This window comes from Kitasatospora sp. NPDC022785 (assembly GCF_055561295.1).
On record NZ_JBVHHB010000005.1, the window covers coordinates 122,166 to 179,836 of the forward strand.

Below are 57,671 nucleotides of genomic sequence, written 5' to 3' on the forward strand. Positions count from 1 at the left end.
AGGCCGCCTCCTGAGCCTCCTCCGCCGCCTCCTGGGCCGATTCCCGGGCCGGCCGGGTCGCGGCCCCGGCTTCGCTCGGCGCCGTCGGGGCGCCGGCAGAGGAGGCGTCGGCTTCCGCCGCCTCGTCTGCCACCTCCCGAGCCGCCTCCCAGGCCGCCTCCTGAGCCTCCTCCGCCGCCTCCTGGGCCGATTCCCGGGCCGGCCGGGTCGCGGCCCCGGCTTCGCTCGGCGCCGTCGGGGCGCCGGCGAGCAGGATGTCCAGGAGTCGGACGGCGGCAGCCTTGTCCAACGGGTCGTTGCCGTTGCCGCATTTGGGCGACTGCACGCACGAGGGGCACCCGCGCTCGCACTCGCAGGCGGCGATCGCCTCCCGGGTGGCCGTCAGCCACTGGACGGCCCGCTGGAACCCGCGTTCGGCGAACCCGGCCCCACCGGGGTGGCCGTCGTAGACGAACACGGTGGGCAGCTCGGTGTCGGGGTGCAGAGGCACCGAGACGCCCCCGATGTCCCAGCGGTCACAGGTGGCGAACAGCGGCAGCAGCCCGATGGAGGCGTGCTCGGCGGCGTGGGCGGCTCCGGGCAACTGGTCGGGCGGGATGTCCGCGTCGAGCAGCTGGTCCTCGGTGACGGACCACCAGACCGCGCGGGTGCGCAGGGTGCGGGGCGGCAGGTCGAGCTTGGTCTCGCCCATGATCTCCCCGGTGGAGATCCGCTTGCGGAGGTAGCCGACCACCTGGTTGACCACCTCCACCGAGCCGAAGCTGAGCCGGCCTTCGCCCCAGTCGACGGTGGTGTCGGTGGAGAGCACGGAGATGGAGGTGATGTCCCGGGCGGCCGTCGTGTACGGCGGGTCGGCCGGCTCGACCAGCGCGACGGACGTCTCCAGGTCGAGTTCCCGGACGAGGTAGCTGCGCCCCTGGTGGAGGTGGACGGCTCCGGTGTGGACGGTGGTGTGGGCGGCGGAGGCGTCCACCGTGCCGAGCAGCCGCCCGGTCGGGGCCTCGACGATCTGCACCGGGCTGCCGCCGCTGCCGCGCAGGTCGACCGCGTCGGCGGCCCGTTCGCGGCGGGTCCAGTACCAGGCCTCGCCACGGCGGCGGAGCAGTCCGCGGCGTTCCAGGACGGGTAGCAGCGGGCCGGCGGAGGGGCCGAACAGCTCCAGGTCGGCATCGGTGAGCGGCAGTTCGGCGGCGGCCGCGCACAGGTGCGGGGCGAGCACGTGCGGGTTGTCGGGGTCGAGCACGGTGGCTTCGACGGGTGTGGCGAAGAGGGCCTCGGGGTGGTGCACCAGGTAGGTGTCCAGCGGGTCGTCGCGGGCGATCAGGATGGCGAGCGCGCCCTGGGCCTCGCGCCCGGCCCGGCCGGCCTGCTGCCAGAGCGAGGCCCGGGTGCCGGGGTAGCCGGCCATCAGGACGGCGTCGAGGCCGGAGATGTCGACGCCGAGTTCGAGAGCGGAGGTGGAGGCGAGGCCGAGGAGCCGGCCGGTGTGCAGGTCGCGTTCGAGGGCCCGGCGTTCGTCGGCGAGGTAGCCGCCGCGGTAGGCGGCCACCCGGTCGGCGAGCGGTCGGCCGAGCTGGTCCTGGGCCTGCAGCGCGACGAGTTCGGCGGCGCGGCGGGAGCGGACGAAGACGACGGTGCGGGTCTGCCGCTCGACCAGGTCGGTCAGCAGGTGGGCGGCCTCGGCGGTGGCCGTCCGGCGGACGGGTGCGCCGTGCTCGCCGACGTTCTCCGTGAGCGGCGGCTCCCAGAGGCCGAAGAGCATCGGGCCGCGCGGCGAGGCGTCCTCGGTGACCGCCTCGGCCGGTACCCCGGTGAGCCGGTGGGCGGTGGCGGCCGGGTCGGCGGTGGTGGCCGAGGCGAGCAGGAACGTGGGCGAGGAGCCGTACCGGGCGCAGATCCGGCGCAGCCGCCGCAGCACCTGGGCGACGTGCGAGCCGAAGACGCCCCGGTAGCTGTGGCACTCGTCCACCACCACGTAGCGCAGCGTTTTGAGGAAGGAGGACCAGCGGGCATGGGCGGGCAAGATGCCGCGGTGCAGCATGTCCGGGTTGGTGAGCACGTAGGAGGCGTACTGGCGGACCCACTCGCGCTCCTCGGGCGGGGTGTCGCCGTCGTAGAGGGCGGCCCGGACCCGGGGCGGGGCGAGTTCGGCGGCCCGGCGGCGCTGGTCGGCGGCGAGCGCCTTGGTCGGGGCCAGGTACAGCGCGGTGGCGCCGCGGCCGTTGCGGGCCTCGGTGCCGTCCAGCAGGTCGCTGAGCACCGGGGCCAGATAGCCGAGCGACTTGCCCGAGGCGGTGCCTGTGGCGATCACCACAGAATGGCCGCTTTTGGCCAGATTCATCGCTTCTGCCTGATGGGCCCAGGGCTGATCCGCGCCGAGCTCCCGGGCGGCGGTCACGATCTCGGGCCGGATCGAGTCGGGCCATGGCGAATAACGGGCGGTTCGGGCGGGAAGGTGCTCCGTATGGGTGAGCCGGTCCGACCGCCCCCGGGTGGTGGACAGGGTCGTGAGCAGTGCCTCGGGCAGGCTGTGACGGGGCGGCATGAGGACCCAGTGTGTCACCGGCGTGACGGAGAATCGTTGTAAGCCATCGTGCGGGCATGGTCGCAGGTGGTTGAATGTGGCCGTGACGGCCGTACGGCCGGGGGTCGCAGCGCTGAGGCTTGCCACGCGTTGGCTGGGCGTGCCCGGGGCTCGCGACCATGCGGTGGCGGCCGTCCGGCCGAAGATCGCAATGACGTAGCAAGGCAAGGTGCTGGAGGTTCCGTGGACCTGTCCCTGTCGACCCGTACAGTCGGCGATCGCACGGTCGTCGAGGTTGGCGGCGAGATCGATGTGTACACCGCCCCGAAGCTGCGTGAGCAGTTGGTCGAGCTCGTCAACGACGGCAACTACCACCTCGTCGTCGACATGGAGGGCGTGGACTTCCTCGACTCGACCGGTCTGGGCGTGCTGGTGGGCGGTCTGAAGCGAGTGCGGGCCCACGAGGGCTCGCTGCGCCTGGTGTGCAACCAGGAGCGCATCCTGAAGATCTTCCGCATCACCGGCCTGACCAAGGTCTTCCCGATCCACACCTCGGTGGACGACGCGGTCAACTCGACCGACTGACGCGGCCGGGCCGGCCTCTGTGCCGGTCCGCCCGATCCATGCGTCCGGGTGCGCCGGGGCCCTCGTGGCCCCGGCCGCCCCGGCCGCCTCAGGGCCGGTGAGACCGGCCCGCGGGGCCGCATGCCCGGCCCCGGTCGGACACCCCGAGGGGGAGAAGATGGCAACCGTCGAACTTCGATTCAGTGCGCTTCCCGAGCATGTGCGTACGGCCCGGCTGGTCGCCGCGGCAGTCGCGAGACGAGCGGGGGTCGACGAGTCGGTGCTCGACGAGGTGCGGCTCGCCGTGGGTGAGGCGTGCTCCCGTGCCGTCGGTCTGCACCAGCGCGGTGGCGTTACCGGTGCGGTCCGGGTGGCGCTCACGGACCAGGAGAAGCGTTTCCTCATCGAGGTCGAGGACGAGGCAGGCCCCGACAGCGTCCCGGCTCCGGGCGCGGCCGCAGGGGCCGATCCGGACGAGGACACCCTGGGCCTCGCGGTCATCACCGGACTGGTCGAGGACCTGGAGGTCACCAGCGGCTCCGGCGGTGGCCTGATCCGGATGAGCTGGCCGGTCTCGGTCGACGCCGTGGCGGTCTGACCCCGGGCCTCCGGTTTCCCGGGTCTGAGTTCGATCGTCTCCCCGGCCCCTGAGGCCGCTCGTTTCCCTGCTCCCGAGGTCCCGGATGGTCCAATTCCCGGGCGTGCTTTGACAAACTGTTGAGCCTGGCGGTTCGCTGCTCTCGGCACGACCGGGTCCGATCGGTGATCGGACCTGTCGTAGAAGAGGGAACCCATGCGGATACGCATTCTGTGGCCGGCCGGTCAGGCGACCGCCATGCTGGCGGCCACGCCCACCTCCGAGCTGCTCTGGGCCGCATTGCCGATCAGTTCGTCGGCGAACACCTGGGGTGAGGAGGTCTATTTCGACACCCCGGTCAGCGTGCCGCGGGAGCACGACGCCCGGCAGGTCGTCGAGCCCGGCACGGTGGCGTTCTGGACGGACGGCGACAGCCTCGCGCTCCCGTACGGTCCGACGCCGATCTCGCGGGACGGGGAGTGCCGGCTGGCCAGCCCGTGCAACATCCTCGGCGAGCTGGACGGCGACGCCCAGGTGTTGCGTACCGTCCGGCCGGGCGATCCGATCCGGGTCGAGCGGGCCTGACGCGCGCTTGAACCGGGCCTGATGCGCCCGTCAGTCGGGCCTGAAGCGTGCTCGAACCGGGCCCGCACGGGTTCCTTGGACCCGCTCCGCACCGGCTCTGCACCGGCGCTGCACCGGCTCTGCACCGGTTCCGCACGGGGGCGGCGCCCCGGGCCCCTCCCGGGCCCTCCGGGGTCCGTACCGGCCTGTACCGCGGTGGGGCGCGGCCCGGAGGCAACCCGGGTCCGGGCCGGGGCCGGTGCGGGGGCGGGACGGGAACCGGGGGCGGGTCGGCGGCCGTGTAGGTTCGCAGTTCGACGACCGAAGACGACCGAAACCGAAAGGCTTCTCCCGGTGAACAAGCGACTGCTGGCCGTACCCGCGCTCGGCGCGCTGCTTGCGTTCGGCGCCGTCGGCTGCGGCGACGACAACAGCAAGCAGCTGGAGTCCTGGGCGACCAGCGTCTGCGGCGCGGCCAAGGACCCGATCGCCCAGGCGCAGACCGCGCTCTCGGACACCGGGCAGGTGAAGACCGGCGAGGCCCCGGCCGACCTGCAGAAGCGCCTCTCCGCGGACATCGGGCGGCTGGCCAAGACCAACCAGGACATCGCCGCGGCCATCGACTCGGCCGGGGCGCCCAAGGTGGACGACGGCGCGACCCTGCAGAAGGACACCGTCACCGAGCTGAACAAGGCGGCCGACGGCTACCTGGACGTCCAGAAGAAGCTGGACGGGCTGTCCAACACCGACCAGGCGAAGTTCGCGGACGGGCTGCGCAGCGTCGCCGACCAGGTGCAGCAGCTGGCCTCGCTCTCCACCCAGGCACAGGCCAAGCTCCAGCGCGGCGAGCTCGGTGCCGCGATGGCCAAGCAGCAGGGCTGCAAGCCGGGCGCGGCCGCCGCGGCGCCGACCGCCGGGGCGAGCGGCTCGGCAGGCGCGGGCGGCGCCCCGGCGGCCGGCGACGCGACCGGTACGCCCGCGCCGGGCTCGACGGACCCGGCGAGCCCGGCGGCCGGTGCAACGCCCACGGACGCCGGTGGCACGCCGGCCCCGTCCGCCTCAGCCACCCCGTCCAGCCCGTCCACCCCGGCGCCCTCGGCGAGCTGACGCGGGCGCTGCGCGCCACGCTCCGGACCACCACGCCCCTGTCGGCCCTCGGCCGGCGGGGGCGCTTCCGCTGTCGGCGCCATGCCGGGCGCGGCGCCCGCAGCGGACCGGTGCCCACGGCGGACCCTGGGGACCCGGGGACCCGGGGACCCCAGGGGACCGGTGCTCACGGCGGACCGGGCCCGCGTCGGGCGCCCGAGCGGGCGGGCGTGCCCCGCGGCCCGGGGGACAATGGCGGGGTGATCAGTAGCCCCGTTCTCGACCCGACCCGCCTCGCCAAGCTGCGCGAGGCGCTGCTCGCCGCCTCGTTCACCGCCGACGGCTGCCTCGACCTGCTCGGGCCCACCGGGTACGCGGCGCTGGCCCGCAGCGAGGCGGTGCCGGCACTGCGCGCGACCCGCGGGGGCAGCCCGCTGGAGACGCTCGTACGGCTGTTTCTGCTCCAGCAGCCCGTGCCGTACCGGGCGGCCGCCGCCGCACTGCCGGTCGAGGACTGCCTGGCCGACGGCTGGCTGCGCCCGGACGGCGATCTGGTGCGGGCCACCGTGGACGTCCGCCCGTATGCCAACGAGGTATCCGGGCTGCCGAGTTCGGACGCCTGGGTGGTCTCCGACCTGGGCTGCGCGGTCGGCGGCGCGGGCGGGATCGGCTCCGGCGAGACCGCCCACGGCGTGGCCCGCAAGGACCTGGTGCTCGGGGTGGGCGGCGCGTCCACCACGCTGGCCAACATCACCGTGCGCAGGCCCGTCCGCGCCGCCCTGGACCTCGGTTCGGGCTCCGGTGTTCAGGCGCTGCACGCCGCCCGCCACGCCCAGCGCGTCACCGCCACCGACCTCAACGCGCGCGCACTCCGGTTCACCGAACTGACCCTCGCGCTCTCCGGCTTCGAGAACACCGACACCGCGGCCGGCAGCCTCTTCGAGCCGGTCGGTGAGCGCAGGTTCGACCTGATCGTCTCCAACCCGCCGTTCGTGATCTCGCCCTCGGGCCGGTTCACCTACCGCGACGGTGGGATGGCCGGTGACGACCTCTGTCGCAGCCTGGTCCGCTCCGCCGCCTCTCACCTGGAGCCCGGCGGCTACTGCCAGTTGCTCGCCAACTGGCAGCACGTCAAGGGCGAGGACTGGCACGAGCGGCTGGCCGGCTGGGTGGCCGGCACCGGCCTGGACGCCTGGATCGTCCAGCGGGAGGTCCAGGACGTCGCCCAGTACGCCGAGTTGTGGCTGCGCGACGGCGGGGACCACCGAGGCCCCGGCGGCGACTACCAGGCCCGCTACGGGGAGTGGCTGGACGCGTTCGAGGCGGGCCGGGTCGAGGGCATCGGCTTCGGCTGGATCACGCTGCGGGCGGGCGGCGCCGAGCGGCCGACCGTCCGGGTGGAGGAGTGGCCGCACCCGGTCGAGCAGCCGCTCGGCCCACACATCGAGGAGTGGTTCGCCCGGCAGGACTTCCTGCGGACGCACGACGACGCCGGGCTGCTCGCGGCCCGGTACGTGCTGGCCGACGAGGTGGTGCAGGAGCAGGTCGGCGCGCCCGGGGCGGAGGACCCTGAGCACGTGATCCTCCGGCACAACCGGGGCATGCGCCGGGCCACCAAGGTGGACACGGTGGGTGCCGGGTTCGCCGGGGTCTGCGACGGGACGCTCTCGGCGGGCGAGATCGTGGACGCCATCGCGCAACTACTCGGCGAGGACCGGGTGGTGCTGCGGGACCGGGTGCCGGAGTCGCTGCGGCTGCTCACCGAGCAGGGGTTCATCCAGCCGGCCGGCTGAGCACCCGGCAGCCAGAGCCCGGCGACCCCCGGCAGCCAGGGCCCGGACCCCGGCAGCCAGGGCCCGGCGACCCTCGACAGTCAGGCCCGGTGACCCCGCCGGCCGGGCCGGCCCGAGTGCTGCCGGCGGCCCGGTTCATCCCTCCGTACCCCCTGGTTCGCCTGCCGGTCGCCGAACAGCTCTCCCCCGTTGGCCCCCGGCTGTGAGGCTCTGTCCACAGGCTGTGGACAGAGCTGGGGGTCGAGGGGTGGAGACGACGACGGCGACGGTGGGCGGCGCGGTGCTCGCGCTGTTCGGCGGCGCGCTGCTGCTCTGGTGCGCCGCCGAAGTACGCCTTCGCCACGTCGTGCGCCGCCGGGGCGTACCAGCGGTGGCCACCGTGGTTGCCGAGACGGACACCCACGGCGAACTCGACAGCGCGCCGTTGCTCACCTTCTCCGCGCCGGCCGCGATCGACGGCCCCGGCGCGGCCCGCAGGGCCGAGGTGGTGCTCACCCGGCCGCGCGGCCACACCCCGTTGCGCCGCCCACCGCGCTTCTCGCCCGGCACCTCCGTCCGTATTTCCTACGACGCGCGCCGGCCGGCCCGGGTGGTGCTGGCAGCGGCGGAGACCGGCCGGGTCGTGGTCTCGGATCTGCTGTGGACGGCACTGGGCGCAGGTTGTCTGGCCGCCGGCACCACCCTGCTGACCGCGGCCGCCGCAGCCCACTGACGGAGCTGCGGACCGGTCGTGGAGGCCGGTGTCCCGAACCGGCCACAGCGTCCGAATCCGGCCACCCGAACCCGGTCCGGCCACCCGGCCCGCTGCCGGACCGAACCGGACCGAACCGGAGCGCTGCCCCCGGACCACCCCCGAACCACCCCCGGACCACCCCCGAACCACCCCCGGACCGCCCCGGCGCCCCCCTGTCACCAGCCCCGTCGCCGGGCGTCGATTTTCCGTTGACAGATTTTGAAATCCGTCATTCCATCCTTCGAAACCCGCCGAAGCCCCCCTCCACGGGGCGCGATCCTCCATCATCGGGTTACCGTTCGAGTGGCGTCGGTCGGCCTTGCCGGTGAAAAAGCGGGATCCGTCCGTTTGACAAGGGTGGCCGGGGTACGGTCACACTCCGCTGGTGGGGTCGTCGTTCAGCGGCAGCCCCGGGACGGTGGAGGGGTCGGGCGGAGCGCAGCCCGTGCTGCCAGCGCCGACCAGCTCACATAACGACCGGGAGAGAAGAGCGAAGGTGTCCCCGAGCAGCGAGACCGCGCACGGACAGCGACTCGTCATTGTCGAGTCGCCGGCCAAGGCGAAGACGATCAAGGGCTACCTTGGCCCCGGCTACATCGTCGAGGCGAGCGTCGGGCACATCCGCGACCTGCCCAGCACGGCGGCCGAGGTCCCGGACAAGTACACCGGCGAGGTGCGCCGCCTCGGCGTGGACGTCGACCACGACTTCGCCCCCATCTACGTGGTCAACGCGGACAAGAAGTCCCAGGTCAGCAAGTTGAAGTCGCTCCTCGCGGAGTCCGACGAGCTCTTCCTCGCCACCGATGAGGACCGCGAGGGCGAGGCCATCGCGTGGCACCTCCAGCAGGTGCTCAAGCCCAAGGTGCCGGTGCACCGGATGGTGTTCCACGAGATCACCAAGTCGGCGATCCAGGAGGCCGTGGCCAACCCGCGCGAGCTGAACCAGCGCCTGGTCGACGCCCAGGAGACCCGCCGCATCCTCGACCGCCTCTACGGCTTCGAGGTCTCGCCGGTGCTGTGGAAGAAGGTCATGCCGAAGCTGTCGGCGGGCCGTGTGCAGTCCGTCGCGACCCGGCTGGTGGTCGAGCGCGAGCGCGAGCGGATGGCGTTCCGCAGCGCCTCTTACTGGGACCTGGTCGGCACCTTCGGCACCGGCCGCACCCCGGCCGACGCCGCAAACCCGGAGACCTTCGGCGCGCGACTGTCCGCCGTGGACGGCAAGCGGATCGCCAGCGGCCGTGACTTCGGTTCGGACGGCCGCCTGAAGGCCGGCAGCACCAACACCCTGCACCTGGACGAGCAGGCCGCCCGCGCGCTGGCCGCCGCCCTGGAACAGACCGCGTTCAGCGTCCGCAGCGTCGAGTCCAAGCCCTACCGCCGCTCGCCGTACGCGCCGTTCCGCACCACCACGCTCCAGCAGGAGGCCAGCCGCAAGCTGGGCTTCGGCGCCAAGCGGACCATGCAGGTGGCCCAGAAGCTGTACGAGAACGGCTTCATCACCTATATGCGTACCGACTCGACGACGCTCTCGGACACCGCGATCGCCGCCGCCCGCGCGCAGGTCACCCAGCTCTACGGGGCCGACTACCTGCCGGACGCGCCGCGCACCTACGCCAGCAAAGTCAAGAACGCGCAGGAGGCGCACGAGGCCGTCCGCCCGTCCGGCGACCGCTTCCGCACCCCCGCCGAGACCGGCCTGAGCGGCGACGACTTCCGGCTGTACGAGCTGATCTGGATGCGTACCGTCGCCTCCCAGATGAAGGACGCCGTCGGCCAGTCGGTCACCGTCAAGGTCGGCGGCCGCGCGGCTGACGGCCGGGACGCCGAGTTCTCGGCCTCCGGCAAGATCATCACCTTCCACGGCTTCCTCAAGGCCTACGTCGAGGGCGCCGACGACCCGAACGCCGAGCTGGACGACCGTGAGCGCCGGCTGCCGCAGGTCGCCGAGGGCGACCCGCTGGCCGCCGACCAGCTCACCCCCGAGGGCCACGCCACCAAGCCGCCGGCCCGCTACACCGAGGCCTCGCTGGTCAAGGAGCTGGAGGACCGGGAGATCGGCCGCCCCTCCACGTACGCCTCGATCATCGACACCATCATCGGCCGCCGCTACGTCTTCAAGAAGGGGACGGCGCTGGTGCCGTCGTTCCTCTCCTTCGCCGTGGTCAACCTGCTGGAGAAGCACTTCGGCCGGCTGGTCGACTACGACTTCACCGCGAAGATGGAGGACGACCTCGACAGGATCGCGGCCGGCGAGGCGAAGTCCGTGCCGTGGCTGAAGCGCTTCTACTTCGGTGAGGGCGAGGGCCACGCGGCCGGCGGTGCGGCCGAGGCCGGCAACGGCGACGGCGACCACCTGGGCGGCCTGAAGGAGCTGGTCACCGACCTCGGCGCGATCGACGCCCGGGAGATCAGCTCGTTCCGGATCAGCGACGACATCACCCTGCGGGTCGGCCGGTACGGCCCGTACGTCGAGCGCGCCTCCGCCGTCGAGGGCGAGCCCGGCCAGCGCGCCGACATCCCCGACGAGCTGCCGCCGGACGAGCTCACCGTCGAGCTGGCCGAGGAGCTGCTGGCCAAGCCCAGCGGTGACTTCGAGCTCGGCCAGGACCCGGTCAGCGGCAACCTGCTGGTCGCCAAGGACGGCCGGTACGGCCCGTACGTCACCGAGATCCTGCCCGAGGGCACGCCGAAGACCGGCAAGAACGCCGTCAAGCCGCGAACCGCGTCGTTGCTGAAGTCGATGGCGCTGGACACCGTCACCCTGGACGACGCGCTGAAGCTGCTGTCGCTGCCGCGCGTGGTCGGGACGGACCCGGAGGGCGTGGAGATCACCGCGCAGAACGGCCGCTACGGCCCGTACCTCAAGAAGGGCACCGACTCGCGCTCGCTCACCAGCGAGGAGCAGATGTTCACGGTCACCCTGGAGGAGGCCCTGGCCATCTACGCGCAGCCGAAGCAGCGCGGCCGGGCCGCCGCCGCGCCGCCGCTCAAGGAGCTGGGCACCGACCCGGTCAGCGAGCGTCCGGTGGTGGTGAAGGACGGCCGGTTCGGACCGTACGTCACCGACGGCGAGACCAACGCCACGCTCCGCAAGGACGACGAGGTCGAGACGATCACGCCCGAGCGCGGCTACGAGCTGCTCGCCGAGAAGCGGGCGCGCGGGCCGGTGAAGAAGACGGCGAAGAAGGCCCCGGCGAAGAAGGCCACCGCGGCCAAGAAGACGGCGACCAAGACCGCGGCGAAGAAGACCGCCACGGCCAAGACCGCCGCCAAGAAGACGACCACGGCCAAGACGGCGACCGCCAAGAAGACGGCGGCGAAGAAGACGGCCGCGAGCAAGACCACCGCCACCGACGAGGGCTGACCTCTCGCCGGCGGTACCGGGCCCGCGTCTCCCCTCCGGAGACGCGGGCCCGCGGTCGTCGAAGGACGGGGCCGGCGGTCGTCGAAGGAGGGGCCGGCGGTGCCGGGGGAGGGGCCCGCTGACCTCTCGGCGGAGGGCCGCCGTCTTCGAAGGAGCGGTCAACGAGCTGTGCGGGGTGCGTCACAACCCTGCAATGACAACGATCCGGAAGGCCGCTCACCCTTTTGCGGCAACCGCCGACCGCTACGCTGACCGTATGACGAGCGAGGAGCAGCCCACCCCCAGCGCCGCCGCGGCCGCCAGAGCCGGCACGCCCGAGCTGCCCGAGGTCGCGCCCGCCGGTACCCCCGGCGAGCGGGCCCGCGCGCTGCTGCGGCTGCGCCCCTACCGCCGGCTCTGGACCACCCAGCTGATCGGCGGCACGGCCGACCGGCTCGGCCTGCTGGTGCTGCTCGCGCTCACCGTGATCGCCGCCGCGCTCGGCGGGCAGTTCGGTGACCTGCCGCGCAGCCTCGCCTTCGCGGTCGCCGCCGTCATGGCCGTCCGGCTGGCCGCCACCGTCCTGGTCGGCGCCGCCCTGCTCGGCCCGGTGCACGGGCTGCTCGACGGGAAGCTCGACCGGCGCTGGACGATGCTCGGCGCCGATCTGCTGCGGGCCGTGCTGATCGGCGTCGCGCCGTGGTGGATCGTCTGGCTGGGCTCCGGCGCCAAGCCCTCCGGCGCCGCGACCTACCTGCTGCTCGGCACCGTCTTCGTGACCGGTGCCGCCGAGCGGGTCTGGGCCATCGCCAAGGCCGCCGCCGCCCCGGCGCTGCTGCCGCCGGCCAACCCCTTCGCGCCCGCCGCCGAGCAGCGCCCGTCCGCCGCCAACCTGGACACCGTCCGGACGCTGGACCGGCGCACCGGCTGGGCCACCGTGCCGCTCGCGGCGGCCGCGCTCGTCGCGCTCACGCTGCTCAACAACATCTTCGCGGCGGCCGGCTCGGACTGGCTGCGGGCCCACCAGACCACGTTCGCCGCGCTCGGTGCGGCCGTGCTGTTCGCGGTCTCGGCCGTCCGGACCTACCAGCACGAGCTGCCCGGCGGTCCGGTCTCCGCCGCCCCGCACTCCCCGCTGCAGGGCCTGCGCGCCCCGACCGATGCGACCCCCGGGCCCGCGCTGAGCAAGGGCCGCACCGGCTCCGCCCCGTACTTCACCTTCGCGGTCGCCGCGGCCTACGCCTCGATGGCCGGGGTCGCCGCGCTCGCGCTGCTGACCGCCGCCGAGCACCGGGCCGGGCCGATCGGCTACGGCCTGCTGGTCCTCGCCGCGGCCGGCGCGCCCGCGCTCGGCGCCCGGCTCACCCGGGTCACCCTGCCCTCGCTCTCCCGTCGCCGGCTGCTCGCGCTCGCCCTGCTGGCCGAGGGCGTCGCGCTGATCCTGGCCGGCCTGGTGCTGGACTTCGTCCTCGTCCTGCTGCTGACCGTGCTGGCCGGCCTGGCCGCCGGCATCGTGATCTCGGCCGGCCGCACCCTGCTCGCCCAGGAGGTCGAGGAGGCCCGGCTCCCGAAGGTCGACGAGCACCTGTACGCGGTGCTGCGGGTCGTCGTGGGCGCCGCGCTGGTCGTCGTCCCGCTGATCGCCGCCGCCTACGGGGACGTCCAGTACGGGACCGTCGAGCCCGGCTCGTTCACCTTCATCCACGGCGGCGCGGCCCTCGCGGTCGCCACCGCAGGCCTGCTGACCCTGGTGCTCGCCGCCGTGGTCCTGCTCAGGACCGACGACCGGCGGGGCACCGCCCCGTTCGCCCGTGACCTGGTGGACGCCGTCCGCGGCGCGGCCGGGCCGGCCCCGCACCGCACCACCGGCACCGGCTTCTTCATCGCCCTGGAGGGCGGCGACGGCGCCGGCAAGTCCACCCAGGCCCAGGCGCTCGCCGAGTGGATCCGGGGCAAGGGCCACGAGGTGGTGCTCACCCGCGAGCCCGGCGGCAGCCCGGTCGGCCAGCGGCTGCGCGGGCTCGTCCTGGACGTCGGCAACACCGGCCTGTCGCACCGCGCCGAGGCGTTGATCTACGCCGCCGACCGCGCCGAGCACGTCGAGAACGTCATCCGCCCGGCGCTGGCCCGCGGCGCGGTGGTGATCACCGACCGGTACATGGACTCCTCGATCGCCTACCAGGGCGCCGGCCGTGATCTCGCCGCCACCGAGGTGGCCCGGATCTCGCGCTGGGCGACCGGCGGGCTGGTGCCCGACCTGACCGTCGTCCTGGACGTCGACCCCACCAGGGCCCGGGAGCGCTTCACGGAGGCGCTGGACCGGCTGGAGTCCGAGCCGACCGAGTTCCACCAGCGGGTCCGGTCCGGCTTCCTCGCCCTGGCGGCCGCCGACCCCGCGCGCTACCTGGTCGCCGACGGCAGCCAGCAGCCCGGCTTCGTGACCACGGCGATCCGTCACCGGCTCGACCGCGAGCTGCCGCTCTCCGACCAGGAGAAGGCCGCCCGCGCCGAGCAGGAGCGGCTCGCCCGCGAGGCGGCAGAGCGTCGCGCGGCCGAGGAGGCGCAGAAGAAGGCCGAGGCGGAGGCCGCCGAGCGCAAGCGGCAGGAGCTGCTGGAGCAGCTCCGGGCCGAGCAGGCGGAGAAGGAGCGCCTCGCCAAGGAGGAGGCCGAGCGCCTCGCCGCCGAGGCGGCGCGCAAGGCTGCCGAGGAGGCCCGCCGCAAGGCGGAGGAGGAAGCCCGCCGGCGTGCCGAGGCGGAGGCCGAGCAGCGCGCCGCCGAGGAGGCCCGGCTCGCCGCAGAGGCGGCCGAGCGCAAGCGGCTCGCCGACGAGGCGGCCGCCCAGGCGGAGCTCCAGCGGCAGCGGGAGCTGGCGCGCGAGGAGCAGCGGCGGCGTGCCGAGGAGGCGCTGCAGCGTGCCGAGGAGGCCCGGCTGGCTCAGGCCGCGGCGCTCGCCGCGGCGGCTGCGGCGGCCGAGAGCGCGGCCGACCGGGCTGACCGGGCTGACCGGGCTGACCGTCCGGTGCCGGGCGATGCGGTGACCACCGAGCTGCGGATGGTGAAGGACCCGGACGACGCCACTCAGGAGATCTCCGAGCGGGACCGCCGGGCGGCGGTCCGGGCGGCGGAGGCGGGCGGTGCGGACGCTGCCGGTAAGAGCGAGGTCGACGCGACGGCGAAGCTGCCGGTCGTTCCCGCCGCTCCGGCGGACGAGACGGCCGTGCTGCCCCGGGTGCCCGCGGCGGACCGGACCGAGGTACTGCCGCGGGTCGAGCCGGCCGGGCCGGCCGACCGGGTGCCGCCGGGCCTGTGGCGGGACGACCGGGATGACCGCGCCGGGCAGGCCGCGTCGGAACGGCCGGTCGACACCACCCGGGAGCTGCCGGTGGTCGAGGAGACGCAGCAGGCCCCCGAACCGCGTCCGCGGCCGTCCTGGGCCGAGGAGACCCCGATGGACGACCTGCCGAGCCTGACCGACACACTGCTCGGCTCGCGTGACGAGTGGGCCCGCTGGGATCACACCGGCCCGGCCGAGCAGGGCCCGCAGGACCCGCGCCTCGCCTACGGCGGCGACGCGGCCGGTCACGGTGGCGTGGACGGCGGCGGTCAAGCCGGCCAGAGCGGTCCGGACGACCAGGGCGGCAAGGGCAAGGGCCGACGCTGGCGGCGCCGGGGCTGACCCGGCCCGGGGCGGAAGAGTCAGGACGGTCCAGGACGGACACCTCGGAAGCCCGGGACGGAAGAGTCAGGACGGCCCGGGGGGACAACTCGGGACGGCCCGGGGCGGACGGCTCAGGACGGGCTCCGGGAAAGACGGCGGGCGGTGCGGCCGGGGCGGTGCTCCGGCGGCACCGCCCGCCGTCGTACCGGGCACGTATGCTCGACCGCGGGGAGCGGAGACCGGGCCGGGCATGAGCACCGGGGCGGTCCGCACGAGGCAGTCCGTACCGAGCTTGGGAGCAGCAGTGGCCGTCTGGGACGACCTGGTGGGCCAGGAGCGGGTGGTCGAGCAGCTGACCGCCGCCGCCCGGGCGGCCGGGGCGACGGTCGCCGCCGGCCGCGGGGCCGCGCCGGAGCCGGGCGGCAACGCCTCGCTGATGACGCACGCCTGGCTGTTCACCGGGCCGCCCGGGGCCGGCCAGACCACCGCCGCCCGCGCGTTCGCCGCCGCCCTCCAGTGCACCAGCCCGGACCTCGCGCTCGGCGGCACGCCCGGCTGCGGGTTCTGCGACGGCTGCCACACCGTGCTGGCGGGCAGCCACGCGGACGTGAAGTACGTGCGCACCGACGGCCTGTCGATCGGCGTCGGCGACATGCGTGACCTGGTGCTGCGCGCCTCCAGCTACCCGACCGGCGGCCGCTGGTCGGTGATCCTGGTCGACGCCGCCCACCGGCTCACCGAGGCCGCCGCCAACGCCCTGCTCAAGGGCGTGGAGGAGCCCTCGCCGCGCACCGTCTGGCTGCTCTGCGCGCCCTCCGTCCAGGACGTCCTGCCGACCATCCGCTCGCGCTGCCGCCTGTTGGTGCTGCGCCAGCCCGCCGCCGAGGCCGTCGCCGACATGCTGGTGAGCCGTGACGGCGTCGACCCGGGGACGGCCCGGCTGGCCGCGCTCGCCGGCCAGGGGGACATCGAGCGCTCCCGCCGGCTGGCCGTCGACGACGAGGTCCGGACCCGCCGGGCCGAGGTGCTGCGGATCCCGCTGGAGGTCGCCGACATCGGCGGCTGCCTTTCCGCCGCCCAGCGGCTGGTCGACACCGCCAAGGCCGACGCCGAGGCGCTCGCCGAGACCCAGGACGCCAAGGAGACCGACGATCTCAAGGCCGCGTACGGCGCGGCCGAGGGCAGCAAGGCGCCGCGCGGCATGGCCGGGGCCGTCAAGGAGCTGGAGAAGCGGCAGAAGAGCCGTGCCACCCGCACCCGCCGGGAGACGCTCGGCGTCGCCCTGCTCGACCTGCTGAGCTTCTACCGGGACGTGCTCGCCCTGCAGCTCGGCTCGACCGGAGCGCTGTCCAACGAGGACCAGCGGTCGGCACTGGACCGGGTCGCGCAGGCCGGTCCGCCGGAGGGCACGCTGCGCCGGATCGAGGCGGTGCTCGCCTGCCGGCAGGCGTTGGACCGCAACGTCGACCCGCTGCTCGCGGTAGAGGCGATGACGGTCGCGCTGCGGGCGGGTTAGCGCGCGACGCCTCGCGGCGGACTGCGCGGCTCCAAAGGCTCCAAGGGCTGTACGGGCTGTACGGCGCTCAACGGGTCTTCACGGGACTCCGGGGGCTCCTGGGCTCACGGGGCTCCGGGGGCTCGTGGGCTCACGGGGCTCCGGGGTAGGGCTTCCGCGCTAGTGGCGTGTCCCACCTTCGAGTGAACGGGCCGTACGCGCCGGGCACACCCACGTGTGACCGCCGGGTCGTCTTGCACGCTGGGGCCGACTGCGCCCCGACGCCGGGGCCGTCGCGTCCCGTCCGGCGCCGGGCCCCACCGGTCGTCCGGCCCTCCTCCCGAGGCGGTGCGTCCCATGGTCCGTTCGCTCCTCGTCGTTCCCCTGCTGGCCGCGGCCGGGGGCGGTGTCTGGCTCGCGCGCGGCGCCCTGCTGCGCTGGCGCGACCTGCGGGCCGCCGAGACCTACGAGCTCACCGGTGACCAGCGGCCGATGCTGCTGCGCGCGGCCGGCGCGATGGTGTGCGGGGTCTGCGTCACGGCGCTGACGCTGCTCACGGCCCTGGGGACGTTCGGCGGCCTCAGGTCCCAGGACCCGCGCTCCGGTTCCGCGGAGTTCGGTGCCGACTCCGATGCCGCGGTGGGCAGCGGCGCCGAGGGTGCGCGGCCGGCGGCTCCGCCGACCCCCGAGGCCGCACCGGTGACCGCCTCCGCCACCCCGGCCGGTGCCACCACCCCCGCCCCCGCGCCGGTGGCCAGCCGTTTCGACAGCGTCGGCCACCCCGCCGGCGGCGAGCTGCTGCAGTCCGCCGTGCTCGGCCCGGACGGCCACCCGCGCAACATCCGGGTCTGGCTGCCGGCCGAGTACGCCAAGGACCCGAACGCGCGCTTCCCGGTGGTCGTGATGCACGCCGCCACCCCGCGCAAGACCGCCGACGTCGAAGTCCCCGACGTCTTCGAGGGCCTCGGCTCCGCCGTCCAGACCGGCAAGGCCCGCCCGTTCATCCTGGTCGCCCCGGAGGCGCCGAACGGCACGGCGCACCCCTGCGAGCTGGTCGCCGCCGCCCCGCAGGCCGTCGCCGACGACGCGGCGCTGCGCACCACCATCGCCGCCACCTTCCGCACCCTGCCGCCCGGCCCGGCCTCCTGGGGCGCGCTCGGCGTCGAGGGCGGCGCACCCTGCGCCGCGGCCGCCGCCCTGGCCCGCCCCGACCTGTACGGCGCGGCGGCCGCGGTCTCCGGCCGGTACGACAACGCCGCACTGGCCCAGACCGGTGCCGAGGCCCCCGCCAACGCCGCCCCCAAGCTGCTGCTGGCCGCGGCCAAGGCCGACAGCGCCGGCCTGGACGCGGCCCGCAAGCTGCAGGCCGCACTGCGCGGCGGCACCGGCGCGGCGGCCCGCGCCGACGTGCGGATCTCCGACAACGTGCAGGACTACACGGCGGACCGGGAGCGGCTGCGGCTGGTCCGGCAGGCGGCCCAGTACCTGGCCGAGACGCTGGCCAAGGCGTCCTGAGCTGCGGCTGAGCCGCCCTGCGCGGTGCACCGGCGGGCACTACGCTTCGCCGTACCCGGGCGTCGGCAGCGGCCGCGGCCCCGTACCCGAGGGCCGAGGGGAACAGATGAGGGCGGAGCGGGAGCGGATGAGGCCAGAGCGGGAGCGGCGCGGGACGGCGGTGGCCGCGGTGCTGGCCGCCGGGTTGCTGATCGGCGGGTGCAGCTCCAGCTCGTCCACGCCGCACGTCTCCTCCTCGGACACCGTCGCGCCCGGCTCGCCCTCGTCCCCCTCGTCCCCCGGCGCGGGGCCGGCCTCCCGCCCCGGGGTCACACCGCTGGAGCCGCTGCCGGCGGCCGTCCCCGCAGCGCTGGCGCCGTACTACGGGCAGCGGCTCGCCTGGCAGCCTTGCGACGAAGGCTTCGAGTGCACCACCTTCACGGTGCCGCTGGACTACGACCACCCGGCGGGCGGGGACCTCACCCTGTCGGCCGTCCGCGCCCCCGCCGTTCCGGCCGGCTCCGGTACGGGCGCCGCCGGCCGGCTCGGCTCGCTGCTCCTCAACCCCGGCGGCCCCGGCGGCTCGGCGGTCGACTACGTGGAGGCCGTCGCCAGGACGTACGACAGCGGGGTGCGCGCCCGGTACGACCTCGTCGGCGTCGACCCGCGCGGCGTCGGCCGCAGCTCCCCGGTGACCTGCCTCGGCGGCGACCGGATGGACGCGTACACCGCCGCCGACATCACCCCCGACGACCAGGCCGAGATCGACGCCCTGGTCGCCGCCGACAAGGAGTTCGCCGAAGGCTGCCGGCAGCGGGCCGGCGACCGGCTCGGCCACCTGAGCACCGTCGAGACCGCCCGCGACATGGACGTGCTGCGCGCGCTGCTCGGCGACGAGAAGCTCAACTACGTCGGCAAGTCGTACGGCACCTTCCTCGGCGCCACCTACGCCGGGCTCTTCCCGAGCCGCACCGGCCGGATCGTGCTGGACGGCGCGATGGACCCGTCACTGGACGCGCTCACCGGCAACCGCACCCAGGCCGGCGGCTTCGAGACCGCCTGGGCGGCCTTCGCCAAGGACTGCGCCCAGCACGACGACTGCCCGCTCGGCCGGACCGAGCAGCAGGCCGGCGAGCAGCTCACCGCCCTGTTCAGGACGATCGACACCCAGCCGCTGCCGACCACCGACGGCCGCCGGCTGACCGAGGCCCAGGCCACGACCGGTGTGATCCAGGCCATGTACGCCGACTTCCTGTGGCCCCGGCTGCGCACCGCCCTCGCCGACGCCAGGAGCGGCGACGGCACCGGCCTGCTCAAGCTGTCGGACTCGTACTACGAACGCGGCTCGGGCGGCTCGTACCCCAATCTGATGTTCGCCAACATGGCGGTGAACTGCCTGGACCTGCCCGCGCCTTTCACCGGGCCCGCCGGCGTCCAGCAGGCGGTGCCGCAGTTCGAGCAGACCTCGCCGCAGTTCGGCCGCGACATGGCCTGGATGGCGTTGACCTGCACGTACTGGCCGGTGAAGGCCACCGGAGCGGCGCACACCATCCGCGCCGCCGGAGCCGCGCCGATCGTCGTCGTCGGCACCACCCGCGACCCGGCCACCCCGTACGCGTGGGCGCAGTCGCTGGCCGGGCAGCTGGAGTCCGGCCGGCTGCTGACCTACGAGGGCGACGGGCACACCGCGTACGGCCGGCACGACGCCTGCGTGGACGGAGCGGTCAACCGGTACCTGCTGGGCGGGGAGGCACCGGAGCAGGGGAAGCGCTGCGGTTCGTAGGGCGCGTGCCGGGGTGGGGGAGAGGGCGGTAATTTCCGCTTCAACTGTCGGCCGGTACGACGTTACGATGAGCGCCCCGCCACCCCTGTCACCCCTCACCGGAGCGCACCGTGCTCGGAGTCAACGACCTGGCGACGTACATCCTCGGCGCCCTCGTCATCATCCTCCTCCCCGGCCCCAACTCCCTGTACGTGCTGTCCGTCGCCGCCCGCAAGGGCGTCCGGACCGGCTACACCGCCGCGGCCGGCGTCTTCGTCGGCGACCTCACCCTGATCAGCCTCACCTCGCTGGGCGCCGCCTCGCTGCTGGAGGCCAACCCGGCGGTCTTCGCCGTGGTGAAGTTCGGCGGCGCCGCCTACCTGCTCTGGATCGGTATCGGCATGCTCCGGGCCGCCCGCCAGCTCTGGCGCGAACGCCGGGCCGCCGCCACCGCGGACCCGGACGCCACCGCACCCGCCGCGGAGCCCGCCGAGCGCCCGTTCCGCCGAGCCCTGGTGATCAGCCTGCTGAACCCCAAGGCCATCCTGTTCCTCCTCTCGTTCTTCACCCAGTTCGTGGACCCCTCCTACGGGCAGCCCGCGCTCTCCTTCGCCCTCCTCGGCGGAATCCTGCAGACCTTCAGCCTGCTCTACCTCTCCATGCTGATCTTCGCGGGCACCACCCTCGCCACCGCCTTCCGCCGCCGCAAGCGCCTCTCCGCCGGTCTCACCAGCGGCGTCGCCGTCCTCTTCGCCGGCTTCGCCGCCAAACTCGCCGTCTCCTCCGCCTGATCCCCCCGCCCCGGCAACCCGTTACGGATCACCCGCGAACCTGTGTAGACTGGCCCGCGTTGCGACCGCGCGTTGCAGCGGCGCCGCCTTAGCTCAGTTGGCCAGAGCAACGCACTCGTAATGCGTAGGTCATGGGTTCGAATCCCATAGGCGGCTCAGGAGTTGAAGGCCCGGTCGGTTCTCCGACCGGGCCTTTTGGCGTTCACGGTGTGCGCCGGGGGCGGCTCGGGCCGCCGCGGGGGTGGGGGCTTCAGGCCGCCTGGTGGTGCCTGGGGGCCGGTTCCGGGTCGGCCGGTGGGGGAGGGGTGGGCGGGCGGTTCGCGGTGGGCCGCAGCAGGGCGGCGACCACGGCCGCGCCTGCCAGTGCGGTGAGGGCCGCGACGAGCATGGTGTGGTCCAGTGCAGTGGCGAAGGCCGTCCGGATCAGGGACTCCGGGGTGCCGGCCGGGGTCTGGCCGGTGCTCAGGGCGCGGGCGGCGGCGGCCGGGTCGGGGACGCCGGGCCGGCCGGCCAGGGTGGTGCGCAGCCCGTCGTCCAGGATCAGGCCGAAGACCGCGATGCCGAGGGCCTGGCCCAGCTGGCGGAAGGTGTTGAGGGCGCCGCCGGCCATACCACCGCGCTCGGGCGGGACGGCGGACATCGCGCTTGCGGCCAGGACGGGGCTGACCGCGCCCACGCCGAGGCCGGTCAGGGCGAGGCCGGGCAGCAGGGCCGTCCACCCGGAGGAGCCGTCCAGGGTGCACTGGAGGAGGGCGCCGGCGCCGATCACGGCGAGGCCGCCGCCGAGCGGGATCGCGGCCGGCAGGGTGGCCAGCCGGCGGCCGGCCACGGCGGAGACGACGAAGGCGACGGCGCTCATCGGCAGCATGGTGAGCCCGGCGGCCAGCGGGCCCTGGCCGAGCACCGCCTGCAGCCAGAGCGAGGTGTAGGGGAGGTAGGAGAACGCGGCGGCGGAGTAGACCAGGCCGCAGAGCATCACGCCGGTGAAGGTCGGGCGGCGGAACAGCGCGAGGTCCAGCAGCGGGTGCGGGCTGCGTGCCTCGATCAGCAGGAACGCGGCGAGGGCGACGACGGCGAGTGCGGCGAGGGCGAGGACCGGCGTCGAGGTCCAGCCGTCGGCGCCGCCCCGGACCAGCACCAGGACGAGCGCACCGGCCGCGACGGTGAAGGCGGCGGCGCCGGGCAGGTCGGTCCGGCGGGCGGCGGGGTCGCGGGACTCCGGCAGGGTGCGCAGGGTGAGTGCGACGGCGGCGACGCTGATCGGCAGGTTGACCAGGAAGATCGACCGCCAGCCCAGGTACTCCGTCAGCACCCCGCCGGCGATCGGCCCGATGGCGGCCGCGGCACCGCTGACGGCACCCCAGACCCCGAACGCGACGGCGCGGTCGCGGCCCCGGTAGGCGAGGTTGAGCAGCGCCATCGCGGTTGCGAACATCGCCGCGCCGCCGGCCGCCTGGACCACCCGGGCGGCGACCAGCACCGGGCCGTTCGGGGCCAGTCCGCAGGCCAGCGAGGCCAGCGCGAAGACGACCAGCCCGGTGGTGTAGACCCGGCGGCGCCCGTGCCGGTCGGCCAGTGCGCCGAGGCCGAGCATCAGGGCGGCCAGCGCGAGTGCGTAGCCGTCCAGCACCCACTGCAGGCCGGCGAAGTCCATGCCCAGTGCGGTGCCCATGTCGGGCAGCGCCACGATCACGATGCTGACGTCGGTCAGCAGCATGAAGACCCCCAGGCTGACCGCGACCAGCGGCCACCACTTCCGCATCCCCGTACTCCTCGTTCCGTTGCCCGGCCAGGGAGGCCGGGGCTCCGCCACTCTGGGCCCGGGGTGGGACACTGCGCCGGACAGTGGTGCCGATCCGACGGATCTCGACACCGGGTACCGTCCTGCTGGTGGAAATCGTGACGCTGGACGATCTGGACCGCGCGCTGCTGCACGCCCTGCACGTGGACGGCCGGGCGCCGTACCGGCGGATCGCCGAGGTCCTCGGGGTGTCCGACCAGACCGTGGCCCGCCGTTACCACCGGCTGCGCGCCGACGGCGTCCTGCGGGTGGTGGGGCGGACCAGGGCCCGGATGCTCGGCGAGGTCGACTGGCTGACCCGGGTCCGCTGCGTACCGGACGCGGCGGCGGCGATCGCGGAGGCGCTGGCCCGCCGGCCGGAGACGTCCTGGGTGAGCCTGCTCTCGGGCGGCGGCGAGATCGTCTGCAACACCCGTTCCCCGGCCCGGCCGGACCGTGAGGAGCTGCTGCTGGGAAAGCTGCCGCGGACCCCCCGGGTGCTCTCGGTCAGTGCGCACTACCTGTTGCGGACCTTCGTCGGCGGGACGTCGGCGTGGAGCGGGCGCACCTCTGCGCTGACCTCCGCGCAGGTGGCCCGGCTGCGGTGCGCCTCGCGGGCCGCGGACGGGGAGGGCGCGGAGGCCTCGGAGGTTCCGGGCGCGCCGGTGGTGCCGGACGAGCTGGACCGAGGTCTGCTGGCGGCGCTGGCGGAGGACGGGCGGACGCCGCTCGCCGAACTGGCGGCCCGGACCGGGGGGTCGGAGGCGACGGTTCGGCGCCGGCTGGCCGCGCTGACCCGATCGGGGCTGCTCTATTTCGACGTGGACGTGGAGCCCCGGCGGCTCGGCTTCGAGATCGAGGCGTTCTGCTGGCTGACGGTGGCTCCCGGCCGCCTGACGGCCGTGGCCCAGGCGGTGGCGGACCACCCCGAGGTGGGCTTCGCCGCCGCGACCACCGGGCCGACCAATCTGGTGGCGGGCCTGGTCTGCCGGGACATCGAGGCGTTCTACGGCTATCTGACGGACCGGCTGGGAGGTCTGGACGGGGTCGGCGCGCTGGAGACGGCGCCGGTGATCCGGAGCGTCAAACGGGCTGGGCTGCTCATCCGATGATCAAAGGTATTTGCTCGGATTCTGCGCCACTCTGGCCGATAGTTTGCCTACTTATTATCCGACAAATTTTGACGCTTGTGATTCTTCTCTAAAATCCCTCGCATGGCCGTCCGGGCACCGTTAGTATCGGAACGATTGCTTTCGGTGATCGATCGGTGCTGGGCCGCGAAGGGGGTAGCCGTGACTGGGAAGCTGCGCGCCGTGCTGCGTCATGTCGCCTATCCGACCCTGCTGGTCACCGTGGTGTCGATATCGGTCGCGGCCCTGCGCTGGCGGTGGGATCTCGGGCGCACGAGCCAGGTCTTCCTGCTCGGCACCATCGGCTGTCTGACGGCTCTGGAATGGTTGATTCCGTACGAACCCGCATGGCAGCCGAGCCTCGGCGAATGGGGCTGGTACGGCGTCTACTTCGTTCTGACGATGATCGGCGGGGCGCTGGCACAGCTGCCGGTGACGGCCGCGGTCGGGTGGCTGGCGCCGCCCCACCCGACGCTGCCGTTGCGGGTGGAGATCCCGGCGGCGCTGCTGCTCGGCTCGCTGGCCAACTACCTGATGCACCGTTGGAGCCACAGCAATCCGTGGCTCTGGCGGCTGCACGGGGTGCACCACGTGCCCGAGAAGGTCAACGTCGCCAACAACGGGGTCAACCACATCGTCGACGTGCTGGTCACGCAGGGCACCGTCCAGCTCTCGCTCGCGCTGGCGGGTTTCTCGGCGGAGTCGGTGTTCGTGGTGGGCCTGTTCGTGGTCGCCCAGGGCTATTTCGTGCACGCCAATGTCGATGTCCGGCTCGGTGTTCTCAACCACGTCTTCGCGGGTCCGGAGCAGCACCGGCTCCACCACAGCGTCGACGTGGCGGAGGCCGGGCACTACGGCTCCGACCTCTCCGTCTGGGACCACGCCTTCGGCAGCTTCACCTGGCAACCGGGCCGCCGGCCGGCCGCGGTGGGGCTGCATCGTCCGTCCGAGTTCCCCCGGACGGACGAGGTGATCGCCAGTCATCTCCGGGCCTGGCGCCGGCCGGTGCGGCCGGTCCGGGCCGACGACTCCCCGGCCTGACCGCCCGCTGTCCGGGTGGCCCACGCCGAAGTCCACCTGTCCGCGCCCTCCCCGATCTCCGGCCTGTCCCCTACCGGCCCGTCCCTATCGGCCTGCCTCCATCGGCCCGCCCCTCCGGCCCGTCCCTCCCTACCGGCCCGCCCGTCTCTCAGGCCGGCCCGGCTCCGCCCTGCCCGGAGCCGGCCACGGCCGCCGTCCCCATGCCCGCGCGGCCTCCCACGCCCGTGCCGTGCGCGCGAACGCAGCGACACAAGGACTCGACCATGACGGATTCACGCCTCGCCGCCGTCCCCGATCCCTCTGATTCCCCGGCCGACTCCCCGGCCGATTCCCCAGCCGACTCCCTGGCCCCCTCCACCCCTGCGGCCGCCACCGCCACCGCCGCCACCGCGGCCCACAGCGCCGATGCCGACGGCCCGGAGCGGATCGCGATCATCGGCATCGGCTGCCGGCTGCCGGGCAGCGCCAACGACCATCGGTCGTTCTGGCAGAACCTGGTCGACGGCAAGGACTGCCTCACCCCGACCCCGCGCAGCCGGTACGACGTGGCCACCCTGGGCAGCCGGGACAAGGCCAAGCCGGGCCGGCTGGTGGGCGGCCGGGGCGGCTACATCGACGGCTTCGACGAGTTCGACCCGGCGTTCTTCGGGATCAGCGGCCGCGAGGCCGACCACATGGACCCGCAGCAGCGGAAGCTGCTGGAGGTGGCCTGGGAGGCACTGGAGGACGGCGGGCAGAAGCCGGCAGAGCTGGCGGGGCGTGAAGTCGGCGTCTACGTCGGCGCGTTCACGCTGGACTACAAGATCGTGCAGTTCTCGGACCTCTCCTTCGAGACCCTGGCCGCGCACACGGCCACCGGCACGATGATGACGATGGTGTCGAACCGGATCTCGCACTGCTTCGACTTCCGGGGCCCCAGCGTCTCGCTCGACACCGCCTGCAGTTCCTCCCTGGTCGCCGTCCACCTCGCCGCCCAGAGCCTGTTGCGCGGCGAGACCGACCTCGCGCTGGCCGGCGGCACCCTCCTGCACATCGCGCCGCAGTACACGATCGCCGAGACCAAGGGCGGCTTCCTCTCCCCGGAGGGCCGCTCGCGCACCTTCGACGCCTCGGCGGACGGCTACGTGCGGGCCGAGGGCGTCGCCGTGGTCGCGCTCAAACGGCTCTCCGACGCCCGGCGCGACGGCGACCCGATCCATGCCGTCATCATCGGCAGCGGGGTCAACCAGGACGGCCGCACCAACGGCATCACCGTGCCCAACCCGGACGCCCAGGTCACGTTGATCGAGCGGGTCTGCGCCGAGGCCGGGATCACGCCCGGCAGCCTGCAGTACGTCGAGGCGCACGGCACCTCCACCCCGGTCGGCGACCCGATCGAGGCGAACGCGCTGGCCCGGGCGCTGGCGATCGGCCGCCGGCCCGGCGACGCCTGCTACGTCGGCTCGGTCAAGACCAACATCGGGCACACCGAGTCCGCCTCCGGTCTGGCCGGGCTGATCAAGTCCGCGCTGGCGCTGAAGCACCGGCTGATCCCGCCGCACATCAACCTGGACCGGCTGAACCCGGCGATCGACCCGGCCACGCTGCCGTACCGGATCCCGACCGAGCCGACGCCCTGGCCCGCGCACGAGGGCCCGGCCCGGGCCGGCGTCAACTCCTTCGGCTTCGGCGGGACCAACGCCCACGTCCTGCTGGAAGCCGCCCCGGAAGCCGCCCCGGAGGCCGCCGCCCCCGCCGCCCCCGCCCCCGCCGCCCCCGAGGCCGCCCCGGAGAACGCCGCCGAGCCGGAGAACGCCCCGGCGGGGCGGCGGCCGGGCGGGTACACCGTCCTGCCGCTCACCGCCCGGGACGCGGCGGCGCTGCCCGAGCTGGCCGCCGGCATCCAGGCCGAGCTGGCCGGCGTCCGCGGCGGCACCCCGGCCCGGCCGGCCGACCTGGGCCACACCCTGGCCCACCGCCGCCAGCACCTCGATGCCCGGCTCTCCGTGGTGTACGACTCGCGGGAGTCGCTGGACGAGGCGCTCACCGCCTACCTGCGCGGCGAGCCGCACCCGCGGGTGCTGACCGGCCGGCGTCGTGAGGCCCGGCACCGCAGGCTGGCCTGGGTCTTCACCGGCATGGGCCCGCAGTGGTGGGCGATGGGCCGGCAGCTGTTCACCACCGAGCCGGTCTACCGGGAGGCCGTCGAGGCCTGTGCCGAGCACCTCGCCGAGCTGACCGGCTGGTCCCTGACCGAGGAGCTGGCCGCCGACGAGGCGCACTCCCGGATGTCCGAGACCTGGCTCGCCCAGCCCGCCAACTTCGCCGTCCAGGTCGGCCTGGCCGCGCTCTGGCGCAGCCGCGGCGTCCGCCCGGACGCGATCGTCGGCCACTCCACCGGCGAGGTCGCCGCCTTCCACGAGGCCGGCGTCTACGACCTGGCCGACGCGGTCAAGGTGGTGGTGCACCGCAGCCGGCTCCAGCAGAAGCTGGCCGGCACCGGCGGCATGCTGGCCGTCGCGCTCTCCGAGGCCGAGGCGCTCCGCCGGCTCCGCCCGTACGGCGACGCGGTCTCGGTGGCCGCGGTCAACAGTCCGGGCTCGCTCACCCTCGCGGGGGACGAGACGGTGCTGGAGGAGCTGGCCGCCGCACTCACCGCCGAGCAGGTCTTCGCCCGCCCGCTGACCGTCGAGGTGCCGTACCACAGCGCCCGGATGGAGCTGATCAAGGATGAGCTGCTGGAGTCGCTGGCCGACCTCAAGGCCCGCCCCGCCCGGGTGCCGCTCTACCTGACCGGCCAGGAGGGCACCGCGTACGGCACCGAGCTGGACGCCGCCTACTGGTGGCGCAACGTGCGCGACAGCGTCCGCTTCCAGCAGGCGGTGGAGCGGCTCGCCGACGACGGGTTCAGCCTCTTCCTGGAGATCGGGCCGCACCCGGTGCTCGGCCGCTCGATCCAGGAGACGGTGGCGGCCCGCACCGGCGACGCCGACCGCCCCGAGGTCCGCACCCTGGCCTCGATCCGCCGCCAGGAGGACGAGCAGGCCGCCTTCACCGCCTCGCTGGCCGCCCTGCACAACCTCGGCGTCGAGGTCGACTGGTCGGTGCTCCAGCCCGCCGGGCGGCCCGTCCCGCTGCCGCGCTACCCCTTCAAGCGGGAGCGGCACTGGGTGGAGCCCCGGCCGGTCGAGCAGGTCCGGCAGGGCCGGCTGGACCACCCACTGCTGGGACGCCGCCTCGACGGCGCCGAACCGGCCTGGGAGGCCCGGCCGGACGCCGAGGCGCTGCCGTACCTGGGGGACCACCGGATCCAGGGCCAGGTGCTCTTCCCCGCCGCCGGCTACCTGGAGATGGCCGTCCAGGCGGTCCGCGCGCTGACCGGCGGCACCGACGCCGCGCTGGCCGGCATCGAGCTGCGCAAGGCGCTCTTCCTGCCCGACGACGAGAGCCGCGCCGTCCGGCTCACCCTCTCCGCCGAGAACGGCACCTTCACCATCAGCACCACCGGCCGCGGCGACGGGCAGGAGCGCACCGTCCACGCCGCCGGCACCGTCCGCCCCGGGCAGCGCCGCCGCCCCGGCCCCCGGCTGGACGCCGACGCCGTCCGCGACCGCGCCGCCCGGCACCTGGCCGGCCCCGACTGCTACACCGCCCTGGCCGGGCTGGGCTACCACTACGGCCCGGCCTTCCAGGGCATCCACGAGGTCTGGATCGGCCCCGGCGAGGCACTGGCCGCCGTCCGGCCGACGGCGGCGATCGCCGGGCAGGGCGCCGGCCACCAGGTGCACCCGGTGCTGATGGACGCCTTCTTCCAGACCCTGCTGACGCCCCAGCTGCTGGTGGACGGCCCGGCCGGCACCGGCATCAAGCTGCCGCTGGCGATCGACGAAGTCCGGCTGGACGCCGTCGGCGAGCGCCCGCTCTGGGTGCACGCCACCGTCACCCGCGACGGCGGGGACGAACTGGTCGGCGACATCGCCGTCTACGACGAGGACGGCGTGCCGCTCGGCGGGATCACCGGCTTCCGGGCCGCCGACGTGGAGAAGGCCGCCACCGCCGTCGGCCTCGCCACCATCGACGGCTGGCTCGCCGAGCCCGTCTGGACGGAGCTGCCGGACGAGCCTGGCACCCCCGGCCTGCCGGCCGAACACCCCGACCACTGGCTGCTGTTCGCCGACACCCGGGGCGTGGCCGAGGAGCTGGCCGCCCGGATCACCGCCCGCGGCGGCAGCTGCACGCTGGTCCGCCCCGGCCCCGGCTACCGCCCCGCCGCCGACGGGCGGGCGGCCACCGTCGGGCCCGGCTCGGCCGAGGACCTCCGCCGGCTGCTGGCCGACCGCCGGGCCGGGGGAGCCCCCGACCCGGCCGCCGTCGTGCACCTCTGGAACCTCGACCGGCCCGCGCTGGCCGGCGCCGACCACGCCGCCGTGGCCGGCCACACCGGCACCGGCGCGTACAGCCTGATCGCGCTGGCCACCCTGCTGCCCGCCGAACTCCCCGAGACCCGGCTGCACATCGTCACCCGCACGGCCCAGGCCACCGCCCCCGGCGAGCCGGTCGAGCCGCTCGGCGCCCCCGCCTGGGGCATCGGCCGGGTGCTGCGCCACCAGGAGCTGCCCGGCCACCCCGGCAAGCTCGTCGACCTCGGCCCGGCCGGCCCGCCCGCCGAGGAGGCGGCCGCGCTGCTGCGCGAGTTCGGGCTCGCCGACGAGGACGAGATCGCGCTGCGGGCCGGCCGCCGGCTGACCAGCCGGCTGCGCCCCGCCGAGGGCCTGACCGGACCGCTGCCGCCGAGCCTGCGCCCGGACGGTGCCTACCTGGTGACAGGCGCGTTCGGGGCGCTCGGCCGGCTGCTCTGCCGCACGCTGGTACGCCGCGGCGCCCGCCGGCTGATCCTGGTCGGCCGCAGCCCGCTGCCGCCGCGCGAGCAGTGGCGCGCTCTCGACCCGGAGAGCCCGGCCGGCCGCAACGCCGCCTTCCTGCGCGAGCTGGAGGCGCTCGGCGCCCTGCCCGTCCCGGTGCCGCTGGACGTCACCGACGAAGCGGCGCTGGCCGCCTGGCTGGCCGAGTACCGGGCGCTGGAGTCGCCGCCGATCCGGGGCGTCTTCCACCTGGCCGGGCAGGTCCGCGACACCCTGGTGCCGGAACTGGACCGCGAGGTGTTCGACGCCGTCCACGGCCCCAAGGTGTTGGGCGCCTTCGCCCTGCACCGCCGGCTCGCCGACGAGCCGCTCGATCACTTCGTGCTGTTCGCCTCGATCGCCTCGCTGCTGACCACCGCCGGCCAGACCAACTACGCCGCGGGGAACGCCTTCCTGGACGCGCTGGCGCACCACCGCCGGGCGCTCGGCCTGCCCGCGCTCAGCCTCGACTGGGGCCCGTGGGCCACCGGCATGATCGAGGAGCTCGGCCTGATCGACCACTACCGCAACAGCCGCGGCATGAGTTCGCTCGCGCCCGAGGCCGGGATGGCCGTGTTGGAGCGGGTGCTCGGCCAGGACCGCGCGCAGCTGCTGGTCGCCACCGTGGTCGACTGGCCGGTCTTCCTCTCCTGGTACCCGGCCCCGCCGCCGCTGGTCGCCGACCTGGCCGCCGCCGCCCGGGAGAGCGTCCCGGCGCTGCGGCAGAGCAGCCTGCTGGACGCGCTGAGGGCGGCCGGCGAGGAGGAGCGCCGGGCGCTGCTCACCGCGCGGTTCACCACGCTGGCCGCCGCGGTGCTGCGGGTGCCCGCCGATCAGATCGGGCCGACCACCGGCCTGAGCGGCCTCGGCCTGGACTCGCTCCTCGCGATGGAGCTGCGGGCCCGGCTCAACACCGAACTCGGCACCGCCCTCCCGGTGGTGGCGCTGCTCTCCGACGCGCCGGTCGCCGAGCTGGTCGACCGGCTGCACGCGGGCCTCGCCGAGCTGATCGAGGAGGACGGCGCGAGCGCGGCCGGGGCCGGGATCGTCCGGTACGAGGACGAGTCGAGCCACCCGCTGACGCAGAACCAGAAGGCGCTCTGGTTCCTCAAGCAGCTCAACCCGGACGGCTTCGCCTACAACATCGGCGGCGCGGTCGAGGTCCGGGTGGAGCTGGAGCCCGAGCTGATGGCGGCCGCCTTCCGGGCGATGGTCGAGCGCCACCCCAGCCTGCGGGCCAACTTCGTGCTGGACGGCGGCCGGGCCGTCCAGCGCGTCCGCGCCGCGGCCGAGCCGGACTTCGGTGTCGTCGACGTCGAGGGCCTGGCCTGGCCCGAGGTCCACGACCTGATCGTCCGGGAGTACCGCAAGCCGTACGACCTGGAGCGGGATCCGCTGGTGCGGTTCCGGCTGTTCCGGCGCGGCCCGGCCCGGTGGGTGATCATGAAGGCCGTCCACCACATCATCTCGGACGCGATCTCCACCTTCACCTTCATCGAGGAGCTGCTCGCCGTCTACGAGGGGCTGCGGCAGGGCCGGGCGCCCGGGCTGCCCCCGGTCGGCGCCCGCTACCTGGACTTCCTCAACCGGCAGAACGAGTTCCTGGCCGGCCGCGAGGCGCCGCGGATGCTCGACTACTGGCGCTCGCACCTGCCCGCCGAGGTGCCGGTCCTCGGCCTGCCCACCGACAAGCCGCGCCCGGCGGTGCAGACGCACAACGGCGCCTCCGAGTTCTTCGTCCTGGACGAGGAGCTGAGCGCCCGGGTGCACTCGCTCGCCCGCGAGCACAACGTCACCGTCTTCATGGTGCTGCTCAGCGCCTACTACCTGCTGCTGCACGCCTACTCGGGCCAGGACGACATCATCGTCGGCAGCCCGGTGACCGGCCGCACCGACGAGGAGTTCGCCGGCGTCTACGGCTACTTCGTCAACCCGCTGCCGCTGCACGTCTCACTGGCCGGCGCGCCCACGGTGGCCGAGCTGCTGGCGCAGGTCCGCACCACGGTGCTGGGCGGGCTGGACAACCAGGAGTACCCGTTCGTGCTGCTGGTGGAGAAGCTCGGACTCCAGCACGACCCGAGCCGCTCGGCGGTCTTCCAGGCGATGTTCATCCTGCTCCACCACAAGGTGGCCACCGAGAAGTACGGCTACCACCTGGAGTACATCGAACTCCCCGAGGAGGAGGGGCAGTTCGACCTCACCCTGTCCGCCTACGAGGACGAGGCGGAGCGCCGCTTCCACTGCGTCCTCAAGTACAACACCGACCTCTTCCTGCCGGAGACGACGGCCCGCCTCGCCGGGCACTACGTCAACCTGCTGGAGGCGCTGACGGCGGCCGGCCCCGACCGCCCGGCCACCGGGCTGGAGCCGCTCGGCCGGGAGGAGCGCGCCCTGGTCCTCCGGCAGTGGAGCGGGGCCGACCGGCGGGTGGCGCACGAGGAGCCGGTGTACGAGCTGATCCTGCGGGCCGCCGCGGCCGATCAGGCGGCGCCCGCCGTCGCCGTCCCGGCGGAGTGCGGGCCGACCGCCCGGCTGAGCTACGGCGAGCTGGCCGAGCGCTCCCGGCGGGCGGCCGCCCGGCTGCGGGCGCTCGGGGCCGGGCCGGGCACGGTGGTGGCGCTCTGCCTGGAGAAGTCGCCGGAGCTGATCACCGCCCTGCTGGCCGTCCTCCGCACCGGCGCCGCCTACCTGCCGCTCGACCCGGGCCACCCGGCCGACCGGCTCGCCTACATGGTCGGGCACGCCGGCGCCGGGCTGCTGATCGGCGACCCGGAGCGGCTCGCCGGGCTGCCGGTGCGGGTCGTGAGCCCCTCCGAACTCGACCAGCCGGACAAGGAGTTCGAGGAGTTCGAGGAGTTCGAGGACGCGCCGGCCGACCTCGACGCCCCCGCGTACGTCATCTACACCTCCGGCTCCACCGGCCGCCCGAAGGCGGTGCAGGTCTCCCACCGCAACCTCGCCTCGGCCTACCAGGCCTGGCGCACCGAGTACCGGCTGGAGAGCGAGGCCAGGGTCCACCTCCAGATGGCCAGCACCTCCTTCGACGTCTTCACCGGGGACGTCGTCCGCGCGCTCTGCTCGGGCGGCACGCTGGTGCTGGTCGGCCGCGAGCTGCTGTTCAACACCGCCCGCCTCTACGAGGTGATGCGCACCGAGCGGGTGGACGCCGGCGAGTTCGTCCCGGCGGTGGTGCGGACGGTGATCGCCCACTGTGAACGGGCGGGCCTGCGGCTGGACTTCATGCGGCTGCTGGTCGTCGGCTCGGACGTCTGGAAGGTGGAGGAGTACCAGCGGCTGCACGCGCTCTGCGGCCCGCGGACGAGGCTGGTCAACTCCTACGGCCTCACCGAGGCCACCATCGACAGCGCGTACTTCGAGGGCCCGGCCGACGGCCTGGAGCCCAGCCGGATGGTCCCGATCGGCCGGCCGTTCCCGAACAGCGCCTTCTACCTGCTGGACCGGCACGGCCGCCCCGTCCCGCCCGGGGTACCGGGGGAGCTGTGGATCGGCGGCTCCGGGGTGGCGCTCGGATACGCCGGGGACGAGGAGCAGACCGCCCGGCGCTTCGTCACCCTGCCCGTCGGCGGGGAGGACGGCACCGAACCGGTCCGGCTCTACCGCACCGGGGACCTCGCCCGCTGGGACGCCGCCGGCGGGGTGCACCTGCTCGGCCGGGCCGACTCCCAGATCAAGGTGCGCGGCCACCGGATCGAGCTCGGCGAGATCGAGACCCAGCTCGCCGAATGGCCCGAGGTGGACCGCGCGGTGGTCACCGTCCGGCCGGACGGGAGCGGCGAGAACGTGCTCTGCGCCTACTGCGTGCCCGCCCCCGGCCGGACGCTGGACCGCCGCGAGCTCCGCCGCCACCTGGCCGGCTACCTGCCGACCTTCATGATCCCCGCCCACTTCACCGAGCTGCCCGCGCTGCCGCTCACCGCCAACGGCAAGGTGGACGTCTCCGCCCTGCCCGCCCCCCGGGCGGTCGCCGCCGAGCAGGCCGCCGAACCGCCGGTCACCCTCTACGAGGTCCGGATGGCGGAGCACTGGCGGGCGCTGCTCGGGATCGAGGAGCCCGGCCTCCAGCACGACTTCTTCGAGTGCGGCGGCAGCTCGATCAAGCTGATCGAGCTGATCCACGGCCTGCAGAGCGAGTTCAACATCGGCATCCCGGTCAGCCAGCTGTTCAAGGTCACCACCCTGCACGGGATGGCCAGGACGGTGGAGCACATCATCACCGGCCGGATCGAGGGTGCCCAGCCGTACCTCTGGTTCAACCAGGAGCAGCAGCAGACCGTCTTCTGCTTCCCGCCGGCCGGCGGCCACGGCCTGGTCTACCGGCAGTTCGCCGCGCACCTGCCGGAGTACCGGATGGTCGCCTTCAACTACGTCGCGGGCGACGACAAGGTCGACCGGTACGCCGACCTGATCGAGACCGTCCAGCCGGACGGGCCCTGCGCCCTGCTCGGCTACTCGCTCGGCGGGAACCTCGCCTTCGAGGTGGCCAAGGAGCTGGAGCGGCGCGGCCGGGCGGTGCCCCATGTGGTGATCGTGGACTCGCACCGGATCCTGGAGTCCTTCACCCTCGGCGACGAGCACGTCCAGGCCTTCGAGCGCGAGCTCGCCGAGCACCTCCAGCGGCACACCGGCTCGGACATCGTCGCCCAGGAGACCCGCGAACAGGCCCGGGAGTACCTGCAGTTCTGCAGTCGGACGCCCAACCTCGGGGTGATCACCGCGCCGGTCAGCGTGATCTCCGACGACGCCAAGGTGGCCCTCTACGCGGCCGGGGAGCGCGGCGCCTGGCACGGCAGCTCGGCGACCGGGACGGCGGTGTTCCGGGGCTTCGGCACCCACGCCGAGATGCTCGACCACGAGTACATCGCCCGCAACGCCGGACTGGCCAGGGACATCCTCGCCGGAGGTGCCGCCCATGCGTCCTGAGGCCCCACGTGCCGAGGCCCTGCGCCCCGGAGCCGTGCGCTCCGAGGCCCCCCGTGCCGAGGCCCTCCGCCCTGAAGCTCCGAGCACCGAGGCCCCCCGTGTCGAGGCCCTCCGCCCTGAAGCTCCGAGCACCGAGGCCCTGCGGCCCGGAGTCCTGAGCCCCGAAGCTCCGAGCCCCGGAGGTGTCAGCCCCGGAGACGTCAGCCCCGGAGCCGCGGGCTCCGAGACCGCCGGCACCCGCCTGCCGGCCCCCAGCAGCCCCCCACGAGAGACGGACCGCCTCATGCTCCGGCAGCACCGGCCGCTGGCCTACCCCTTCGAACCGCTCGGGCTCGAACTCCACCCGAGGTACGCCGAGTTGCGCGGCCGCCCGCTGGCCCGGATCCGGCTGCCGTACGGCGACGGTGCCTGGCTGGTCACCCGCTTCGAGGACGTGCGCGCGGTGCTCGCCGACCCGCGCTTCAGCCTCGCCGAGGCGATGGGCCGGGACCAGCCCCGGATGCGCCCGGTCGCCCGCACAGGCGCCGGCCTCTTCTCCACCGAGCCGCCCGAGCACACCCGGCTGCGCTCGCTGGTGGCACGGGAGTTCAGCGCCCGCCGGGTCGAGCGGCTGCGCGCCCGGGCCGGCGAGCTCGCCGGGGAGCTGGTGGACGCCATGGTCGCCGCCGGCCGGCCGGCCGACCTGGTCGAGGACTTCGCCATCCCGATGCCCACCACCATCATCTGCGAGGTTCTCGGCATCCCCGCCGAGGACCACCGGATGCTCTGGCACTGGGCCGAGACGGTGCTCTCCGCCGTCACCCCCGGCGAGGTGCTCGCCGTCGAGGGGCAGGCGTTCATCGAGTACATGGCCGGGGTGCTGGACCTGCGAGGCCGCGAGCCGGGCGAGGACCTGCTGACCGTCCTCGTCGGGGCCTGCCGCGAGCAGGGCCTGATCACCGAGGAGGAGCTGCTCTCGATCGCCTGCGACCTCCTGATCGCCGGCTTCGTCTCCACCACCAACCAGATCGGCAACTTCTTCTACCAACTCCTGGTCAACCCCGAGGAGTTGCGCTGCCTTCAGGAGCGGCCGGAGCTGATCCCGAAGGCCGTCGAGGAGCTGATGAGGTACGTCCCGCTGCTCACCGGCTTCAGCCTGCCCCGGTACGCCACGGCCGACGTCGAACTGGGCGGGGTGACCATCCGGGCCGGCGACGCGGTGATGATCGCCACCGCCGCCGCCAACCGCGACCCCGAGGTCTTCGAGGAGCCGGAGCGCCTGGTGCTGGACCGCCCGGGCAACCCGCACATCGGCTTCGGCCACGGCGTCCACTACTGCATCGGCGCGCACCTGGCCCGGCTGGAGCTCCAGGTGGCCATCGAGACGGTGCTGCACCGGCTGCCCGGCCTGCGGCTGGCCGTTCCCGAGGGCGAACTGCGCTGGAAGGCGGACGCCATGGTCAACGGCCTGCAGGCGCTCCCGGTGACGTGGTGACGCGGCGGCCCGGTGACCCGGTGACGCGGCGGGGTGGCCGGGCGGTGACGCGGCGAGGCGGTGGCGCAATGACGGAGCGTCAGGAAGTGCCAGGAGCGACGAGGAAGGCCAGGGAATTGGTACGGGATACAGCGACAGGACGCCGGGAGTCGATGATCATCATCGGCGGCGGCCTCGGCGGCCTCTCCACCGGCTGCTACGCCAGGATGAACGGGTACGGCACCCAGATCTTCGAGATGCACGAGATCCCCGGCGGCTCCTGCACCGGCTGGGACCGCAGCGACTTCACCTTCGACTGGTGCATCAGCTGGCTGCTCGGCAACGGCCCGGGCAACGAGATGTACCAGATCTGGCTGGAGCTGGGCGCCCTCCAGGGCAAGGAGATGCGGCACTTCGACGCGTTCAACGTCGTCCGCGGCCGGGACGGCCGGGCGGTCTACTTCTACTCCGACCCGGACCGGCTGGAGGCCCATCTGCTGGGCATCTCCCCGGCCGACGCGGCCCCGATCCGGGAGTTCTGCAACGGCATCCGGACCTTCCGCAAGGCGCTGGCCGTCTACCCGTTCCTCAAGCCGGTCGGCCTGATGGGCCGGGTCGAGCGCTGGCGGATGCTGGCCTCGTTCCTCCCGTACTTCACCACCATCCGCAAGTCGATCACCGTGCTGATGACGGACTACTCGCAGCGGTTCCGGGAGCCGCTGCTGCGGGAGGCGTTCAACTTCATCCTCTACGAGAAGCACCCGGCCTTCCCGGTGCTGCCGTTCTACTTCCAGCTCGCCTCGCACGCCAACCACGCCGCCGGGGTGCCGGAGGGCGGCTCGCTCGCCCTGGCCCGGTCGGTCGAGCAGCGGTACCGGAAGCTCGGCGGCGAGATCACCTACAACGCCAAGGTGGAGGAGATCCTGGTCGAGGACGACCGGGCGGTGGGCGTGCGGCTCAGCGACGGGCGGGAGTACCGGGCCGACATCGTGGTCTCCGCCGCCGACGGCCACACCACCGTGATGAAGCTGCTCAAGGGCCGCTATCTGAACGACACCTACCGCAGGCTCTACACCTCGCTGATCGACGAGCCGGGCCAGCTGTCGCCCGGGTACGTCTCCCTCTTCCTCGGGCTGCGCCGGCCCTTCCCGGAGGGGGAGCCCTGCACCACCTACCTGCTGGGCGAGCGGGAGACGGCCGGGCTGACGGGCATCCGCTGCCCCAGCATGAACGTGCAGTTCCGCACCCGGCACTACCCGGAGCTGGCGCCCCGGGAGTCCACCGTGGTGTTCGCCACCTACTTCTCCGACATCGGCCCCTGGCGGGAGCTGCGCGAGGGCCCGGAGCAGTCCTCCCGGGTGCGGCGCGGCGAGGAACTGCACACCCTGCCGGTGAAGCACGGCCGGGAGTACATGGCGGCCAAGCGGAGGGTGCGCAACGGCATCGTCTCCTTCCTGGACGAGCGGTTCCCCGGCTTCAAGGACGCGGTCGCCGTCGCCGACGTCTCCACTCCGCTCACCCAGGTCCGCTACACGGGCGTCTACGACGGCACCTTCCCGGGCTGGAACCCGTTCGTGGAGGGCAGCGAGACCGTCGAGCAGGAGATCAAGAAGAACGGCCCGGTGCTGCCCGGGCTGGGGAACTTCTACCTCTCCGGCGTCTGGGCCACCATCGGCGGCCTGATCCGGGCGGCCGCCGCCGGCCGGCACGTCATGCAGTTCATCTGCCGCGACGACGGCGTGGAGTTCACCGCCGACATCGACCTGAGCGCGCCGCCGCCCACCCATCTGATCCTCCCGGTCGGCCGGCCGCCGCAAGAACAGGCCGGACCGGCCGAGGAGATCCCGTCCACCAGCACCGTATCGACAGGGGCCCTGGCATGAAGATCGAGAAATGGGTGGTCCGCGAGCACCTCGAAGGGGTGCCGGACGTCAACCGGATCTACCGGAAGGTGGTCGAGGACGTCGAGATCGGCCTCCGTCCGGACGAGATGCTCTTCCGGACGAGGTACGTCTCGGTCGACCCGTACCAGAGCGGCCTCGCGCTGGAGACGCCGATCGGCGACCACATGGGCGGCGACTCGATCATGGAGGTGCTGGAGGCCGGGCCGGAGGCGGCGTTCCGGGTCGGGGACCTCGTCCAGGGCTTCGGCGGCTGGCGCAGCCACGTCGTCCACAACGGCGCCGAGGAGGTGTGGAAGACCGGCCTCTTCCCGATGGTCTTCCCGGCCTACCGGCGGCTCGACCCGGCCTGGTACGACGAGGAGCTGCCCGTCTCCACGGGGCTCGGCATCATGGGAGCGCCCGGGATGACGGCCTGGGGCACGCTCACCAAGTTCATGACCGTGCGCCCCGGCGACACCGTGGTGATCAGTGGCGCGTCCGGCTCGATCGGCACCCTGGTCGGCCAGCTGGCCAGGCGCGCGGGCGCCGGCCGGGTGGTCGGCACCACGGCCTCGCCGGGCAAGGCCGCGTACCTCAAGGAGCTCGGCTTCGACGAGGTGGTGCTGTACGACCAGGCCGACGACGCCGAGACGGTCCGCGAGGCGCTGCTGTTCGCCGCCCCCGACGGCATCGACCGCTACTTCGACAACCTCGGCGGGACGGTCACCGACGCGGTGTTCACCATGCTCAACGTGAACAGCCAGGTCGCCGTCTGCTGGCAGTGGGCGACCACGGTGAACGGCGAGCTGACCGGGCCCCGGCTGCTGCCGTACATCATGTTCCCGCGCACCACGATCCGCGGGATCTTCGCCCAGGAGTGGTTCAACGAGCCGGAGCTGGCCGCGATGCACGCGGACCTCGGCGGGCTGGTCCGGCGCGGCGAGATCCGCTACCACCAGACCGTGCACAAGGGCTTCGACGCGATCCCGCAGGCCTACCGCAGCCTCTACGTGGACCGGGAGGCCAACCGGGGCAAGGTGCTGGTCGAGGTCTGAGCCCGGCAGGCGGGAGGGGCCGGTCGGCACCTCCCGCCGCGGGGGTCACGCACCCCGGAGGGTCACTCGTCGTCGAGGTCCAGGCCGCCGGCGTCGCTGCCGTCCGGGGTGCCGCTGATCGCGTACCCCTGGCGGCGCGCCTCGTAGCAGGCCACCGTCGCGGCGGCGGAGACGTTCAGCGAGCCGACCCGGCCCAGCTGCGGGACGAAGACCACCTGGTCGCAGAGGGCCAGCGCGTCGGGGGTGATCCCGCGGTCCTCGTGGCCCAGCACGAAGGCGACCGCCGGGGTCAGCTCGGCGGCGAACATCGGCACCGCCTCGTCCGCCAGCTCCAGGCCGACCACCTTGAAGCCGTCCGCCTTGGCGGAGGCGACCGCCTCGGCGACGGTGGGGAAGTGCTCCACCTTGAGGTACTTGTCGGTGCCCATCGCGGCCTTCTGCGCGCCGGACGACCGCACCGACGGGGTGTCGCCGGTCAGGTACAGCTTCTCGGCGCCCATCGCGGCGGCGGTCCGGACCACCGAGCCGACGTTGAACGGCGACTGGAGGTTCTCCAGGATCAGCGCGAGCCGGAACTCGTTGCTGCGCCGCCACTGGCGGTGCAGCCGCTTCAGTTCGGTCCCGCGGAGCTGCTTCACGACGTCGTACCTCGTCCACTCTCGGGGCCCGCACCCTCGGGGCGGGGCCGCGCTTCCAGAATCCGGAACCCGTTGACCGAGGTGACCCGGTCGGTCGGGTAGCCCTGGTCGTTCAGCCACTTCTGCAGCGAGTCCGAGCCCAGGTTCTTCTGCACCACCAGGAACGCCGAGCCGTCCGGGGTCAGCCGGCCGAGCCACTGGTGCAGCAGCCGGCGCAGGGCGGCCTTGCCGATCCGGATCGGCGGGTTGGAGTAGATCGCCGCGAACCGCAGGTCCTCGGGGACGTCCTCCGGCAGCGACGCCTGCACATTGGCCAGCCCGAGCGACTCCGCGTTCAGCCGGACCAGCTCCAGCGCGCGGGTGTTCACGTCCACGCCCCAGACCGGCAGCCGCTTGCGCCGGCTCGCCCAGGTCAGGGTGATCGGGCCGTAGCCGCAGCCGACGTCCAGGATCGGGCCGCGGACCCGCGGCGGCGGGGCGTGCTCGAGCAGGACCCGGGTGCCCGGATCCAGCCGGTTGCGGGAGAACACCCCGGCGTCGGTGGTCAGTTCCAGGGTGAGGTCCGGCAGGGTGACCGTGATCGGACGGCGCTCGCTGGCGACCTCGGGTGCACCGGTGAAGTAGTGCGAGCCGGACATGATTTCCCCGTCGTTCGTAAGGCTTCGGGGCCACCGGGTGGGTGTGGGTAAGCCCTGCTGGTACGCGACTGATCGTACCCCCGGCGGCCCGGGCCCCGGCAGCGCGGGAGAAGGGGCGTGCTGCCGGGACCGTGTCGTTCGTGCCGTCCGTGCCGTCCGTGCCGTCCGTGCGGTCCGTGCGGTCCGTGCGGTCCGTGCCGTCCGGGCAGCCTGCGCCGTCCGTGTGCCGTCGCGGCGGACCCGGCAACACGCCGGGCGGCGGGCGGCGCATCGCGCCCGGGCGGCCGCGGACGGATACTTCGAGTACCCGGGGCGGGCCCCGTGGGAGCCTCCCAGCAGCGAGGACGGATGCCATGCCGCAGAATCACGAGGACTACCTGGACGAGGTCGCCGAGGTGGTGGAGCCGGACGACGAGGACGAGGAGGGCGACGAGTACGACGAGCTGGCCGAGCGCCGCGCCCTCGGCGCCGACCCGGCCACCGAGGTCGCCGACGTCGCGGAACAGAGCCGGATCGTCCAGCTCGACGAGGACGAGTACCGGGAGTAGGGACGTGCCGGGGGTGGGCACGAACCGGGGGTGAGTGCGTGCCGGGGCGGGCGCCTAGAGAGCGCCGCGCCGCTGGAGCCAGGCGAACGCCGCCCAGCCCGGCAGCACCGGCAGGACGAGGGTCAGCAGGCGGAAGAGCGCGACCGCGGCCAGTGCGCCGCCCTCCTCCATCGACGCGGTGTGCTCCATCAGCGTCACCAGTGCGCTGTCCACGGCGCCGGCCCCGCCCGGGGTCGGCGCCGCGTTGCCGACCGCGTTGCCGATCAGGAAGACCACCGCCACCGAGGCGAAGGCCGGCTCCCGGCCGACCGCCCGGGCGCAGCAGTACAGGCACGCCACCAGGCAGAGCGAGACCAGCAGCTGCCCGGCGATGCCCACGGCCAGCCGCCGGGGGCTGCGCAGCAGCTCCAGCAGCCGGGGCAGCACCTCGGAGGTCAGCGGCCGCAGCCGGGCGGTCAGCCACCGCCGGGCCGCCGGCACGGCGGAGACCCCGGCCAGCAGCACCACTGCGCCGGCCAGGCCGCTGACCACGGCCGGCAGCGCGTCCAGCTCGGAGCCGCCGGGCTCCATGCCCAGCAGGTAGACGAAGGCGCCCAGCTGCAACAGGTGCAGCACCAGGCCGAAGAGCTGGCCCACGCCCACGCTGGACAGCGCCTGGGCGGTCGGGAGGCCGGCCCGCTGGAGGAAGCGCGTGTTCAGGGCCACCCCGCCGACCCCGCCGGGCGAGACCAGTTTCACGAAGGACCCGGCGAGCTGGGCGAGGACGGCGTGGCGGAAGTCCAGCCGCTCGGGGACGAAGCCGACGAAGCCCATCGCGGCCGTGAAGTGGCTGGCCGTCGCGGCCAGCAGGGCGAGCACCAGCCAGAGCGGGTCGGCGTCGGCCATGGTGGCGACCGGGTTCTGCTCGCTCGCGAAGAGCTGGGGCAGCAGCAGCCACCCGGCCACCACGCCGCCGCCGACGGCCAGCAGGGTGCGGGGACGCAGCCGCTCCAGCCTGACCGCCCGCACCGGCGCCTGCGGCCTGCTCCGGAGGACTTCGCCGCGGATGGCGTCCAGCAGCTCGACGTGCGGTGGCGGGGGAGCGGCGGCGCGGGTCGCCGCGGCCCCGGGACCGGCCGGGCCGGCGCGCCGGGCGGCCGCGTCGCGTTTGAGGGCGCTGCGGGTGGTGCGGGCGAGCGCGATGGGCTGGAGCAGCGGCAGGGCCGCGCCGACGGCGTCCGGGCCGAGGACGGCCACCGCGCTGCGCACGGCCCGCTCGGCGCCGGTGCGCAGGGCGAGGGTGGTGAGCAGCTGGGCGATGTCGCACTGCAGGACGAGTTCGCTCGCCGCGATGTCGCCGTCCGCGAGGTCGACCAGGTGCACCGCGCCGGTCTCGTCCACCAGCAGTGAGGAGGGGACGAGCGCGCGGTGCGAGATCTCGCGGCGCTGGAGCAGCGAGAGCTGGGTCCAGGCGTCGGAGAGGAGCGCGTCGGTCAGTTCGTCGTCGGCGAGCCGGTCCAGGGTGCGGCCGGGCAGGTACTCGTAGGCGACCAGGGCGGTGTCGCGGCCGAGTTCGACGGTGACGGCGATCCGGCGGGTCCGGACGCCGGCGGCGACGGCCGCGTACGAGACCAGCGCCTCGTGCTCCAGCCCGGTGCGCAGCGAGCGCAGGGCCCGCGGGTGCGGGGCGGTGCGCAGTCGCAGCCGGCGCCAGACGCGCTGGACCAGGGCGGCGGTGACGGCCTGGCGGTCGAGCAGCTGGACGTCGAGGTCGGGGCGGCCGGCCTCCTGGCGGACCAGGTAGCGGTCGGGGCCGGCCGGGCCGGCGCTGACCGGGCGCAGCCCCGCCCCGCGCAGGCTGCGCAGGAGCTCGGCGGGCCGGGGCCGGGGGTCGGGGGTGCCGACGGCGTAGCGGGTGCCGTGGGCGGTGGTCCAGCCGATCAGCAGGCCGAGCAGCACCGCGGTCGGGGTGGCGTACCCGGCGGCCAGTCCGGCGAGGCCGGAGACGGCGAGGAGGACCCGGGGGGCCCTGAGTTCGCGGGCTCCGGAGGCGGTGAGGAAGGCGAGGACCGGGGCGAGGTAGCCGTAGACCGGTTCGGTGTGGGCCGCGTAGCTGTAGACGGGCCCGGAGTGGGCGAGGCCGTCGACGGGCAGCGGCAGGGTGAGGGCGGTCAGCAGTGAGCGCGGGGCGGCACCGTCGACCCACAGGTCCAGGGCGAGCGAGACCCCGTAGGCGAGGACGGCGGCGAGCAGTCCGTCGCAGAGGTGCTGGAGGGTGCGCCTGCGGTCGGTCGCCGGGCTCAGGAGCCGGCGGACCGCCGAGTACGCCGGGACGAGCAGCAGGGCGGCGGTGGAGAGCCCTCCGGCGATCGCGGGGAGCGGGACCGGCACCAGCAGGACGGCCTGGGCGACGTCGGAGGCGATGCCGCTGGTCGTGGCGCGGGCGTACTCGGAGAGCAGCAGGGTGAGGGCGAAGGCGGTGAGGCCGACGAGGAGCCGGATCAGCGCGACCGGCTGGCGGATCCGGCCGGTGCCCGCCGGGCCGGTGCCGGTCGATCCGGTGCCCGCCGGGCCGGTGCCGGTCGATCCGGTGCCCGCCGGGCCGGTGTCGGACGATCCGGTGCCCGCCGGGCCGGTGCCCCCGGGGTGGGAGATGCCGGGGGCGCGGGTGTCCGGGCCGGAGGCATCCGCGGGGGGAGGGGTGTCCGGTATGTCCGGCGGAGCGCCGGGGCCTGCCTTCCCCGGTATGCCGCCCGCCCGGGCACCGCCGGTGTCGCTGTCCGTTCCCCCCGTTACAACCGCCACGGTTGGCATGCTCCCACGGCGCCGTCCGGGCCCGCCGGGGAACCCGGGCGGACGGCCCTCGTCAGGCCTGCCGGGTCGGCAGGGCGACCAGGTGGCGCAGGTTGACGTGCTGGGGGCGGGTGACGGTGTAGCCGATCAGGTCGGCGATGTCGTCGGAGGTCAGCGCGGGGATCGCGTCGAACATCCCGCCGAGCTGCTCGCGCAGCACCGGGTTGTCGATGTGCCCGCCCAGCTCGGTGTCGGTCAGCCCGGGCTCGATCGCGCTGACCCGGACGTCGCGCGGGCCCAGCTCGCTGCGGAGCGCGGCGGAGAGCTGGGTGAGTGCGGCCTTGGTGGCGCCGTAGACGGCGTAGTCGGGGAAGACGACGTGGGAGGCGATCGAGGAGACGTTGACCAGGTCGGCGGTCCGGCCCTCGGCGGCGGCCGCGGTGAGGTCGGCCGTGAAGGCGCGGACGATCCGCAGCGCGCCGGTGAGGTTGGTGTCGATCATGCGGGTCCACTCGTCGATCCGGCCGTCGGCGAGGGGGTTGGGCAGCATCACGCCGGCGTTGTTGACCACCAGGTCGACCGGGCCGTACGCGTCGTGGACGGCCTTGGCGGCGGCGTCCACCGATGCCTGGTCGGTGATGTCGGTGGTGACGGCGATCGCCCGGTCGCCGGCGGCGGTGATCTCGGCGGCCAGCGCGTCCAGCCGCTCGGTGCGGCGGGCCAGCAGAGCGACCCGGGCGCCGCCGGTGGCGAGGAGGCGGGCGGTGGCCTCGCCCATGCCGCTGGCGGCTCCGGTGACGACGGCGGTGCGGGTGGCGAGGGCGGGGTAGCTCATCGGGTGCTCCTGAGTGGTTCCGTCGGGCTGACGGGAGCAACTCTGCGCGCACCGCGGCCGGTCACCCAGGGCTGTGCCGCACCCGGGAAAGCCCTTCCTGGGAAAGCGCAACCTGGGAAAGCCAGTACCACCCTCACGGCGGCCCTCCCGGTCTACGCTGCCGGGCATGGAGAACACCGTCGGGGACTTCCTCCGCTCGCGCCGTGCCCGGATCCGGCCCGAGGAGGTGGGCCTGCCCTCGCACGGCCGCCGCCGGGTGCAGGGGCTGCGCCGCGAGGAGGTGGCCCAACTCGCCGGGGTCAGCGTCGACTACTACGTCCGGCTGGAGCAGGGCCGCGGCGGCAGCGCCTCGGACGCCGTGCTGGATGCGGTGGCGCGGGTGCTGGGGCTGGACGAGGTGGAGGCCGCGTACCTGCGGTCGCTGGCCCGTCCGGCCCGGCCGGCCGCCGCGCCGCGGGGCCGCCGGCAGGTTCGGGAGGGCACCCGGCTGCTGCTGGACCTGATGCCCGGGGTGCCGGCCTTCGTGCTCGGCCGCCGCATGGACGTGCTGGCCTGGAACGACCTCGGCGACGCCGTGAACGGCTTCTCCGCACGCTCGTCCGGCGAGGCCAACGCGGCCCGCCACACCTTCCTCGACCCGGCCGCCCGGGAGTTCTACCCGCAGTGGGAGGCGGTGGCGGCCGAGACCGTCGCCTACCTGCGGCTGGACGCCGGCCGGTACCCGCAGGACGCCCGGCTGGCCGCGCTGGTGGGCGAACTGTCGATGCGCAACGAGGACTTCCGGCGGCTGTGGGCGGACCACCAGGTGAAGCAGAAGACCCACGGCGTCAAGCTGATCCGCCATCGGCTGGTCGGTGAACTCGACTTCGGCTACGAGACGCTGGCCGTCAACGGCTCCCCCGACCAGTTGCTCGTCGTCTACACCGCTCCGCCCGGCTCTCCGACCGCGCAGAAGCTGGCCCTGCTGGGGAGCTGGACGGCGCAGGACGCCCCGGCCGGGGGAGCCCCGGCGCAGGACGCCCCGGCCGCCGCGGACTGACCCGGGGGAGTGTCCGACCTGCGGGGCGTGTCTTGGGCGGTGGGCCGGGGCGGCCGTCACTACCCTGCGTGCATGAGCGCCTGCGAAGACCTCACCGCGGCACCCCGGGACATCGAACCCCTCCCGCCGGCGGACGGCTGCGCCGACTGCCTGGCCCAGGGGCGCCGGGACTGGGTCCACCTGCGGGTCTGCCTGGACTGCGGCCACATCGGCTGCTGCGACTTCTCGCCGCAGCGGCACGCCACCGCGCACTTCCACAACAGCTCCCACCCGGTGATCCGCTCGTACGAGCCGGGGGAGGACTGGCGCTGGTGCTTCGTCCACGAGGTCATGGGCTGAGGGCGTCCTGGGGCGTACCCCCGAGGTTCCGGAACGGGCGAGGTGGCAGGGCGGCTGAGGTGTAGGGCGGCTAAAATCCGGACATAACGCCCGTGCGGTCCTCCCGGCCGGCGCTCGTTCGGCCGGTGGCCGCCGAAGGGAGGCCGACGATGACCAAGTCGATGCCGAGCAGCACCCACAAGCTCCGCCGGGGCACCCAGGAGCTGCTGGAACGCCGGGGCATGGCGATGAGCCCCAAGTCGCTGCCACCACGGCTGCGCACCAACGCGCCACCCGCGGCCAGCGCCGGGGCCGGCTCCGCCTTCCGGCACGGCGGCCGTGACGCCGAGGTGGCGGCGATGCACTCCGCCCCGGCGATGCACTCCGAACTGAAGGGCCACCGCCACCGCGGCGCGGAGAAGCACTCCGCGCACTGAACCACCGCACGCCTGAATCACCGTGCGCGCCCAACGTGCGCGCTGAATCACCGCACGCACTGGACCACCGCGCGCAGTGAGCCACTGCACGCAGTGAACGACTGCACGCAGGACCACGGTGCGTGCCGAAGCACTCCGCGCGGACAACCACCGCGCGCGCTGGACCACTCCGCGCGCCGGGCGGGACGCAGCCGTCGGGGGGGGGGGCCGAGCACGGGCCCCCCCCCCCGACGGCTGCCCGGGCGTCGGCCCCGGGATGACTCGGGGTCGGCTCCGGGGCGTCTGGGGGGCCGTCCCGGATGGCCCCCGCGCCGCACTCCAACAGACTCGTTCCCGGACAGAGCACGAGCCGCCGGACGAGCCACAGTTGGAGACCAGACCGATGAACACCGCTCAGCGCAACCGCCGTTGGACCGCCCTCGCCGTCTCGGGTGCCCTGCTGGCGGCCGTCGCGGCCGGCGCCGCGACGCCGGCCCTGGCCGCCGACCGGGCGCCGGGCAGCGCGAGTTCGGCCGACGACGCCGTCCGCCTGGCCGGTCCGCCCGACCGCGAGGCGCTGGCGAAGACGCTTGCCGGCCTGCCGGACGACGGCATCACCGGCGCGCTGGTCCGGGTCGACGGCAGGGGCGGCCGGTGGGCCGGCACGGCGGGCGACGTCCCGGCGGACGCCCGGTTCCGGATCGGCAGCATCTCCAAGGTCTTCACCGCCACCGTGGTGCTCCAGCTCGCCGCCGAGCGGAAGCTCGACCTGGACGGCACCGTTCAGCAGTACCTGCCCGGGCTCCTCCCGGCGTCCTACCCGCCGGTCACCGTCGGCCAGTTGCTCGACCACACCAGCGGTCTGCCGGGCGGTGGCGGCCTCACCTCCGGGGACGGCACCGAGAGCTGGTTCGCCGCCCACAAGGCCGACTCCTGGACGCCCGCCCAGGTGGTCGCGGACGCCGTCCGGCAGCCGATGGGCTTCGCGCCGGGCACCGCGCAGCAGTACAACGGCATCAACACCTTCGTCGCCGGGATGGTGGTCGAGAAGGTCACCGGCCACACCTTCGCCCGGGAGGTGCAGACCCGGATCGCCCGCCCGCTGGGCCTGCGCGACACCGTCGTCCCGGACCGCGACGACCTCACCCTGACCGGTCCGCACGCGCGGGTCTCCGTGGACGTCGGCGGCCCGCAGGGCCCGCGGCAGCTGGTGGACGTCACCGAGCAGAGCCCCTGGCCGTGGGCGGAGGGCGGCATGATCTCCTCCGCCGCCGACCTGGACCGGTTCATGACGGCGCTGCTCCGCGGCCGGCTGCTGCCGCCCGCCCAGCAGGCCGAGCTGTTCGACGTCCCGGACGTGCCCAACCACCGCAACAAGAACTGCGAGATCGGCCCGACCGCCGGTCACGCCTGCTTCTCCAAGGGCCTGATGAGCGCCACCCTGCCCAACGGCGTCGTGGTCTGGGGCAAGACCGGCTCCCGCCCCGGCTACACCAGTGGCGTCTTCGCCACCAAGGACCTGAGCCGCAAGGTGGTCTACTCGATCAACCCGACCGGCATCTCCGGCGCCGAGTTCCCGAAGATGTGGGAGATCGTGACGACCTCCTTCGGCTCCGGCCAGAAGTACGGGGACCAGCCGAAGTAGGGCCGTTGTCGGTGGGCTGCGGTACGTTCGTGCCGATCACTGGCGGTGTGGCGGACACGGGGGGCACGCGATGGCCGAGCTGATGACGGAGGAGCCGGTCGAGTTCCAGCTGGAGCGCCACCGGACGGAGCTGACCGGCTACTGCTACCGCATGCTCGGCTCGGTCTTCGAGGCCGAGGACGCGGTGCAGGAGACGATGATCCGCGCCTGGCGCGGTCACCGGGGCTTCGAGGGCCGGGCGGCGCTGCGCTCCTGGCTGTACCGGATCGCCACCAACGTCTGCCTGGACGCGCTGAACGGCCGCAACGGCCGGGCCCGTCCGATGGACCTGGCCGGCCCGTCCACCGTGGCCACCGCGACCGGGAACCAGTTGCCCGAGGTGACCTGGATCGGCCCGGCGCCGGACGGCCGGGTCCTGCCCGAGACGGGGGACCCTGCCGAGGTGGCCGCCCAGCGCGAGTCGGTGCGGCTGGCGTTCGTCGCCGCGCTCCAGCGGCTGGCGCCGCGGCAGCGGGCGGTGCTGATCCTGCGCGAGGTGCTCGGCTGGAGGGCCGCCGAGGTCGCCGAACTGCTCGGCGTCACCGTGGCGTCCGTCAACAGCGCGCTCCAGCGGGCGCGCTCGGTGCTCGCCGCGGACGCCTCGGCGGCCCGGCCGGCGCCCGTGCTGGACGAGGACCACCGGGCGCTGCTCTCCCGCTACGTCTCGGCCTTCGAGGCGTACGACATGGACGGGCTGGCGGCGCTGCTGCACGAGGACGTCACGCTCAACATGCCGCCGTACGAGCTGTGGCTGACCGGGCACGCCGACATCCGCGAGTGGATGCTCGGCCCGGGCCACGGGTGCCGGGGCTCGCGGCTGGTCCCGGTGGAGGCCAACGGCAGCCCGGCCTTCGGGCAGTACCGGCCGAGCCCGGAGGGCGGCCACGAGCCGTGGGCGCTGATCGTGCTGGAGGTGTCAGAGGGCCGGATCACCGGGCTCACCAACTTCCTCGACACCGACGTGCTCTTCCCGCTCTTCGGCCTCCCGCCCCGGCTGGACGGGTAGTCCGGGCTCGACCGGCAGCACGCCGGCCAGGCCGGTGAAGGCGAGCAGCTCCCGCAGGGGGCCGCCCGCGTTCGTCAGTACCACCCGCACGCCGTGCCGGGCGGCCGCGAGCCGGAGCCGGGCGAGCGCGTCGACGACGGTCAGGTCGGGGGCGGTGAGGGCGCCGACGTCGCAGGTCAGCAGTGGGTCGGACGGGGTCTTCGGGTTGGTGTTCACGGAGCTTGGACCGCCGCCGCGGGCGTAGCTCATCGGCCCGCCGGGAGATTCCCGCAAGAATTTCCGGCGGGAGCGATGCGTGGCACAGTGGGCGGCAGTTGCCCCTGCCCCGGAGGAGGACCGCCGTGACGGCCGAGCCGTTGAAGTCCAAGGAAGAGTGGCTGGCGTCCCTGCCGCGGATCTACGCGGCAGCCGGGTGCGTGCTGCGGGACGCCTCGGGGCGGATTCTGATCGTGAAGGCCGGCTACCGGGAGCACTGGCAGTTCCCGGGCGGCACCATCGACCTCGGCGAGGGGCCGGCCGAGTGCGCCGCGCGGGAGCTGACCGAGGAGACCGGGCTGGTGCGGCCGGCCGGTGACCTGCTGGCGATCTCCTGGACCCATCCCTCCGCCGAACTCGACCACCCGGCCGAGCACTTCCTCTTCGACTTCGGCACCGTCCCGGATGGCACCCCCGTGACCGTCCCGGCGGGTGAACTGGACGACTACCGCTGGGCCGGCGACGAGGAGGCACTCGAACTGCTCGGCCCGGCACGGTCCCTGCGGCTGCGGGCGGCGATGGAGGCGGCCGCCGACGGGCGGGTGCGGATCATCACCACCCAGGTGTCCGGCTTCTGACGACGGGCCCGAGGCCCCCGGTCGCGCCGGGGGCCTCGGGCGGGTCGGTCAGCCCTGCTCGGTGGCGCGCGCCGCGATGTACGCCGCGACGGCCTCCGAGGTGAAGGCCTCCGCCTCGGCCTTGTCCACGCCGAGGTCGGCGAGCGGGCCCGCACCGTTCTCCTGCTCCAGCAGTGCCAGCAGGATGTGCTCGGTGCCGACGTAGTTGTGCCCCAGCTTGAGCGCCTCGCGGAAGGTCAGCTCCAGCACCTTCTTGCCCTCGGCGTCGTAGGGGATCAGCCCGGGCGCCTCGCCGGAGGCGGCCGGAAGGGTCGCGGTGACCGCCGCCCGGACGGCGTCCGCGGTGAAGCCCTGGGCGGCCAGCGCCCGGACGGCCAGGCCCTCCGGCTCGGCGAGCAGGCCGAGCACGAGGTGCCCGGTGCCGATTTCGGTGTTGCCGGCTCGGCGGGCCTCCTCCTGCGACTCCATCACCACGTGCCGGGCCCGGGGGGTGAACCGGCTGAAGCCCTGGCTGGGGTCGAGGTCGGAGGGCGTGCCCGGGTCCTTGGGGACGAAGCGCTTCTGGGCGGCCTGCTTGGTGACGCCCATGCTGCGGCCGATGTCGGTCCAGGAGGCGCCGGAACGGCGGGCCTGGTCGACGAAGTGGCCGATCAGGTGGTCGGCCAGGTCGCCGAGGTGGTCGGCGGCGATGACCGCGTCGGAGAGCTGGTCGAGCGCGTCGCTGTGGACCTTCTTGATCGCGTCGATCAGGTCGTCGAGGCGCAGCGGAGTGGTCTGGGGGACGATGGGGTTCTCCATGCGTCAACCGTAGGTTGTCGACCCAAGGTGCGTCAACCATCGGTTGACGATGTTTCGAGTTGTGTTCCGAGGCGTGCCGCCCGGCGGCCGGCGCGTTTCCGGCGGTCGGACGACTCGCGGGTCAGAGGGCCAGCTTGAACCCGTCGTGGCTGCGCTCGAAGCCGAGCGAGGCGTAGAAGCGGTGTGCCTCGGTGCGGCGCTTGTTGCTGGTCAGCTGGACCAGCGTGCAGCCGCGGTCGCGGGCCCGCCCGACGGCCCGGGTCAGCAGCTCGCGCCCGAGGCCGGCGCCCCGGCGGTCGGCGCGCACGCGGACGGCCTCGACCAGCGCGCGCTCCTCGCCGTGCCGGCCGAGCCCGGGGATGTAGGTGAGCTGGAGGCAGCCGAGCACCGTGCCGTCGCCCTCGTCCAGGACCATCAGCTCGTTGCGGGCGTCCTCCTCCACGGCGGCGAAGGCGCGGGCGTAGGCCTCGTCGACCTGCACGGTGGCGGGGTCGATCACACGCTCCTCGTCGGCGAGCAGGGCGATGACGGCGGGCAGGTCCCGGCGGGTGGCGGTACGGAAGATCACGCCCGGAGTCTGCCAGAGCGGATCCGGCCCGCCGGGCCGGGGCCCGAGGGCCGGGCGGGGGCCTGTCGGTCGGGTCGGTTCCCGTCCGCCGGGCCGGATCCCGGCCCGCCGGAGGCTCGGGTGACCGGCCTCGGCCGTCGGCTCCGGTGGCGGGCTACGAGGGCAGCAGCCGGGCGCGGACGGCGGCGAGGTCGGCCGGGTCGACGCCGGCGGCGAGCAGGTACCCGGCCGGGTCGAAACCGTCGAGGGTGGCGTGCAGGGCGGCCTCGGCGGTGGTGCCGGCCTCGGCGAGCACCGCGTCGATCCGGAGGTGCTGGTCCGGCAGGCCGAGCATTCCGTACAGCGGGCGGACGTTGGGCGCGCTGAGCAGGTAGTCGGCGACGATCTCGGAGGGCTCGACGCCCGCGAGGGCGAGCAGCAGCAGGGCGGCGAGGCCGGTGCGGTCGCGGCCGGCGCCGCAGTGCACGACCAGCCCGCCGGGGCGGGCGCCGGCGATGGTGGTGACCAGTTCGGCGGCGGCGTGCGCGCAGTGGTCCAGGTAGGGGCGTAGGGCGAGCGGGGTGCCGTCCAGCCTCCCGTACGTCTCCCACCAGGCGGAGCCGGCCAGTTCGTCCAGGGGGACGCGGATCAGCTCGACGCCGTCGGGGAGGGGGAGGAGCGGCTTGTACTCATCGATGTTGCGCAGGTCGACGACGGTGCGTATGCCGTGGTCGAGGAGGGCGTCCCAGCCTTCGGCGGTGAGGCGGTCCAGGTTGTCGGCCCGGACGATCGCGCGGGGGGCGGTCCGGGCGCGGTCGGTGGTGCGGAGGCCGCCGAGGTCGCGGACGTTGAGGCAGCCGTCCCAGACCAGCGTGCGGTCCTCGGTGGTGGTCAGCGTGTGCGTCCGGCTCATCAGGATCCCCGTTTCTCGCGGGGGTCCGTTACCCCCTCGTTATATGAGGACTATCGGGATGGTCGGATGGTTCCTGAATTGTGCGACCAGGCGTCAGCAGCATTCCGGGAAAGCATTCCTCATGGATGATCAGGTCAGCAGGCGGTCGGCTCGGCGGCCTCGGTGCGCACCAGCTTCTCCATCGGGTCGGCGGCGGTCTGGCCGAGCACCGAGCCGGCGACGATCGCGCCGATCAGGAAGACGGTGGAGAGCCAGGCCATGGTCGACACCGGCAGGGTGAAGGCGCCGACCACACGGGCCACGCACTCGGTCAGCAGGGCGGCGCCCCAGATCCCCGAGAAGAGGCGCTCGTAGCGGCGGAACGTGCGGGAGCCGGCCGCCCGGCCGTCGGCCAGCCGCTGCCACGCGGCGGAGCGGGCCCGGTCGCCCTTGGTCAGGAAGGGCATCAGCATCGGCGACATCAGCGGCCGGCCGATCAGCGCGGAGAAGAGGATCGCCAGCGCGAGGCTGCCGCTGAGCGCGCCGTCCTTGGCGAGCATCAGCCGGGCGTCGCCGGTGACGGTGGTGAGCGCCAGGCCCACGAGGTTGACGCCGAGCATCATCGACGCCCACAGGTTGAGCTTCCGCTCGCGGACCAGGCCGACGACGGTCCGGGCGGCCGGGACGGCGCCGCTCCAGGCGAGGGCGGCGAACTCGCTCATGCCGAACGCGGAGTGCAGCAGGTAGTAGCCGGCCAGCGGGGCGGCGACGTCCAGGGCGAGCGGGCGGAGGCCGGCGGCGACCGGGTTCGGCGCCTTGGCGGTCTCCCGGGTGGCGGCCGGGGCGGTGGCGGTGCTGGCGGCGGTGGTGGCAGTGGTGGCGGCGGGTGCGCTGAGGGTCTGGCTCATGGTGGGTTCCTCCCCGGACTGGCTGGTCGGCCTGCGGGCGGTGCCCGCGTCGTGCCTCCAGTATTCCGGGCCGACCCTCCGTCAGAGCAGTGTCGTCCGTTGCGGGATCCGCATGACGGTTGTCACGGTCCGCGTCATGACAGCGCCGCCGGCCTGCGCGTTCACCCGTGGTCGGGGTCGAAGGCCCAGAGCTCGCGGCCGAGCGTGTCCCGGCAGTGCACCGCGTGGAAGCGCTCGTCCCGCACGGAGGGGAGGCGTGCGCGACGCCCTTCAGGACCGTCCGCGCGACCGCGTCCGCCCGGGTCCGGGCGCCGTGACCCGGCGTGCCGGTGGTCACCCCTTCGGGTCGGGTCGTGGCGGTGGCAGCAGGGTGCGGCCGCGCCTCGGGGACCGACGGCGGTCGCGCTGGCGGCCCGGGCACGGGCCGTGCGCGGCCGTGCCGGGCCGGCCTGGGTATGGGTCCGTGCACGGGGCCGGGCACCGGCCGGCCCCCGTCGGCGGCGGGGCCGCACGGTCCGCCGAGGCCGGTGGGGCGGGTCGGTCCGGCGGGGTCGGTCCGGGCTGCTTCGCCCACCTGCAACGTGGGCAGGAGGGGACCGGCCGGGCTGCGGGCGAAGGCCGGTGACCCGCGGGACCTTGGGCCCGGCACGGTGCCGCCCCTGGTCCGGAACGGCCGGCGGCCCGGCGCGGTGACGGCCTGGAACGGCCCGGTCACGGGGCGCCGCAGCCGCCCGGCCGAATCGGAGCCGGTCGCCCGGATGGCGCATGATGTGGCGGGTGCAGAGTGCAGATCGCCCGGGAGCGGGCACCGACAGCGCCGTCGGCCGGTCCGGACCGGTACCGACGTCGGGCCCCCCGCCCGGCCCCCCGTCCGCCCCGTCCCCGGGGACCGCTCCCGCCGACCTGTCGGCGGCGGTGAGAGCCGCGCAGGACGGCGACGAGGAGGCGTTCCGGCTGCTGTTCCGCAGCGTGCAGCCGGGCCTGCTGCGCTATCTGCGGGTGCTGGTCGGCGGCCGCCCCGAGGACGCCCAGGACGCCGAGGACATCGCCTCCGAGACCTGGCTGCAGATCGCCCGCGACCTGCAGGCCTTCTCCGGCGACGGGGACGGTTTCCGCGGCTGGGCCGCGACCATCGCCCGCAACCGCGCGCTGGACCACCTGCGCGCCCGGCGCCGCAGACCGGTCGCCGACCTTCCGTTCGAGTACCTCTCCGAGCTGGCCGCCGGGGACGACACGGCCGGCGCGGCGCTGGCCTCCGTCGGCACGGCGGACGCGCTGGCCCTGATCTCCCGGCTTCCCCGCGACCAGGCCGAGGCGGTGCTGCTGCGGGTGGTGATGGAGCTGGACGCGGAGAGCGCCGCGCGGGTGCTCGGCAAGAGGTCCGGCAGCGTGCGGATGGCCGCGCACCGGGGGCTGCGCCGGCTGGCCAAGGTACTGGAGCAGTCCGTCGTGGCGGGCGTGGGGATTCCGGCGCAGCAGCCGCCGGCCGGGTCGTCCGGGCAGCCGACCCGACCGGTGGCGGGGCACGTCGGAAAGGACGAGAAAAAAATTCCTCCGCAGGGTGTGACAGAACGCCGGGCCGCGACGCTGAAGGACATGAGATGAGCACCAACCGATCCCGTCGGATCGACCGCGACACGGCCGAGCAGTTGCTCGGCGGCGCCGTGGGCGGACCGTCGGCCGGGCAGGACGCCTCGCTCACCGGACCGGACGCCGGCACGGGGGTCGCCCACGTGCTGGCCGCCGCGGCCGCCCCCGCGGCGGCGGGCGAACTGGCCGGGGAGGAGGCCGCCCTGGCCGCGTTCCGGGAGGCCCGTCTCGCGCCTGTTCCTGCCGTACCCGCCGCACCCGCACCCGTCCGGAGACGATCGATGGCAACCGCCGCGCTGGCCAGGGCCTTCAGCACGAAGGCCGTTGCCGTCGTGCTCGGAGCCACGGCGCTCGGCGGTGTGGCGGTCGCGGCCGGCACGGGCAACCTGCCGTCCGCACTCGGCGGCGGGTCGGGCGGGCTGGACCGGTCGCGGGTCGTCGCGCCCGTCACCGGCACGTCCGCCGCTCCGGGGACGGGCTCCGGCACGCCGGGCAGCTCGGCGGGGCGCCCCTCCGCCGGCCCGTCGACAGGCGGTCCGTCCGCTGGTGGCCCAGCCCTGGGCGGTCCGTCCACCGGTGGGTCGCCGTCCGCGGGCGCGTCCGCCGGGCCGGGGAAGCCCTCGGCGCCGGGCGCGTCGTCCCCCGCGGAGACCCGGGGCGGCCAGCTCCAGGCGGCGCTGGTCACCCTCTGCCGCGGGTTCACCGACCGGACGGGCAAGGGCGAGCGCCCGCGCCTGCTGGTCGCGGACCCGCAGTTCGGCGCACTGGTCGCGGCGGCCGGCGGTCCGGACAAGGTGGAGGACTACTGCGGGGAGGTGCTCCGGCGATTGAGCGACGACGACCGCCAGAGCACCACCCCGAAGCCCCGCAGCAGCGACGGCGGCGGCTCCGGTGGCGGCGACGGGAAGAGCGGCGGTACCGGTACCAAGGGCAGCACGAGCACCCCGGCGCTGCCCGTCGTACCGACGCTCCCCGACGTCCGCCCGAAGCCGGACCGCACGGACAGCTCCACCGACCCCTCACCCAAGAGGTAACGCCCCCAAGAACTCCGGATGGGCGGCGAGCGAATCCCCCCGGGCTCGCCGCCCATCCGGACCGGACCACCCGCTCCACCCGGCAGTACCAGCAGTACCAGCACCACCCGCAGACTCCGGGTGGCCGGTCGGCTCCCCCGTGCCAACCGTCCACCCGGCCGGCCCCGGCCGGACCGGCAGGCGCACCCCGGACGCGCCACCGGCCCGGCCGGGACCAACCCCTGCGGCCCGCCCGCCCGCAGTCGGGCGGGCCGCGCCCCGCACCACCAGACCAGACCTGGACCCGACCGTGACCGTCACCTTGTACGACCACGAGCCGGCGGCCGGGGATCCGCTGCCCGGTTCCCCGGCCGCCTTTCCTTCCGGAGAGGCCGCCGAGACCACCGTCGCCCCGGTGTTCGTGGACTCCTCCGGCCGCCGCCAGCGGCGGGTCCGCAGGCTCGGCCTGCTGCTCGCCGTCCCGGCCGCCGGTTACCTGGCGCTGCTGGCCAGCACGGTGCTCGGCGGCCCGACCGTCAGCGCGCCGTTCCTGCCGCTGCCGCCCGGGCCGAGCGCCGCGCCCGAACCGGCCGACCCGGCGCCGTCCCCGGTGCCGACGATCACCGGCACGCCCGGGCCGGACAGCGTGCAGCCCGGGACGGTGCGGCCGACGGCGGCCGACCACCGCACGGCTGTCCCGGTGGCGGCCACCCCGCGGCCGTCCGGCCCGGAGGCCGGACCGTCCACGCCGCCGCCCGCCTCCGCGTCCGCCACGCCGGGCGGCAACAGCGGGAACGGCGCCGGCAACGGGGGCGGCAGCGCGGGGGGAGCCACCCCCACCCCCGGTCACGGCCGCCCCACCGACGCGCCGGGCAACTCCGGCAACGCGGGCGGCAAGCCCGGCAAGCCCTCACCGACGCCCTGACGGCGGACTCCCGACCCCCGCCGTGGCCTGCGCGGAGCTTCGTGAAGCTCCGCGCACCCGGCCGTCGGAGTCCCCGGACCGGGCCCCTCCCGAAAGCGCCCCCGTGAGCACCTCCCGCCGTCGAAGAACCGGCCGTCCCGGTCCCGCCCCCGCCCCGCAGGCCCGCCGCGGCCGGCGCGGCGTCGTCCGTCAGGGCCCGCTGCGCACCCACTGGCTGCTGCTGACCGCGCTGCTGCTCACCCTCGGCGCCACCCTGCTGATCCAGGGCTACACCCAGCACCTCTACGACCACCGCCCCGACCAGGCCGCCCGCCAGGCAGGCTCGGAGGCCGTCCCCGAGCAGGTCCGCACGGGCGGCCCGGTGATCGACGCGGCCGGCCCGCAGCCGCGCACCGCCATGCCCAAGCCCGGCACCGTCGCGCTGACCTTCGACGACGGCCCGGACCCCCGCTGGACCCCGGAGATCCTGGACACCCTGCGCCGCAACGGCGTGCACGCCACCTTCTTCGTGGTCGGCACCCAGGCCGCCGCCCACCCCGACCTGGTCCGCCGGATCGTCGCCGAGGGCCACCAGCTGGGCGTGCACACCTTCACCCACACCGACCTCGGTTCCCAGCCCGCCTGGCGTCGTTCGCTGGAGCTGCGGGAGTCCCAGCTGACCCTGGCCGGTGCCGCCGGGGTTACCAGCTCACTGCTGCGCCCGCCGTACGCGTCCACCGCCGACGCCCTGGACGACCCGGCCTGGTCCGCCGTCCGGCAGGCCGGCCGCGAGGGCTACCTCACCGTGCTCACCACCCGGGACAGCGAGGACTGGCGCCGCCCGGGCATCGCGTCCATCGTGAACACGGTCATCGGCGAGCCCGGCAACCGGCAGGGCCAGATCGTGCTGATGCACGACGCGGGCGGCGACCGCATGCAGACCGTCGCCGCGCTGGACGGCCTGCTGCCCCAGATGAAGGGGCTCGGCTACCGCTTCACCACCGTCAGCGAGTCGGTCGGCCTGCCCGACCCGGTCCACCCGGCCACCGGGGCCGAGCACTGGCAGGGCCTGGCCCTGATCCAGGTCCTGCGGACCGGCGACTGGACGCTGACCGTCCTGGGCTGGCTGCTCTACGCGGCGGGCGCGGTCAGCGTGCTGCGCGCGGCCGCCGTCCTGGTCGCCGCCCGCCGGCACAAGAAGCTGCGCCGCCGGCGGCCGTGGGGCCCGCCGGTCACCGAGCCGGTCAGCGTGATCGTGCCCGCCTACAACGAGTCGGCCGGCATCGAGGCCGCCGTCCGCTCACTGCTCGCCTCCGACCACCCGGTCGAGATCATCGTGGTCGACGACGGCTCGACCGACGGCACCGCCGACCTGGTGGAGTCGCTGGACCTGCCCTACGTCCGGGTGATCCGGCAGGAGAACGCGGGCAAGCCGGCCGCGCTCAACACCGGTATCGCCGCCGCCCGCGCCGAGCTGCTGGTGATGGTCGACGGTGACACCGTCTTCGAGCCGGACGCCGTCCGGATGCTGGTGCAGCCCTTCGCCGACCCGTCGGTGGGTGCCGTCTCCGGCAATGCCAAGGTGGTCAACCGGGGCGGACTGCTCGGCCGCTGGCAGCACATCGAGTACGTGGTCGGCTTCAACCTGGACCGCCGGCTCTTCGACCTCGCCGAGTGCATGCCCACCGTTCCGGGCGCGGTCGGCGCCTTCCGGCGCTCGGCGGTGCTCGCGGTCGGCGGTGTCG

40 protein-coding genes and 1 tRNA gene (1 of these 41 only partly in view) are annotated in these 57,671 nt (G+C 74.5%); 30 read left to right on the forward strand and 11 right to left on the reverse strand.

Translation table 11 applies throughout. From position 1 onward, the window contains the following. Nucleotides 1-2,545: DEAD/DEAH box helicase (locus ACZ3YO_RS10665; protein WP_465567530.1), on the reverse strand; the 2,545-nt coding region annotated here is incomplete at its 3' end. 222 nt (nt 2,546-2,767) lie between these two features. Between ACZ3YO_RS10665 and bldG the strand changes: the two genes are divergently transcribed. From bldG to ACZ3YO_RS10730, 13 genes are all read left to right on the forward strand, one after another. Further along, entirely contained in the window at nt 2,768-3,109 is a 342-nt protein-coding gene (gene bldG / locus ACZ3YO_RS10670) for an anti-sigma factor antagonist BldG (RefSeq protein ID WP_148644090.1), read from the forward strand. Between the two features lie 157 nt (nt 3,110-3,266). Further along, nucleotides 3,267-3,686, forward strand: a complete 420-nt coding sequence (locus ACZ3YO_RS10675) for an ATP-binding protein (RefSeq protein WP_465567533.1) — start codon at nt 3,267-3,269, stop codon at nt 3,684-3,686. Between the two features lie 195 nt (nt 3,687-3,881). Beyond that, nucleotides 3,882-4,250: a cyclophilin-like fold protein gene (locus ACZ3YO_RS10680; protein WP_465567536.1), complete on the forward strand. Its 369-nt coding sequence runs from the start codon at nt 3,882-3,884 to the stop codon at nt 4,248-4,250. A gap of 333 nt (nt 4,251-4,583) precedes the next feature. Continuing rightward, nucleotides 4,584-5,336: a small secreted protein gene (locus ACZ3YO_RS10685; RefSeq protein ID WP_465567539.1), complete on the forward strand. Its 753-nt coding sequence runs from the start codon at nt 4,584-4,586 to the stop codon at nt 5,334-5,336. A 239-nt stretch (nt 5,337-5,575) separates the two neighbouring features. Further along, nucleotides 5,576-7,108, forward strand: coding sequence for a DUF7059 domain-containing protein (locus ACZ3YO_RS10690; RefSeq protein ID WP_465567542.1), 1,533 nt, complete (start codon nt 5,576-5,578; stop codon nt 7,106-7,108). Nucleotides 7,109-7,355: 247 nt separating this feature from the next. Then, on the forward strand, nt 7,356-7,820 hold the full coding sequence (locus tag ACZ3YO_RS10695) for a hypothetical protein (RefSeq protein ID WP_465567545.1): 465 nt from the start codon (nt 7,356-7,358) through the stop codon (nt 7,818-7,820). Between the two features lie 517 nt (nt 7,821-8,337). Next, nucleotides 8,338-11,205: a type I DNA topoisomerase gene (topA, locus tag ACZ3YO_RS10700; protein ID WP_465567548.1), complete on the forward strand. Its 2,868-nt coding sequence runs from the start codon at nt 8,338-8,340 to the stop codon at nt 11,203-11,205. Nucleotides 11,206-11,461: 256 nt separating this feature from the next. Then, nucleotides 11,462-14,860, forward strand: a complete 3,399-nt coding sequence (gene tmk / locus ACZ3YO_RS10705) for a dTMP kinase (protein WP_465567551.1) — start codon at nt 11,462-11,464, stop codon at nt 14,858-14,860. A 286-nt stretch (nt 14,861-15,146) separates the two neighbouring features. Further along, nucleotides 15,147-16,358, forward strand: a complete 1,212-nt coding sequence (locus ACZ3YO_RS10710; protein ID WP_465547715.1) for a DNA polymerase III subunit delta' — start codon at nt 15,147-15,149, stop codon at nt 16,356-16,358. Nucleotides 16,359-16,694: 336 nt separating this feature from the next. Continuing rightward, nucleotides 16,695-17,852: a hypothetical protein gene (locus ACZ3YO_RS10715; protein WP_465567554.1), complete on the forward strand. Its 1,158-nt coding sequence runs from the start codon at nt 16,695-16,697 to the stop codon at nt 17,850-17,852. 127 nt (nt 17,853-17,979) lie between these two features. Further along, nucleotides 17,980-19,614 carry an alpha/beta hydrolase gene (locus ACZ3YO_RS10720; RefSeq protein WP_465567557.1) on the forward strand — a complete coding sequence of 545 codons (1,635 nt, stop codon included), beginning with the start codon at nt 17,980-17,982 and terminating at the stop codon, nt 19,612-19,614. A gap of 110 nt (nt 19,615-19,724) precedes the next feature. Beyond that, nucleotides 19,725-20,384: a leucine efflux protein LeuE gene (leuE, locus tag ACZ3YO_RS10725; protein WP_396322076.1), complete on the forward strand. Its 660-nt coding sequence runs from the start codon at nt 19,725-19,727 to the stop codon at nt 20,382-20,384. A gap of 82 nt (nt 20,385-20,466) precedes the next feature. Beyond that, nucleotides 20,467-20,540: transfer RNA gene (locus ACZ3YO_RS10730), tRNA-Thr, on the forward strand. Between the two features lie 94 nt (nt 20,541-20,634). Here ACZ3YO_RS10730 and ACZ3YO_RS10735 read toward each other — a convergent pair. Continuing rightward, the gene (locus tag ACZ3YO_RS10735) at nt 20,635-22,146 is read right to left on the reverse strand and encodes an MFS transporter (protein WP_465567560.1); all 1,512 of its coding nucleotides are present in this window, start codon (nt 22,144-22,146) and stop codon (nt 20,635-20,637) included. A 128-nt stretch (nt 22,147-22,274) separates the two neighbouring features. On the opposite strand from ACZ3YO_RS10735, the gene ACZ3YO_RS10740 reads away from it, so the two are divergent. The 6 genes from ACZ3YO_RS10740 (at nt 22,275) to ACZ3YO_RS10765 (ending at nt 38,547) form a co-directional block, all read left to right on the forward strand. Beyond that, nucleotides 22,275-23,276: an Lrp/AsnC family transcriptional regulator gene (locus ACZ3YO_RS10740; RefSeq protein WP_465567563.1), complete on the forward strand. Its 1,002-nt coding sequence runs from the start codon at nt 22,275-22,277 to the stop codon at nt 23,274-23,276. Between the two features lie 147 nt (nt 23,277-23,423). Then, complete coding sequence (locus tag ACZ3YO_RS10745; protein WP_465568051.1) at nt 23,424-24,335, forward strand: sterol desaturase family protein; 912 nt, start codon at nt 23,424-23,426, stop codon at nt 24,333-24,335. A gap of 263 nt (nt 24,336-24,598) precedes the next feature. Further along, on the forward strand, nt 24,599-34,156 hold the full coding sequence (locus ACZ3YO_RS10750; protein ID WP_465567565.1) for a non-ribosomal peptide synthetase/type I polyketide synthase: 9,558 nt from the start codon (nt 24,599-24,601) through the stop codon (nt 34,154-34,156). A 283-nt stretch (nt 34,157-34,439) separates the two neighbouring features. Further along, complete coding sequence (locus ACZ3YO_RS10755) at nt 34,440-35,630, forward strand: cytochrome P450 (protein WP_465567568.1); 1,191 nt, start codon at nt 34,440-34,442, stop codon at nt 35,628-35,630. Nucleotides 35,631-35,782: 152 nt separating this feature from the next. Further along, nucleotides 35,783-37,492: a phytoene desaturase family protein gene (locus tag ACZ3YO_RS10760; RefSeq protein WP_465567570.1), complete on the forward strand. Its 1,710-nt coding sequence runs from the start codon at nt 35,783-35,785 to the stop codon at nt 37,490-37,492. Beyond that, on the forward strand, nt 37,489-38,547 hold the full coding sequence (locus ACZ3YO_RS10765) for an MDR family NADP-dependent oxidoreductase (protein ID WP_465567572.1): 1,059 nt from the start codon (nt 37,489-37,491) through the stop codon (nt 38,545-38,547). The genes ACZ3YO_RS10760 and ACZ3YO_RS10765 overlap by 4 nt, the downstream gene beginning before the upstream one ends. A gap of 62 nt (nt 38,548-38,609) precedes the next feature. Here the strand turns inward: ACZ3YO_RS10765 and ACZ3YO_RS10770 are convergent, their stop codons facing one another. Both ACZ3YO_RS10770 and ACZ3YO_RS10775 read right to left on the reverse strand, forming a co-directional pair. Continuing rightward, nucleotides 38,610-39,185: a TrmH family RNA methyltransferase gene (locus ACZ3YO_RS10770; protein ID WP_465547705.1), complete on the reverse strand. Its 576-nt coding sequence runs from the start codon at nt 39,183-39,185 to the stop codon at nt 38,610-38,612. Continuing rightward, nucleotides 39,182-39,823, reverse strand: coding sequence for a class I SAM-dependent methyltransferase (locus tag ACZ3YO_RS10775; protein WP_465567575.1), 642 nt, complete (start codon nt 39,821-39,823; stop codon nt 39,182-39,184). Before ACZ3YO_RS10775 ends, ACZ3YO_RS10770 begins: the two co-directional genes overlap by 4 nt. A 353-nt stretch (nt 39,824-40,176) precedes the next feature. Between ACZ3YO_RS10775 and ACZ3YO_RS10780 the strand changes: the two genes are divergently transcribed. Beyond that, nucleotides 40,177-40,371 carry a hypothetical protein gene (locus ACZ3YO_RS10780; RefSeq protein ID WP_465567578.1) on the forward strand — a complete coding sequence of 65 codons (195 nt, stop codon included), beginning with the start codon at nt 40,177-40,179 and terminating at the stop codon, nt 40,369-40,371. Nucleotides 40,372-40,425: 54 nt separating this feature from the next. On the opposite strand, the gene ACZ3YO_RS10785 is transcribed toward ACZ3YO_RS10780, so the two are convergent. Then, nucleotides 40,426-43,155, reverse strand: a complete 2,730-nt coding sequence (locus tag ACZ3YO_RS10785; protein WP_465567581.1) for a lysylphosphatidylglycerol synthase domain-containing protein — start codon at nt 43,153-43,155, stop codon at nt 40,426-40,428. A gap of 61 nt (nt 43,156-43,216) precedes the next feature. Next, nucleotides 43,217-43,978, reverse strand: a complete 762-nt coding sequence (locus ACZ3YO_RS10790; RefSeq protein ID WP_465567584.1) for an SDR family oxidoreductase — start codon at nt 43,976-43,978, stop codon at nt 43,217-43,219. Nucleotides 43,979-44,144: 166 nt separating this feature from the next. Here ACZ3YO_RS10790 and ACZ3YO_RS10795 point away from each other — a divergent pair, with 166 nt between their 5' ends. From ACZ3YO_RS10795 to ACZ3YO_RS10815, 5 genes are all read left to right on the forward strand, one after another. Continuing rightward, nucleotides 44,145-45,017, forward strand: coding sequence for a helix-turn-helix transcriptional regulator (locus ACZ3YO_RS10795; protein ID WP_465567587.1), 873 nt, complete (start codon nt 44,145-44,147; stop codon nt 45,015-45,017). A gap of 72 nt (nt 45,018-45,089) precedes the next feature. Then, the gene (locus tag ACZ3YO_RS10800) at nt 45,090-45,356 is read left to right on the forward strand and encodes a UBP-type zinc finger domain-containing protein (RefSeq protein ID WP_396322012.1); all 267 of its coding nucleotides are present in this window, start codon (nt 45,090-45,092) and stop codon (nt 45,354-45,356) included. Nucleotides 45,357-45,505: 149 nt separating this feature from the next. Continuing rightward, the gene (locus tag ACZ3YO_RS10805) at nt 45,506-45,772 is read left to right on the forward strand and encodes a hypothetical protein (RefSeq protein WP_396322011.1); all 267 of its coding nucleotides are present in this window, start codon (nt 45,506-45,508) and stop codon (nt 45,770-45,772) included. Nucleotides 45,773-46,154: 382 nt separating this feature from the next. Then, the gene (locus ACZ3YO_RS10810) at nt 46,155-47,396 is read left to right on the forward strand and encodes a serine hydrolase domain-containing protein (protein ID WP_465567590.1); all 1,242 of its coding nucleotides are present in this window, start codon (nt 46,155-46,157) and stop codon (nt 47,394-47,396) included. A 70-nt stretch (nt 47,397-47,466) separates the two neighbouring features. Then, the gene (locus ACZ3YO_RS10815) at nt 47,467-48,441 is read left to right on the forward strand and encodes a sigma-70 family RNA polymerase sigma factor (RefSeq protein WP_465547700.1); all 975 of its coding nucleotides are present in this window, start codon (nt 47,467-47,469) and stop codon (nt 48,439-48,441) included. On the opposite strand, the gene ACZ3YO_RS10820 is transcribed toward ACZ3YO_RS10815, so the two are convergent. After that, on the reverse strand, nt 48,352-48,690 hold the full coding sequence (locus ACZ3YO_RS10820) for an STAS domain-containing protein (RefSeq protein WP_465567593.1): 339 nt from the start codon (nt 48,688-48,690) through the stop codon (nt 48,352-48,354). The genes ACZ3YO_RS10815 and ACZ3YO_RS10820 overlap by 90 nt on opposite strands. Nucleotides 48,691-48,782: 92 nt before the next feature. Between ACZ3YO_RS10820 and ACZ3YO_RS10825 the strand changes: the two genes are divergently transcribed. After that, complete coding sequence (locus tag ACZ3YO_RS10825) at nt 48,783-49,274, forward strand: NUDIX domain-containing protein (RefSeq protein WP_465567596.1); 492 nt, start codon at nt 48,783-48,785, stop codon at nt 49,272-49,274. Nucleotides 49,275-49,322: 48 nt separating this feature from the next. Here ACZ3YO_RS10825 and ACZ3YO_RS10830 read toward each other — a convergent pair whose 3' ends face one another. The 4 genes from ACZ3YO_RS10830 to ACZ3YO_RS10845 all read right to left on the reverse strand — a co-directional run bounded on the left by ACZ3YO_RS10830 (nt 49,323) and on the right by ACZ3YO_RS10845 (nt 52,419). Further along, nucleotides 49,323-50,072, reverse strand: coding sequence for a Clp protease N-terminal domain-containing protein (locus tag ACZ3YO_RS10830; protein WP_465567598.1), 750 nt, complete (start codon nt 50,070-50,072; stop codon nt 49,323-49,325). A 121-nt stretch (nt 50,073-50,193) separates the two neighbouring features. Then, nucleotides 50,194-50,640 carry a GNAT family N-acetyltransferase gene (locus ACZ3YO_RS10835; protein WP_465567601.1) on the reverse strand — a complete coding sequence of 149 codons (447 nt, stop codon included), beginning with the start codon at nt 50,638-50,640 and terminating at the stop codon, nt 50,194-50,196. 154 nt (nt 50,641-50,794) lie between these two features. Continuing rightward, nucleotides 50,795-51,532, reverse strand: coding sequence for a tyrosine-protein phosphatase (locus ACZ3YO_RS10840; protein WP_465567603.1), 738 nt, complete (start codon nt 51,530-51,532; stop codon nt 50,795-50,797). A gap of 134 nt (nt 51,533-51,666) precedes the next feature. Beyond that, on the reverse strand, nt 51,667-52,419 hold the full coding sequence (locus ACZ3YO_RS10845) for a VC0807 family protein (protein ID WP_465567606.1): 753 nt from the start codon (nt 52,417-52,419) through the stop codon (nt 51,667-51,669). A 915-nt stretch (nt 52,420-53,334) separates the two neighbouring features. Between ACZ3YO_RS10845 and ACZ3YO_RS10850 the strand changes: the two genes are divergently transcribed. The 4 genes from ACZ3YO_RS10850 to ACZ3YO_RS10865 all read left to right on the forward strand — a co-directional run. Beyond that, entirely contained in the window at nt 53,335-54,024 is a 690-nt protein-coding gene (locus ACZ3YO_RS10850; RefSeq protein WP_465567608.1) for an RNA polymerase sigma factor, read from the forward strand. Next, a complete protein-coding gene (locus tag ACZ3YO_RS10855; RefSeq protein WP_465567611.1) occupies nt 54,021-55,043 on the forward strand; it encodes a hypothetical protein in 1,023 nt (340 codons plus the stop codon). The genes ACZ3YO_RS10850 and ACZ3YO_RS10855 overlap by 4 nt, the downstream gene beginning before the upstream one ends. A 289-nt stretch (nt 55,044-55,332) precedes the next feature. Next, on the forward strand, nt 55,333-55,947 hold the full coding sequence (locus tag ACZ3YO_RS10860; RefSeq protein ID WP_465567614.1) for a hypothetical protein: 615 nt from the start codon (nt 55,333-55,335) through the stop codon (nt 55,945-55,947). A gap of 103 nt (nt 55,948-56,050) precedes the next feature. Then, a protein-coding gene (locus tag ACZ3YO_RS10865; RefSeq protein ID WP_465567617.1) for a bifunctional polysaccharide deacetylase/glycosyltransferase family 2 protein crosses the window boundary here: on the forward strand, nt 56,051-57,671 show its 5' portion. It continues 653 nt past the right edge of the window; 1,621 of the gene's 2,274 nt are visible here — the first part of the coding sequence; the start codon lies at nt 56,051-56,053; its stop codon lies beyond the right edge, outside the window.

Bases quoted from the DNA above. Each gene is read 5' to 3' on its own strand.
- ACZ3YO_RS10840 (WP_465567603.1), bottom strand. From the start codon at position 51,532: ATGAGCCGGACGCACACGCTGACCACCACCGAGGACCGCACGCTGGTC.
- ACZ3YO_RS10790 (WP_465567584.1), bottom strand. From the start codon at position 43,978: ATGAGCTACCCCGCCCTCGCCACCCGCACCGCCGTCGTCACCGGAGCC.
- tmk (WP_465567551.1), top strand. From the start codon at position 11,462: ATGACGAGCGAGGAGCAGCCCACCCCCAGCGCCGCCGCGGCCGCCAGA.
- ACZ3YO_RS10765 (WP_465567572.1), top strand. From the start codon at position 37,489: ATGAAGATCGAGAAATGGGTGGTCCGCGAGCACCTCGAAGGGGTGCCG.
- ACZ3YO_RS10815 (WP_465547700.1), top strand. From the start codon at position 47,467: ATGGCCGAGCTGATGACGGAGGAGCCGGTCGAGTTCCAGCTGGAGCGC.
- ACZ3YO_RS10755 (WP_465567568.1), top strand. From the start codon at position 34,440: ATGCTCCGGCAGCACCGGCCGCTGGCCTACCCCTTCGAACCGCTCGGG.
- ACZ3YO_RS10855 (WP_465567611.1), top strand. From the start codon at position 54,021: ATGAGCACCAACCGATCCCGTCGGATCGACCGCGACACGGCCGAGCAG.
- ACZ3YO_RS10680 (WP_465567536.1), top strand. From the start codon at position 3,882: ATGCGGATACGCATTCTGTGGCCGGCCGGTCAGGCGACCGCCATGCTG.
- ACZ3YO_RS10820 (WP_465567593.1), bottom strand. From the start codon at position 48,690: ATGAGCTACGCCCGCGGCGGCGGTCCAAGCTCCGTGAACACCAACCCG.
- ACZ3YO_RS10675 (WP_465567533.1), top strand. From the start codon at position 3,267: ATGGCAACCGTCGAACTTCGATTCAGTGCGCTTCCCGAGCATGTGCGT.
- ACZ3YO_RS10735 (WP_465567560.1), bottom strand. From the start codon at position 22,146: ATGCGGAAGTGGTGGCCGCTGGTCGCGGTCAGCCTGGGGGTCTTCATG.
- ACZ3YO_RS10830 (WP_465567598.1), bottom strand. From the start codon at position 50,072: ATGGAGAACCCCATCGTCCCCCAGACCACTCCGCTGCGCCTCGACGAC.
- ACZ3YO_RS10720 (WP_465567557.1), top strand. From the start codon at position 17,980: ATGAGGCCAGAGCGGGAGCGGCGCGGGACGGCGGTGGCCGCGGTGCTG.
- ACZ3YO_RS10750 (WP_465567565.1), top strand. From the start codon at position 24,599: ATGACGGATTCACGCCTCGCCGCCGTCCCCGATCCCTCTGATTCCCCG.
- ACZ3YO_RS10715 (WP_465567554.1), top strand. From the start codon at position 16,695: ATGGTCCGTTCGCTCCTCGTCGTTCCCCTGCTGGCCGCGGCCGGGGGC.
- ACZ3YO_RS10795 (WP_465567587.1), top strand. From the start codon at position 44,145: ATGGAGAACACCGTCGGGGACTTCCTCCGCTCGCGCCGTGCCCGGATC.
- ACZ3YO_RS10845 (WP_465567606.1), bottom strand. From the start codon at position 52,419: ATGAGCCAGACCCTCAGCGCACCCGCCGCCACCACTGCCACCACCGCC.
- ACZ3YO_RS10810 (WP_465567590.1), top strand. From the start codon at position 46,155: ATGAACACCGCTCAGCGCAACCGCCGTTGGACCGCCCTCGCCGTCTCG.
- ACZ3YO_RS10800 (WP_396322012.1), top strand. From the start codon at position 45,090: ATGAGCGCCTGCGAAGACCTCACCGCGGCACCCCGGGACATCGAACCC.
- ACZ3YO_RS10775 (WP_465567575.1), bottom strand. From the start codon at position 39,823: ATGTCCGGCTCGCACTACTTCACCGGTGCACCCGAGGTCGCCAGCGAG.
- ACZ3YO_RS10760 (WP_465567570.1), top strand. From the start codon at position 35,783: ATGATCATCATCGGCGGCGGCCTCGGCGGCCTCTCCACCGGCTGCTAC.
- ACZ3YO_RS10805 (WP_396322011.1), top strand. From the start codon at position 45,506: ATGACCAAGTCGATGCCGAGCAGCACCCACAAGCTCCGCCGGGGCACC.
- ACZ3YO_RS10780 (WP_465567578.1), top strand. From the start codon at position 40,177: ATGCCGCAGAATCACGAGGACTACCTGGACGAGGTCGCCGAGGTGGTG.